The following is a 56,731-nucleotide window of genomic DNA, read 5'->3' as shown; positions in this document are numbered from 1 at the left end:
TGCGCTATGCCTTCGCCTACGGCGCCGATGCCGTCTACGCCGGGCAGCCGCGCTACAGCCTGCGGGTGCGCAACAACGATTTCGACCACGCCCAACTGGCCGAAGGCATCGCCGAGGCCCACGCGCTCGGCAAGCGCTTCTACGTGGTGGTCAACATCGCCCCGCACAACGCCAAGCTGAAGACCTTCCTGCGCGACCTGGAGCCGGTGGTCGCCATGGGTCCGGATGCGCTGATCATGTCCGATCCCGGCCTGATCATGCTGGTTCGCCAGCATTTCCCGCAGATGCCCATCCACCTGTCGGTGCAGGCCAACGCGGTGAACTGGGCCGCGGTGCAATTCTGGCGGCAGCAGGGCCTGACCCGGGTGATCCTTTCCCGCGAGCTGTCGCTGGAGGAGATCGAGGAAATCCGCCAGCAGGTGCCGGACATGGAGCTGGAAGTGTTCGTCCACGGCGCCTTGTGCATGGCCTATTCCGGGCGCTGCCTGCTGTCCGGCTACATCAACCGCCGCGACCCCAACCAGGGCACCTGCACCAATGCCTGCCGCTGGGAATACAAGGCGGTGGAGGGCCGCGAGGACGAGCTGGGCAACCTGGTGGCGCGGGAGCCGACCCTGGGACGCGGCGCGCCGACCGAGCAGGTGTTCCTCCTCGAGGAAGGCAACCGTCCCGGCGAACCGATGGCCGCCTTCGAGGACGAACACGGCACCTACATCATGAATTCCAAGGACCTCCGCGCCGTACAGCACGTCGAGCGGCTGGCGCGGATCGGCGTGCACTCGCTGAAGATCGAGGGCCGCACCAAGTCCCACTACTATGTGGCGCGCACCGCCCAGGTCTACCGCCAGGCGATCGACGACGCGGCGGCCGGCAAGCCGTTCGACCGCGGTCTGATGGACACCCTGGAGTCCCTCGCCCACCGCGGCTACACCGAGGGCTTCCTGCGCCGCCACGTGCACGACGAGTACCAGAACTACCAGCACGGCCATTCGTTGTCCGAGCGCCAGCAGTTCGTCGGCGAACTCACCGGCGAACGCCGCGACGGCCTGGCCGAGGTGGAGGTGAAGAACCGCTTCCAGCGCGGCGACAGCGTCGAGCTGATGACTCCGCGAGGCAACCTGAGCCTGCGCGTGGAGGACCTGCGCAACGCCGCCGGCGAAGCCATCGAGGTGGCGCCGGGCAATGGCCACGTGGTCTACCTGGCGCTGCCGGAAGGCCTGGACCTGCGCTACGCGTTACTGATGCGCGATCTCCAGCCCGGCCAGGACACCCGCCAGCCGCAGGCCGAACGCAGCGGCGGGTGTGCCGGCAAGGGCGCTTGCGGCTGCGCTCACTGAGGGTTGAGCAGGAACACCACGTAGCCCCTGAACCAGGGGCTCTTTTCCAGGTAGTCGGGGGCTTGCCAGTCGCCGCCCTGGACCAGGCCGATCCGGTACGGCAGCTGCAGGCGGCTGACCCGCGGGAGGTAGGCGGCGTGGTTGGGAATGCTGTGGCGCCCCTGGTAGGTCTGCACCACCACTTCGTCGACCACGCCCTTGAGCCGGTTGATCGCCGCCGGCTCGGCGTTGCTGCCCCAGTCGAGCAGCCCGGTGATGCTCAAGCGGTATTCGCGGGGCAGGCGCCGGCGCAGGTCGCGGAGGAAATCGACGTACTCGTCGAGGTAGCGGGTACGCGCATCGAAGTCGATCTGGATGCCGACCACCGGGTTGCCGGCACGCTTCCAGCGCTGCACCTGGTTCAGCACGGCCTGGTAGATCTGCGGCGTCCAGCGCAGGGTATGGGCGCGGTACACCACCCAGACCTCACCCCGCGCCAGGCGCGGCACCGAGATGCCCTGGGCGATCAGCCGCACGCCCTCGCCGGGGCGCCGGCGCGACTGGCTGATCTGTCCCTGCAGGATGTACAGCGTCTCGGCCCGCGCCAGCACCGGCTGCGGCGCGACGCCGCTCCACAGCCAGAAAGCGCCGTAGTCCTCGGCGCGCACCGCGGCCTCGACGGACGGCAACAGCGGCAGGCCCAGCAACAGGCCCGCCAGCCAGGCTCGCCAGCGCCTCACCAGTAGTACTTCAGTTCCTTGGCCCAGGAGCTGTCGGCGTAGGTCGACTTGAGCGTACGGAACCATTGCTTGCGCTCGGCCTGCGGGATGTCCTGCTGGCCGCAGGTGTTGTAGCCGGCCGGGGCGAAGCAGTTGATCGCGCGGAACAGCGCGTAGGCCTTGTCTTCGCGCGGTGCCTTGGGGTTGTCCATGACCAGGCGATAGCCATCCAGCCGGGAGTACACCGCGCCCTTGAAGCCGCTCGGGGTGCCGCCCAGCTCGTTGGCCTCGGGCTGGCTGTCCAGCGGCATGCCGTCGAGACCGTTGCGCAGGATGAATTCGCCCAGGCAGTTCAGGCCCTTCGGGTCCTTGTCATCGGCGGCCAGCGCCGCGGCCGACTCGGCGATGGCCGGGCAAACGTAGCCGGACTCGGCCTTGTCGCCCGTCCAGCGGAACAGCTCCAGGCTGTTGCCGGCGCCGTAGACATAGCCGAGGCTGGTGCCCAGCTTGGTCTGCGAGGGGGTTTCGCCGAGCAGCGCGAAGTCCTTGCCGAAGTCGGCGAAGCGGCTGCGGCGCAGGTCCTTGTAAAGGAGAGTGAACAGCGCGGTATCGCGCTCTTCCGCCGTCGCCCCCTGCTTGGCCTGGCGGCGCAACAGCGCGGCGTCGGCGACGTTGCGCAGGAGGATGCTGCGCAGCAGCGGCTCCTGGACCGATGAACCTTCGGCGAAGACCTTTTCCAGCTGGCCGCTGCGCTCGTAGTTGAGCGCCAGGGCCAGCTGCAACTGGCCCTTCTGGTACGGCTGCGCGGCCTGCGGCAACAGTTCCAGCCAGAGCGCCTCGGCGGCTTTCCAGTCCTTCTGCTGCTCCAGCGCCAGCCCGCGCAGGGTCTGCTGGCTGAAGCCGACGTAGTCGAGGCTGCCGACCTTTTGCGGCAGCGCTTCGAGGGTCTTCGCCGGGTCCTGGTCGACATAGAAGCGATAGGCCGCCTGCAGGTAGGCGAACAGTTCGGGATGCGCGGCGAAGCTGGCCTGTTGGGCCTGCAGTGTTTCCCAGGTGAAGCTGCGCGGGGTCGACGGATCGTGGGCGCGCATCTGCACCAGGTCGGCCACCGCCAGCAGCAGCGGAGTCTGGATGTCGCCGAGCTGGATACCGGTCAGGAGCTTGTTGTCGACCTCCTGGACCAGGTCTTCCAGGGCCATGTTGCGCTGCCCTTGCTCGGCTTCGGCGAATTGCGCGGCATAGTCCTGGGCCAGCAGCTTCTGGTCGCCGGCCAGCCAGTGCACGCGCCGCTGCAAGCCCTTGGCCGAGGCGGCGTAGAGCCCCTTCGGATACGCCTGCAGGTAGGCCTCGAGGGCGCTGCGGGTCTGTTCCAGGCGAGCCTTGTCGACGTTCTGCAGCTCGGGGAAGCCCATGTCGTCGAAGGCGTTCTGCTGGGCGGCGTTGAGCAGGGTGCGCGCCTGCAGGTACAGGGCGGTTTCCTTCAGCCAGGGCTGCGACACGTCCTGCAACGCCTTGAAGCCCTGTTCGGCTTCGTCGAAGCGGCCGCTGTAGAAGTTGGCCGCAGCCTCCAGGTACGTGGCGAAGGCCCTGCCTGCGGCCGACTCGACGCCTTGCGCGAGCACACCGCCCAGTTCCTCTTGTTCCCAGCCGCAGGCACCGAGCAGCTCCAGGCGGCTGTTGGCCAGTGCCTTGGTCTCCGCCTCGCCCAGCCCGGCGTCACGCACCTGGCGAAGAAACGCCAGCGCGCTGTCCTGGTCGTTGCTGCGGCAGCGGCTGCCCTCGCCCTCGAAGAATTCGGCGCCGGCGATCTTTTCCGGTAGCGCTGCGGCGCCCATCTGCCGGGCCAGTTCGGCGAGCGGCGAGGGCGCTGGCGCAGGCGGCGGTGTCTCCGCCTCGCTCGCCGCCGGCGGCGGCGCGGGCGGCTGGCTGCCGTCGCCGGGCAGCAGGCGGAACAGGCCGAACGGCACCAGGCCGTAGCCTTCGAGCTTCTCTTCCTCCGACGGCGGCGCCTCCACCAGCCGCCAGTGGCCGGCGTCGGCCAGCAGCAGGCGCAGGTTGGCGCGGGTGTCGTTGCCCGGGGCGAGGAACGGCAGGGTATCGCAGACACCGCCGCCGACCAGCGACCAATCGGGATAGCAGGAGTCGTCGCTGCTGGCCTGGGCCAGCGGGGAGAGACCGGCGCCCACCAGCAGGAGGGCGGGAAGAAGCGGCTTCGAGCGCATGAATCGTCCTTAATTCGTGGGAGTCGAAAGTGCTACAGCATACTCCGCCGGATCGCGTTCAACGAGCCTGGCGCAAACCTTCCTCCAGGGCATGGGCCGGCAACGGCCGGCCGATCAGGTAGCCCTGCAGCTCGTCGCAACGTTGGGCCACCAGGAAGTCCCGCTGCTCGATGGTTTCCACGCCTTCGGCGACCACCTTCAGGTCGAGGCTGTGGGCCATGGCGATGATCGCCCGGATGATCGCCGCATCCTCGCTGTTCTGGGTCAGGTCGCGGACGAACGACTGGTCGATCTTCAGGTAGTCCAGCGGCAGGCGCTTCAGGTAGCTGAGCGAGGAATAGCCGGTGCCGAAGTCGTCGACCGACAGCTTCACCCCCATCTCGCGCAACTGGCGGAAGGTCGCCAGGACACTGTCGAGGGCGTCCAGCCACTGACTTTCGGTCAACTCCAGCTCCAGTTGCACCGCCGGCAGGCCGCTGTCGGCCAGCGCCGAGCGCACTACGTCGAGCAGGTCGCCCTGGCGCAACTGGTGGACCGAGAGGTTCACCGAGACCCGCAGGTTCAGGCCCCGCTGGCTCCACTCGGCGGCCTGCAGGCAGGCCCGGCGCAGGACGAATTCGCCGATCTCGCCGATCAACCCGCACTCCTCGGCGAGGCCGATGAAGGTCGACGGCGGGATCATGCCCTCCTCCGGATGGTGCCAGCGCACCAGCGCCTCGACCGAGTCCGGGCGGCCGCTGGCCAGGCACAGCTTGGGCTGGTAATGCACGTCCAGCTGGCCCTCCTCGACCGCCTTGCGCAACCGGGTTTCCAGGCGCAGGCGTTCGAGGGTGCTGTCCTGCAGGTTGTCGCGGAAGAACTGGAAGGTGTTGCCGCCGAGTTGCTTGGCATGTTGCATCGCCAGGTTCGCCTGGCTCATCAGCACGGAGATTTCCCGCGCCTGCTCGGAAAACAGGCTGATCCCCAGCGAGGCGCCGAGGATCAGCTCGTGGCCGAGCACGCTCACCGGCTGGCGCAACTGGACCAGCAGGCGTTCGGCCAGGCGCGACAGGGCCGCGGCGCCGGTGCCGCCATCGAGGAGGATGGCGAACTCGTCGCCGGCCAGACGCGCCAGGGTGTTGGCTTCCGGCGCGGTGCGCCGCAGGCGCTGGGCCATCTCCCTGAGCAACTGGTCGGCGACCTCATGGCCGAGGCTGTCGTTGAGCAGCTTGAAGCGGTCCAGATCGATCAGCAGCAGGGCCAGCCCGCCCTCCTCCTGGCGCGCCCGCTGGGCCGCCTCGTGCAGCCGCTCGCGGAACAACCGGCGGTTGGCCAGGCCGGTCAGTTCGTCGTAGTGCAGCAGATGACGCAGGCGCTCCTCGACGTCGCGGCGGGCACTGAGATCGGTGAAGAAACCGACGATGTGGGTCGCCTCGCCATTGCCGTCGCGCAGCAGGTTGAGCTGCAGCCATTGGGGATAGGGATCGCCATTCTTCCGCGTATCCACCAGTTCGCCCTGCCACTGCCCGTGCTGGCGCAGCTCGGCGCGGATCTGCCGGTAGTGGCGCTGGGCCTCGGGGGTATTCACCAGCAGGCTGGCGTTGCGCCCGACCACGTCCTCGCGGCGATAGCCGGTGATGCGACTGAAGGCCTGGTTGACCGCCAGCAGGTTGTAGGCCGGATCGAGGATCACGATGCTCTCGCTGGCCGCCTCGAACACTGTCGCGGCCAGTTGCTGCTGCTCTTCCAGGCGCTTGCGCGCGCTGATGTCGCTGCGCGTGCCGAGCATCCGCGTCACCCGTCCCCGCGGGTCGCGAGCCATGGCCCGGCCACGATCCTCCAGCCAGCGCCAGCCGCCCTCCCGGTCGCGCACGCGGTACTCCACCCGGTACAGCTCGCTGCGCCCCTTGAGATGTTCGGCGAGGGCGCGACGGATACGCGGCAGGTCGCCGGGGTGGATGCTTTCGATCAGCCTGCGATAGTCCTCGGGACCGTCCCCGGCGTCGCTGAAGACCGCCTCGAGATAGGAATGCTGGACCCGGCCGCTCTCCAGGTTCCAGTCCCACAACCCCAGTTCACTGGCCTCCAGGGCCATGGCCAGGCGCGCCTCGCTCTGGCTGAGCGCCTGGCTGGTCGCGCCAAGCTCCTCGGTGCGCGCCTCCACCCGGCGCTGCAAGGCATCGCGGGCGGCGCGCAGCTCGCGTTCGACCAGGCGTCGCTGGCCGACCTCCTGGGCGAGCTTGCGATTGAGCGCTTCGGCCTCGGCGTTGACGCGCTCCAGGTGCAGGTTCAGCGCCTGGGTCTGGAAGCGTCGCAGCAGCGCGCCCTGCACCAGCCGGTGGATCTGCCCGGCGACCACCAGCAGCGCCACCAGCAGGATCAGGCCGAGCACGCCCCAGCCCTGCAACAGGCTATGCGGCTGTAACAGCAGGAAAACGATGGATGGCAGCAGGCCCGGCAAGGCGAAGGTGAGGAAGGCCGGCAGGCTCACCGCATAGGCGACGCTGGCGGAGAGGATCGCCGCCGCCACCAGGCCGAACACCAGCACCTGCTGGAGGAAGGCATCGGCCGGGACCAGCATGATCACCGCGAACGCCAGGGTCAGGCCCGAGGCGCCGGCGCCGCACAGGAAGGTCCGCCGCCAGTGGCGGCTGGCCTGGCGACGGCTGTCGGCCTGCTGGAAGGCGGCGACCTGCAGCAGGCGCAGGACGGCGAGCAACACCAGCCAGACCAGCCAGCCACCGAGCAGCCAACTGCTGACCTTGCCCCACACCAGGCAGGCGCTGGTCACGCCGCCGAGCAACATGAGCAGGGTCGGCGTGCGCGAGCCGAGATAAAGGAGCCGGGTACGCTCGATGGCAATTTCGCGGGCGTAGAGCCGCAGTACATCGGTGCTGCCGCCCGGCAGCGCCAAGGGCTCGACATGAACGGTCATAGGCGCTTGTTCTTGTAGTGGTTTGCCTTGAAGTGGCCGGAGCATAACCGAGCAGGGGCAGGCTGCCCAAGGCCGGGATAGAGCATTTTTCCGCAGCCAGGCCCGACGCTGCGCCGGCCTGCGCCGAATGGCGGCCCGGTTTGCCCGGCTTTTCCCCGCCCCGGTAGAATGCCGCGATGAACGACGACCTCTCCCTCCTGCTGAACTCCCTCAACGACCCGCAGCGCCAGGCCGTGGCCGCGCCGCTGGGCCGCCAACTGGTCCTCGCCGGCGCCGGCTCGGGCAAGACCCGCGTGCTGGTGCACCGGATCGCCTGGCTGATCCAGGTCGAGCACGCCTCGCCCTACAGCATCCTGTCGGTGACCTTCACCAACAAGGCGGCGGCGGAGATGCGCCACCGCATCGAGCAGTTGCTCGGGATCAATCCGGCGGGCATGTGGGTCGGCACCTTCCACGGCCTCGCCCATCGCCTGCTGCGCGCGCACTGGCGCGAGGCCGGGCTGAGCGAGAACTTCCAGATCCTCGACAGCGACGACCAGCAACGCCTGGTCAAGCGGGTGATCCGCGAACTCGGCCTCGACGAGCAGCGCTGGCCGGCACGCCAGGCCCAATGGTTCATCAACGGGCAGAAGGACGAGGGCCTGCGGCCGCAACACATCCAGCCCGGCGGCGACCTGTTCCTCGCCACCATGCTGAAGATCTACGAAGCCTACGAGGCGGCCTGCGCCCGCGCCGGGGTGATCGACTTCTCCGAGCTGCTGCTGCGCGCCCTGGACCTCTGGCGCGACCATCCCGGCGTGCTCGAGCACTACCAGCGGCGCTTCCGCCATATCCTGGTGGACGAGTTCCAGGACACCAACGCCGTGCAGTACGCCTGGCTGCGGATTCTTGCCAAGGGCGGCGACAGCCTGATGGTGGTCGGTGACGACGACCAGTCGATCTACGGCTGGCGTGGCGCACGGATCGAGAACATCCAGCAGTTCAGCGACGACTTCGCCGACGCCGAGGTGATCCGCCTGGAGCAGAACTACCGTTCCACCGCGTCGATCCTCAAGGCCGCCAACGCCCTGATCGCCAACAACCAGGGACGCCTGGGCAAGGAGTTGTGGACCGACGGCGAGGACGGCGAGTCGCTGAGCCTGTACGCCGCGTTCAACGAGCACGACGAGGCGCGCTACGTGGTCGAGTCGATCGAGAGCGCGCTCAGGGGCGGCCTGGCGCGCAGCGAGATCGCCATCCTCTACCGCTCCAACGCCCAGTCGCGGGTGCTGGAGGAAGCCCTGCTGCGGGAGAAGATTCCCTACCGCATCTACGGCGGCCAGCGCTTCTTCGAGCGTGCCGAGATCAAGAACGCCATGGCCTACCTGCGCCTGCTCGACGGCCGCGGCAACGACGCGGCGCTGGAACGGGTGGTCAACGTGCCGGCACGCGGCATCGGCGAGAAGACCGTGGAGAGCATCCGCGAATTCGCCCGCGGCAACGATGTGTCGATGTGGGAGGCGATTCGCCTGATGATCGCCAACAAGGTCCTGCCCGGCCGCGCCGCCAGCGCCCTGACCGGCTTCGTCGAGCTGATCGAGAATCTTTCGGCGAAGGTCATGGACATGCCGCTGCACCTGATGACCCAGACGGTGATCGAGCAGTCCGGACTGATCAGCTACCACAAGGAAGAAAAAGGCGAGAAAGGCCAGGCCCGGGTGGAGAACCTCGAGGAACTGGTCAGCGCCGCCCGCGCCTTCGAGAACAGCGAGGAAGAGGAAGACCTCACCCCGCTGCAGGCCTTCCTCAGCCACGCCTCCCTGGAGGCCGGGGAAACCCAGGCCGACGCCCACGAGGACAGTGTCCAGCTGATGACCCTGCACAGCGCCAAGGGCCTGGAGTTCCCGCTGGTGTTCCTGGTCGGCATGGAGGAAGGGCTGTTCCCGCACAAGATGAGCCTGGAGGAATCCGGCCGCCTGGAAGAGGAACGCCGCCTGGCCTACGTCGGCGTCACCCGCGCCATGCAGCGACTGGTCCTGACCTACGCGGAGACCCGCCGGCTCTATGGCAGCGAGACCTACAACAAGGTTTCGCGCTTCATCCGCGAGATCCCGCCGTCGCTGATCCAGGAAGTGCGCCTGTCCAATACCGTCAGCCGCCCCTACGGCGGCACTTCGCGCAACGCCGGCGGCAGCCTGTTCAGCGGCGCCGGGGTGCCGGAGACGCCCTTCTCCCTCGGCCAGCGGGTGCGCCACGCGCTGTTCGGCGAAGGGACTATCCTCAACTTCGAAGGCGCCGGCGCCCAGGCCCGGGTGCAGGTGAACTTCGAGAGCGAAGGCAGCAAGTGGCTGATGCTCGGCTACGCCAAGCTGGAAGCCCTGTAGCGGCGCAGCCCGTGGAGAAGGCCCGGAGGAGGACGACATGCTGGCATCCTGGGCCTTCTGGGCACTGCTTTCGGCGCTGTTCGCCGCGCTGACCGCGATCTTCGCCAAGATCGGCCTCGACCGGGTCGATTCGGACTTCGCCACCTTCATTCGCACCCTGGTGATCCTCGTCACCCTCGGCGGCATCCTCGCGGTCCTGGGCAAGTTCCAGGCCCCGGGCAGCATCCCGCCGCGCAGTTGGCTGTTCCTGGTGCTCTCCGGGCTGGCCACCGGTGCCTCCTGGATCTGCTATTTCCGCGCCCTCAAGCTCGGCCCGGCGTCGCTGGTGGCGCCGCTGGACAAGTTCAGCGTGGTGCTGGTGGCACTGCTCGGCGTGGCCCTTCTCGGCGAACGCCTGGACCTGCGCCAATGGCTCGGCGTAGCCCTGGTGACAGCGGGCGTGGTGGTCCTGGCAATCCGCCCATAAGCCCGCTGAATGGCGCTTCGACCTTGGTATAAAGGCGAAAAATCGCGGAAACCCTAGACTGGCGGCCTCTAATAATTCGTCGTCTGAGGTTCGTTCCATGTACCGTGATCGCGTGCGCCTGCCCTCCCTGCTCGACAAGGTGATGAGTGCGGCCGAAGCCGCCGACCTGATCCAGGACGGCATGACCGTCGGCATGAGCGGTTTCACCCGCGCCGGCGAGGCCAAGGCCGTACCCCAGGCGCTGGCCATGCGCGCCAAGGAACGTCCGCTGCGTATCAGCCTGATGACCGGCGCCAGCCTCGGCAACGACCTCGACAAGCAGCTCACCGAGGCCGGCGTGCTCGCCCGGCGCATGCCGTTCCAGGTCGACAGCACCCTGCGCAAGGCGATCAACGCCGGCGAAGTGATGTTCATCGACCAGCATCTCTCGGAAACCGTCGAGCAGTTGCGCAACCACCAGCTGAAGCTGCCGGACATCGCCGTCATCGAAGCCGCCGCGATCACCGAGCAGGGCCACATCGTGCCGACCACCTCGGTGGGCAACTCGGCGAGCTTCGCGATCTTCGCCAAGCAGGTCATCGTCGAGATCAACCTGGCCCACAGCACCAACCTGGAAGGCCTGCACGACATCTATATCCCAACCTACCGGCCGACCCGCACGCCGATCCCGCTGACCCGCGTCGACGACCGCATCGGCAGCACGGCGATCCCGATCCCGCCGGAGAAGATCGTCGCCATCGTCATCAACGACCAGCCGGACTCGCCATCCACCGTGCTGCCGCCGGACGGCGAGACCCAGGCCATCGCCAACCACCTGATCGATTTCTTCAAGCGCGAGGTCGACGCCGGGCGCATGAGCAACAGCCTCGGCCCGCTGCAGGCCGGTATCGGCAGCATCGCCAACGCGGTGATGTGCGGCCTCATCGAGTCGCCGTTCGAGAACCTGACCATGTACTCCGAAGTGCTGCAGGACTCGACCTTCGACCTGATCGACGCCGGCAAGCTGCGCTTCGCCTCGGGCAGCTCGATCACCCTGTCGCCGCGGCGTAACGCCGACGTGTTCGGTAACCTGGAGCGCTACAAGGACAAGCTGGTGCTGCGCCCGCAGGAAATCTCCAACCACCCCGAGGTGGTCCGTCGCCTGGGCATCATCGGCATCAATACGGCGCTGGAGTTCGACATCTACGGCAACGTCAACTCGACCCACGTCGGCGGCACCAAGATGATGAACGGTATCGGCGGCTCCGGCGACTTCGCCCGCAACGCGCACCTGGCGATCTTCGTCACCAAGTCGATCGCCAAGGGCGGCAACATTTCCAGCGTGGTGCCGATGGTCAGCCATGTCGACCACACCGAGCACGACGTCGACATCCTCGTCACCGAGCAGGGCCTCGCCGACCTGCGCGGCCTGGCGCCTCGCGAACGGGCCCGGGTGATCATCGAGAACTGTGTCCACCCGTCCTACCAGGCACCGCTGCTGGACTACTTCGAGGCGGCTTGCGCGAAAGGCGGCCACACGCCGCATCTGTTGCGCGAGGCGCTGGCCTGGCACCTGAACCTGGAAGAACGTGGACACATGCTGGCCGGCTGAGGCTGAACCGTTTCATCCGCAACTATTTCCAGCGCCCGGACGATTAATTCTTCCGGGCGTCTGGACAGGGCAGAAAAAACCACGTAAAAACATATTTCGGCGGCCTTTTCTCTTGCCGCCATCGCAACACGCCGACCCGGCCCTTCCGCTTTTCCTGCTGTAACACTTCGTTGTTTCTTTCGGTAACGCACCATGACGGTGCAGAGCGGTACAGTTACGCACCGAAACAACCCATACAGTTCGGAAACACACCCCGGTGATCCAACGCAATTCTCCGCAACTGTTCCTATTCTTGTTGACCTGTTAGTCAGATCATATTGCTCAGTTAATCACTAGCAACCTGACTACCCACCACAAGTGGGAAGGATCGACACATCATGGAACGTACCCTCGGTTCCAACACTTTCGACATCGCTCGCTCCAACCGCCGCAGCAGCAGCCTGCTGGGCACCATGAAACTGTGGCAGCGCCGCATCCAGAGCCGTCGCCAGCTGGCCCGTCTGGACTCCCGCCTGCTCGCCGACGCCGGCATCAGCGAAGCCCAGCGCTACGCCGAGCTGAACAAGCCGTTCTGGCGCTAAGCGATACTGTAACGCCCCGGTTCGGCCCAGCCTGAACTGTACCGTAGGCCGCTCCTTACCGAGCGGCCTTCACGTATCTGGAAGAAGCCTTTTCCTCCAGCAGTTCACGGTACAGCTCGCTCCAGCGACGCCCCATCTCTTCGGCGGTGAACAGTTGCCGATAGCGGGCCTCCGCGTTCCTGCCCATATCCTCCGCCTGCTGCGGATGCTCCCAGAGCCAGCGCATCGCTTGGCGAAACGCGGCCGGCTGGCTGGGCGGCACGACCAGGCCGGTCTCGCCATGGATATTGATGTAGCTGGTGCCGGTGCCGATCTCGCTGGAGATCATCGGCTTGCCGTACATCGCGCCCTCCAGCAGGGAGATGCCGAACGCCTCGGAACGCAGGTGCGACGGAAAGACCATGGCGTAGCTGAGTTGCAGCAGGGCGACCTTGTCCTCGTCGTCCACCCGCCCGAGGAAGTGCACGTTGCGCAACCCCAGCGCCGCGGCCTGGGCATACAGCTCGGCCTGCAACGGCCCGGCACCGACGATCACCACCGGGTAATCGGTGCCCTGCAACGCATCCAGCAGGATATGCAGGCCCTTGTAGTAACGCATCACCCCGACGAACAGGAAGAACCGCGGCCCGAGTTTCTCTCGCCAGTGCTCCAGACGCTGTGCCGCAGGCTTCGGGTAGCAAGCCTTGTCCAGGCCGTAGGTGATCACCCGGGTCTTTTCCCGGTACTGGCGGAGCACGTCGCTGGTGCTGAAGTAGTTGGGCGACGCCACCGCGATCCGATCGACGCTATGAAGGAAGCGCCCCATAAGCGGCCGGTACAGTTTCAACAGGACGCGCTGGCGGATGATGTCCGAATGGTAGGTGACCACGCTCGGCTTGTTCATACCGGTGAGGAAATGCACCAGGTCCATGAACGGCCAGGGGAAGTGGTAGTTGACCACGTCCGCCTCCGCCGCCAGCTCGCGGAACTGCTTGAACACGCTCAGGGAAAAACCGGTGGAGGCGAGCTGCAGGTCGAGCCTGGCGCGATGCACCACATGTCCGCCGAAGGGCACGACAGGCGGATGCGGGTCGCTGCTCAGGGTCAGGACGTGGTTGTCGATCCCCCACGACCCGCTGCTCTCGCAAAGCTGGAAGATCACCTGTTCGATCCCGCCTACCGTCTCGCTCAGGTAGGTCTTGTAGAAGTGCAGTACCCGCATTCAGCCCTCCACGGCACGACGATAGGCTGCAGCGGTGAGATTCGCGCAACGCTTCCAGGAAAACTGCTCCGCCCGTCGCAGGCCGGCTTCCCGGCAGCACTCCCAGTAGACGGTATCCTCGGTCATGCGGACCAGCATGTCAGATAGCCCATTGGCATCATCCGGGTCAATATAGCTGCCCGCCTCGCCGGCCACCTCCGGCATTGCGGAGAGTCGCGTGAGCAATACCGGCGTGCCGCTGGCCATGGCTTCCAGCACAGGCAGGCCGAAGCCTTCGTAGATCGAGGGGAAGACCAGCGCCCGAGCGCCCGACATCAACTCGGCGACCCGCTCGTCCGGCAGGTAGCCGAGCAGCCGCACCGTCCCAGAAGCCAGCGCCTGGCGCAGTTCGTCGTCAAGCGAGCGACTTTCCCATCCCGGCATGCCGACGATCATCAGCGGAAAACGCTGGCGGACCGGCGCCGGCAGTTGCCCATGGGCGCGCAGGGCCAGCGACAGGTTCTTGCGCGGTTCGAGGGTTCCTACGCAGAGGAAATACCCGCGCGGCACCAGGCCATGCGCGCGCAAGGGCTCGCGCAGGGACTCCCGGTCCCGCGGACGGAACCGCGCGGCATGGCCGAGGGGCGCCACCACGAAGCGCTCGCGCGGCAGGCCGAAATACGCCTGCGCCTCGTCGGCGATCGCCTGCGAGTCGGTCAGGATCAACCGCGCCTTTTCCATCCCGCGCGCCAGCCGGCGTTCTATTTCGCGCAAGCGGGCGGCGGGTTGCGTCGCCGGATAATGCAGGTGGGTCAGGTCGTGCAGGGTCATCAGCATCGGCCCGTCGAAGTCCAGCGGCCAGAGACTGGGCTCATGGTAGAGATCGACCGGCGGCCGACCGCTATCGAAACGCCGCTGCTCCAGCCAGCGTCGTGCCCGGTAGGCTCCGGGCAGGTTGCGCAGCCAGGGCGACAGACGCGAATAGCCGGGCAGCGCCGCCGCCGGCAGGTCGCCGCTCCAGCCCCAGCCATGGAACAGGGAAAACTCGAAGTCCGCGTGCGCCTGCAACGCGCCCAGCAACTCGACCAGGTAATGTCCGATGCCGGTCCGCGGCGCCTGGAGAATCCGCGCGTTAACCGCAATCCGCATGTACTGCCTCGCCATGCGTCGGGGCCTTGCCGAGGGCGAGCAGGATCCGCGCGATCAGTTGCCGACTCGCTTCGTGCCAGCCGATCCAGCGCCATTCGCCGACCGGTCGCTCGGCCGGGAACTCGCCCGTGGCTTCGAAGCGGGTGACCAGGTTCGCCAGGGTCTGCGGATCGGCAAGGTCGAAGTAGGCCATGAATTCGCCGCCGATCTCGCGGAACACCGGGATGTCGCTGCCCATCGCCGGCAGGCCGCGCTGCATGGCCTCCACCAGCGGCAGGCCGAAACCTTCCACATAGGACGGGAAGACCAGCGATGCGGCATGGGAGTATGCGTACTCCAGGCTCTTGTCGGAGAGGTCGTTGAACATGAACAGGCGCTTGTTCAGCTCCGGATGCTGCCGCACCCGTTCCACCAGCGCCTCGCACTTCCAGCCGATGCGTCCGGCGATGCACAACCGCACCTGCGAACCCTGGGCCCAGGCGCGCTCGAAGGCATCCAGCAGGTAACCGTGGTTCTTCCGCGGCTCGATGGTGCTGACCATCAGGAATACCGGCGCCTTGGCCTTGAACATGCGCAGCAGGTCGGGCTCGACGGAGGCGCCGTCCTCCACTAGGTCCAGCTCCGAACCCAGGTGGAAATAATCGAACCAGCGTTGCGCGACCTTCTCCGGGCCGATGCGCCGCAGCATCTCCGCGCGCACTTCGTCGCGAATGGTCTCGGAAATCGCGACGTAGCCGTCGGCGGTGGCCGCGATCCAGTCGAACCAGTGGTTGAACACCTTGACCAGGCCGGCATCGCAGAATTGCGGATGGGTCAGGGGAATCAGGTCGTAGATCACCGAGACGATGCCCACGCCCTCGCTCTTGAGGCGTTCCGCCAGCGGGAAGAAATCGGCGTGCCAGGAGGAGTCCAGCAAGACCAGTTGGTCGCCGGCCCGATGTTCGAGCGGGGTCGCGCGCACGGGTGCAGGCTGCTGCTTGCCGAGGATGCGGTCGAGCAGGCGCAGCGGAATGCTGAGGAAGGCGAAGGCGAACAGGCGGCAGGCTACATAGAGAAGGCGCCGGGCCCACGGCGAGGAACGGAACGGGCGGCGCTTTTCCAGGGTGCGCTGGCCCAGCCAGAAGTAGTTGGCGGCTCGCTCCACCAGGATGCGCAGGCGTACCAGCGGCGAATGCGGCCGTGGGTCCAGCGGCGCCAGGCTGTGGACCTGATACAGGGTGCCGTCGAGCATTGCCACCGGGATGCACTCCACCGTCTCGTCGGCTTCCGGCAACTCGCGGATGACGTTGCGCACCACCCGCTGAATACCGGAATTGACCTTGGGATGCTCGAACACATAGGTGCATTCGACCAACAGACGCGTCATGGAGTGCTCTCCGCGGAAGTGGGGTCCAGAGCTGCCTCGCCGGAGCGGCTGATATGGGTTTCGGCGCCCAGCCAGGAGCAACCGACGAAGTCTTCCTGGCGATTGTTGATGACATGGAAGACCAGGCCGTAGTCGCGCCATTCGAAGTTGCGGTCCAGGTGCGAGTCCAGCCGCGACAGGCTCAGCGCCACCGAGTAGTGCCCCTTGCCCAGGCGCATGTCGAAGGCGAAGCGGTAGGTGATGCGCTCGCCGGCCTTCAGGTCGGTGAGGGCCTTGTCCAGGCGGTGGGTATTGATCCCGTACATCGGCTGGCCGAGGCGGTCCTTGATCATGAAGCCGAGGATCAGCCGCTCGATGTCCTGGCGAACTTCGACCTCGACTTCCAGCGTCACCGCCTGGCCTACCTCGACCACCTCCAGCGCGCGCTGCCGCTGGTCGACCATCCGTACGTCGAGGATCGCTGCCTCGCCAGTGCCGGAAATCGTCCGCACCTGGCCGTCGGCGAGCATTTCCTGGCGCACGGTCTGCCCCTCGCGCTCGGCGAGCAGGGCGTTGTAGTAGTCCATCACTTCTTCCGGCCGCCCGCGCATGGCCATCCGTCCCTGCTCCAGGAGGATCGCGGAGTCGCAGATGGACTGGATCGCCGAGCGGTCGTGGGAAACGATCAGCAGGGTGGTGCCGGCCTTGCGGAAACTGCGGATGCGCTCGAAGCTCTTGTGCTGGAAATAGGCATCGCCAACCGACAGGGCCTCGTCGACGATCAGGATGTCCGGCCGCCGGGCAGTCGCCACGCTGAACGCCAGGCGCATCTGCATGCCGCTGGAGTAGGTGCGCACCGGTTGCTCGATGGCCTCGCCGATTTCGGCGAAGGCCTCGATCTCCGGCATCAGCGCCTGGATTTCCTCGACCTGCATGCCCAGCAATTGCCCGGCCATGAAGACGTTCTGCCGGCCGGTGAAGTCCGGGTGGAAGCCCATGCCCAGCTCGAGCAGCGCGGCGACCCGGCCGGCCACGCGGATCTCGCCGCAGGTCGGCTGGGTGGTGCCGGCGATCATCTTCAGCAAGGTGCTCTTGCCGGCGCCGTTGACCCCGACGATGCCGACCGCTTCGCCCGGCTCGATGGTGAACTCGACCTCGCGCAGGATCCAGTGCAGGTGGTGGCGCGGAGGGCTGAAAGGCACCAGCCATTCGAACAACCGGCTCCAGCGATTGGGATACTGCTTGTAGGCCTTGCCGAGGCCGGATACGTGTATCTGTCCCATCAGAGTTCATCCACCATTTCGCCGACCCGCTGGCGGAACAGACGCAGGCCGAGCGCGCACAGCAGCAGCGCCAGCAGGGTGATCGGCAGCAATGAAGGCCAGTCCGGCCATTGCCCGTGGAGGAACAGCTGCTGGTAGCTGCGCATCAGCGCGGTCATCGGGTTGAGTTCGATCAGCGAGCGGATACCCTCGGGCAGGATGCCGATCGGATAGACGATCGGCGTCAGCCAGAACCAGAACTGCAGACAGATGCCGAACAACTGGCCGACGTCGCGGAAGAACACGTTGAGCACCCCGAGGATCATCCCCAGTCCCGCCGCGAACAGCACCTGGATCGCCAGCAGCGGCACCAGCGCGAGCAATGCCGCGCCCGGCAGGCGCCCGCTGAGGGCAAGAAAGCCGAGGAACAAGGCGAGGATGATGGCGAAATTGACCCCGGCGTTGAGCAGTACGATGACCGGCAGGCAGATGCGCGGGAAGCTGATCTTCTTCAGCAGGTTGGCGTTCTCGATGAACATGCTCTGGCTGCGCGAGGTGATTTCCGCGAACAGGCCCCAGGTCAGCAGCCCGGCGCAGAGATAGACGCTGTAGGCCAGGCCGTCGTCGACGCCCGGCAGGCGCGCGCGCATCACCTGGGAGAAGATCACCGTGTAGACGACGATCATCGACAGCGGATTGAGCACCGTCCACAGCGCGCCGAACAGCGACCCGCGGTAGCGCGACTGGAACTCGCGCTTGACGCTGCCGAGAACGAAGCCACGATAGCCCCACAAGGAACGAGACAAGCCAAGAAGCATCAGACCACCCTGCCGTACTGGTCCTCGAAGCGGACGATGTCGTCCTCTCCCAGGTATTCGCCGCTCTGCACCTCGATCATCACCAGGTCGATGACCCCCGGGTTTTCCAGGCGATGCCGGTGGCCCGCGGGAATGTAGGTCGACTCGTTGCTGTTGACCAGCCGCGCGCCATCGCCATTGGTGACCCTGGCCATGCCTTGCACCACGATCCAGTGCTCGCTGCGGTGATGGTGCATCTGCAGCGACAAGCGCTCTCCCGGCCTGACCACGATTCGCTTGATCTTGAAGCGCGGCCCTTCCTCGAGGACGGTATAGCTGCCCCAGGGACGGTTGACGGTCCGATGCAGCCGATAGGCCTCGTGCCGCTCGTCCTTCAACCGCTGCACCACCCTGCGCACCTCCTGGACCCGGTCGGCGCGGGCGATCAGCAGCGCATCGGAAGTATCCACCACGACCAGGTCGTCGACCCCGACCGTGGCGACCAGGCGCCCGTCGCTCTGCACGAAGGTGTTACGGGTGTCGACGAACAGGGTGTCGCCGCTGCCGCGATTGCCCTCTGCGTCCGCGTCGAGCAGCGCGCTCATCGCGCCCCAGGAACCGATATCGCTCCAGTCGAAGGCCGCCGGCACCACGGCGACCCGCGCGGAGCGCTCCATCAGCGCATAGTCGATGGAAATGTCCGGCAGCGCGGCGAAGGCTTCGCCCGCCAGCTCATGCTGGATGCCATCGGCCATCTTCACCGCCGCACTGGCGGCCAGGCAGGCCCTGGCCTGCTCCAGCAGGGCCGGGGCATGCTGCGCCAGCTCGTCGACCAGGGTCGAGGCCGTGAAACAGAACATCCCGGAGTTCCACAGGAAACCGCCACTTTCCACGTAGCGACGGGCGGTTTCCTCATCGGGTTTCTCGACGAAGCGGCGCACCTTGGCCGCCCCCTGCTCGTCCAGCCGGTCGCCCAGCTCGATATAGCCGAAACCGGTTTCCGCTGCGTCCGGCACCACGCCGAAGGTAACCAGGTGCCCGGCGACGGCGAGACGCGCGGCATGCCCCACCGCCTCGCGGAAGGCCTCCTCGTTGCGGATCAGGTGATCCGCCGGCATCACCACCAGTACCGCCGCGTCGCCATGTTCGGCTTGCAGCGCCAGGGCGGCGACGGCAATCGCCGGGGCGGTGTTGCGCCCGGTCGGTTCGAGGATGAAATGTCCCCGGTGCCGCCCCAGGCGGGCCGCCTGGAACTGGTCCTTGCTCTGGAAGTAATGCTCGCGGTTGGTCACCGTGACGATTTCGCCATGCCCGGCCAGGAGCCCGGCGGCACGTCGGTAGGTCTTGCCCAGCAGGGTCTGGCCATCGGGCAGGCGCATGAACGGCTTCGGCTGTCCTTCACGCGACACCGGCCACAGGCGGGTACCGGCGCCGCCGGAAAGCACCACGGGAATCAGCATGGCTTACTCCCGGGAAACGCGTCGCAGGTCCGCCTCGACCATCATCCGGATCAGCTCGTCCAGGCTGGTCCTGGGCTTCCAGCCGAGCACACGCTGGGCCTTGGCCGGATTACCCAGCAGCACGTCGACCTCGGCGGGCCGGAAGAACGCCGGGTCGATCTTGAGGAAGTCGCGGTAGTCCAGGCCCACATGCTCGAAAGCGATCTGGCACATGTCGCGCACGGTGGTAGTGACACCGGTGGCCACCACGTAGTCGTCGGCCTTGTCCTGCTGCAACATCAGCCACATGGCTTCGACGTAGTCCCCGGCAAAGCCCCAGTCGCGCTTGGCGTCGACGTTGCCCAGGCGCAATTCCTGCTGCTTGCCGAGCTTGATGCGGGCCACCGCGTCGGTAACCTTGCGCGTGACGAACTCGATGCCGCGCAGCGGCGACTCGTGGTTGAACAGGATGCCGCTGGAGGCGTGCAGGCCGAAGCTCTCGCGATAGTTGACGGTGATCCAGTGGCCATAGAGCTTGGCCACGCCGTAGGGGCTGCGCGGGTAGAACGGCGTGTTCTCGTCCTGGCGCTCGGCCTGGATCAGGCCGAACATCTCGCTGGTGGAGGCCTGGTAGAAGCGCGTTTCCGGGCTGAACTGGCGGATCGCCTCGAGCAGGTGGGTCACGCCCAGGCCGTCGACGACGCCGGTGGTCACCGGCTGGTTCCAGGAAGCCCCGACGAAGCTCTGTGCCGCCAGGTTGTAGACCTCCTGCGGCTGCGCCTTGATCACCGCGCGCTGCACCGAACAGGCATCGGCCATGTCGCCGTCCTCGTACTGGATATCGCCTTCGATCCCCAGTTCACGCAGGCGCCAGCGCGTGTCGCTGCTGCGCCGCGCCACCAGGCCGTGGACCCGGTAGCCCTTCTCCAGCAGCAGCTTGGCCAGGTACGCTCCGTCCTGACCGGTGATCCCAGTTACCAGTGCACTTCTTGTCATTCTTCTCGTACCCGTGACTCCCAGTCGGACAGGATCGCCCGCAGGGACTGTTTTATGGTTATTTCAGGCTTCCAGCCCGTGGCGTCATGCAGTCGCGCATGGCTGCCGCGAACCCAACGCTGTTCCGCCCGGCGCATCCGGGCAGGGTCCTGAACGATTTCCAGCTCGACCTGGGCGATGTCCGCCAGCAGTTCGATCAGCTCGCGAATCTTCTGCTCCTGCCCGGAACAGACGTTATAGACGGCGCCCGCCTCGCCGTGGGAGAGCAGGCGCAGATAGGCTGACAGCACGTCCTGGACATCGAGGAAATCACGGCTGACGTCGATGTCCCCCACTTCCAGCCGATTGGCCTGCAAGCCCTGCTTCATCCGGGCGATCTGCCGCGCGGCGCTGGCGATCACGAAGCTGTCCTTCTGCCCCGGCCCGATATGGTTGAACGGCCGCGCCACCAGCACCCGCCAGCCTTCGGTGATACCCCACTGCAGGCACAGCGACTCGGCCGCCAGCTTGCTGACCGCATAGGGATTGCGCGGGTGGGGGATGAGTTCCTCGTGGATCGGCAACGCCGCCTCGGCCACCTGGCCGTAGACGTCGCCGGAGCTGATGTACAGGAAGGTACCGGAGAAGCCCCGCGCCTTAAGCGCCTGGAGCAGGTTCAGGGTGCCAAGGAGGTTGATCTGCAGGGTCCGCGCAGGATCGCGGAAGGCCTCCGGCACATAGGTCTGCCCGGCCAGGTGGATGACCGCATCCGGCAGCTCCGGCCAGAGGTCGCCCAGCGAATCCGGCTCCAGCAGGTCGTAACGATGCGGTACGGGAAGGAGCGCCCACGGCGTGTGGGCCGCTGCCAGATAAGCTTGAAGATGCTTGCCTACGAAACCGGAGAGCCCGGTGACGAACAGACGCTGAGTCAAGGAAGCGGGCCTTTTATCTGATGCTACGCTCGGCGACGCTCTTCCTAGGAATACGACGTTCCAGAGGTCATGCCGGATAGCGTGTTGTTCTGATTATCGCGCTCCAATCTGTGCCAAGAATGCGCCAATTTCAACCGCTTATTCGTGACCGGTAGGTTCTCACTCGAACGGCATGACGTTTTCTCCGTCAGCCTTCACGTTTTTGCGAAAGGTATGTTTAGAATGCCTCTCGATTTCGTGCTTGACTGCCTCCTGTTCTGTTGATCGAACAGGTCGCGGCTGCGATAACAGAACAAGAACACGATGGGTCGACCAGTCCGCCGGGAAGGCTTCCGGACAACGAAGCAGCGCCTGGCCTCGCTCATCACCACCAAGCTGTCGAACGGGCAGTTTCATCACGAGATGCCATGAATTTCATCCTTTACTCGGATATCAACGAGCGCTCGATCGGCCACAACCTCGGTCGCCCCGAATACAGCTACTACTTCGTCCTCAAGGCCTACCGGCCAATCCTCGAATCGCTGGGACAGGTCCACCTGGTACAGAGCACGGACGAAGTCGACCCGCTCTATCGGCAACTGCATGAACAGGGCGAAGACTGCCTGTTCCTCTCCTTCACCCCGCCGCACAAGGCGGCGCGGGGCCTGCAATGCCCGATGCTGTGCGTGGTCGCCTGGGAGTTCGAGTCGATTCCCGACGTGGCGTGGGACGGCGATCCGGCGCAGGACTGGAGCCAGGTCCTGGCCGGCCATGGCGCAGCCATCACCCTCTCCGAGCAGACTGCCCACGCGGTTCGCCGGGTGCTGGGCGAAGATTTTCCGGTGCTGGCGCTGCCTACGCCGATCTGGGAGGAGTTCGCCGCGATCCGCCAGCAAGGCGAACGGAATCCGGTCAAGTCCGGCGAGACCCTGCAACTCAAGGGCTGCGTCATCGACAGCCGCCTGCTGGGCCTTTCCGCCGACGGCCTCATCGCACCGATCAGGGAAGAGACCGAGGACGAGATCCTCGAGGTCCTCCCCGAGACGCCCGCCGAGCCCGAGCCCGAACCGGTCCCTGAGCCAGAACCAGAGCCAGAGCCGGTTCCTCTCGACTGGAGGCGCCGACTGGTCATCAGCAAGCACTACCTGCTGCTGTGGTACCGGGAAGCTGTCAGCGACCTGGTACCCATGCCGGTACGCCGCTGGCTGTTCCGTCACCTGCGCCAGCCGCTGCCGCACCCGCCAACGGCGCTGGAAACGCTGCCGGAGCCATTGCCCCAGGCCACCGAGCCGATGCCGCCCGCCGAGCCCGAGCATCCGCCGGCGCTGCTGCCGGACGTCGACCAGCACCAGCAGGTCGTCGTGGACGGGGTGGTCTACGTCTCGGTGTTCAATCCGCTGGACGGGCGCAAGAACTGGCATCACCTGATCACCGCCTTCTGCTGGGCATTCCGCGACACCAGCGATGCCACGCTGGTGCTGAAGATGACCCAGAGCGACCTGACGACCTACCACGTCGAACTGCTCACCCTGCTTTCCCAACTGTCGCCGTTCGCCTGCCGGGTCATCGCCCTGCACGGCTATCTCGACGCCGCGGAGTACGCCCGTCTGTACGGAGCCGCCAGCTACTACGTGAACGCCTCGCGCTGCGAGGGCCTGTGCCTGCCGCTGATGGAGTTCATGTCCTGCGGCACCCCGGCGATCGCTCCGGACCATTCGGCGATGGCCGACTACATGGACGCCCAGGTGGGCTTCGTGGTCCGCTCCAGCCAGGAGCCCGCGGCCTGGCCGCAGGATTCGCGCCGGTTGTACAGCACCCGGCGCTACCGGCCGAGCTGGGAGTCCCTGAAGGAGGCCTACCTGGAGAGCTACCGGGTGGCCCGGGAACAGCCGGAGCGCTATCGGCAGCTGTCCGCCGCGGCCAACCAACGCATGCGCGGCTACTGCGCCGGCGACGTGGTCCGCCAGCGCCTGGAACCCTTCCTTTCCGCTCGCAAGGCAACCCCTGCGCCCGGCGTCGAACTGGCGGCCACCGCCACAGGCAACGTTCCATGCTGATCATCATCCACTCCGAGACCAACAAGACCACCATCCGGCAGAACCTCGGGCGCCCGGAGTACAGCTATTACTTCGTCCTCAAGGAATTCCGTCCGCTGCTGGAAGAGATCGGCCAGGTGGTCGAAGTCAGCGATCCCGACGAACTGGTGGACCGCCTCTACCACGACTGCCGCAAGCGCGGCGAACCCTGCGTCTTCCTCTCCTTCTCGCCGCCCCATCGCACGCCGATCCACCATGCCTGCCCAACCATCCCGGTGTTCGCCTGGGAGTTCAGCACCCTGCCCAGCGAAACCTGGCACGGCGAACCGCGCCACGACTGGCGACACGTGCTGCGCCACAGCGGACGGGCCATCACCCATTCCAGCTTCACGGTCGACGTGGTGCGCGCCGCCATGGGTCGCGACTACCCGGTACTGAGCGTGCCGGCGCCGGTCTGGGATCGCTTCGCCAACCGCGCCTCGCAGCAGGCGGGCCGTCCCGAAGCCCGGGATGTGCGCCTGCGCCTGGACGGCCTGCTGGTGGACAGCCGCCAGCTGGACCTGGCCGTCCATGCCGACCCCGAGCCGTCGGCGGAGGTCCTGGCCCTGCCGGACCGCGCGGCGAAACAGGTCGAGCTGAGCCTCGACGGGGTCATCTACACCTCGGTGTTCAACCCCTACGACGGGCGCAAGAACTGGCAGGACATGATCAGCGCGTTCTGCGCCACCTTCCGCGACGAGCCCGACGCCACCCTGGTGCTGAAACTGACCCACCACAACGTCGGCGAAGCGCTGGCCGACATGCTTCACCACCTGTACAAGAACCAGTCCTACCGCTGCCGCATCGTGCTGATCCACGGCTACCTCGCCGACCCGGACTACGAGCGGCTGGTCGAGGCCACCAGCTACGTGGTGAACACCTCCTACGGCGAAGGCCAATGCCTGCCGCTGATGGAGTTCATGTCCAGCGGCAAGCCGGCCGTGGCTCCGCGCAATACCGCGATGATCGACTACATCGACGCCGACAACGCCTTCATCGTCGACTCCTCGGAAGAAGCCACCGCATGGCCCCACGACCCGCGCGCGGCCTACCGCACGCTGCGCTACATCACCGACTGGGAGTCGCTGTGCCGGGCCTACCGGGCCAGTTTCGAGGTCGCTCGCCAGGAGCCGGAGCGCTACGCACGCATGTCCGCGCATGCCAGCGCCAGCCTCGAACGCTTCTGCAGCCGCAAGCTGGCCGTGGAGCGCCTGCGTCGCTTCCTCGACGAAGCGGCACAAGGCGACCCCGCCGCCTTGCAAAGCATCCCGGCATGATCCGCGCCCTGCTCCAACGCTGGCGTTCCCGTCCCGCTGCGGCGAGCGAACCGGTGTCGCCACGCATGTGCGGTCTGCGCGATGCGGTGCTGGATGGCTGGTTCCGCAGCGAAACCGGCGAACTGCTCGCCGGCTTCGCCATCGGCGCCCAGGACACCCTGCTCGATCTCGGCTGCGGCGAAGGCGTCGCCACCCTCTTCGCCGCCCGCCAGGGCGCTTCGGTGATCTTCACCGACAGCGAGGAAGACAAGGTGCGGAGCCTGGCGCAGCAGGTCGAGGCAGTGGCCCGGCGGCCCTTCACCGGCCTGGTCAGCGACAGCGACCCGCTGCCGCTGCGCGACGCCTGCGCCGACAAGCTGGTGTGCATGGAAGTGCTCGAACACGTGGCCAACCCAGCGCGGGTGATGGCCGAACTCGTGCGTCTCGGGCGCCCTGGCGCGCAGTACCTGCTGAGCGTGCCGGACCCGGTCGGCGAACACCTGCAGCAGGGCATCGCCCCGGCCGACTACTTCCGGGCGCCCAACCACATCCACATCTTCTCCCGCGACGACTTCGCGCGCCTGGTGCAGGACGCCGGGCTGGTCATCGAGCACCGCCAGGCCAGCGGCTTCTTCTGGGTGATGGGCATGATCTTCTTCTGGGCCAGCGAACGGGCCGCCGGCCGTGAGCTCGGCGGCGCCGTCCGCGACCGTATCCAGCCGCCCTACCCGGCGCTGATGGAAGACTGGGCACGGCTCTGGGAAAACCTCCTGGCCCGTCCCGACGGTCTGGAGATCAAGCACCTGCTCGACCATTTCATGCCCAAGAGCCAGGTGATCATCGCGCGCAAGCCGCTCGACCCCGGATCGTCGCGGACATGAGCGGCAAACGCATCCTCGACATCGAACTGTTGCGCGGGCTGGCCGTGCTCGGCGTGGTATTCCACCATCTGCACGGCAACCTGTTCAGCGGCTCCCCGGCACTGCTGGACGGCATCAACCAGCGCGTCCAGTTCTGGTGGGGCGTGGACCTGTTCTTCGCCATCTCCGGCTTCGTCATCGCCCGCACCCTCATCCCGCAACTGCGCGAGGCGCCCACACGCCAGGCATTCTGGGAACAGGCGCGGTACTTCTGGATCCGCCGCGCCTTCCGCCTGCTGCCCTCGGCCTGGCTGTGGCTGGCGCTGATCCTGGCCTGTTGCCTGCTGCTGAACCGCTCCGGAGCCTTCGGCAGCCTGTCGGCCAACCTCGCGGCGAGCCTCGCCGGTTTCCTTCAGGTCGCCAACTTCCGCTTCGCCGACAGTTTCTACCGCTACGAATACGGTGCCAGCTTCGTCTACTGGAGCCTTTCCCTGGAGGAACAGTTCTACCTCCTGCTGCCGCTGCTGATCCTCTGCCTGCGTCGCTACCTGGGCTGGGCCCTGCTGGCGCTGGTGCTGGTCCAGTTCTTCAGCCTGCGCACACCGCTGCTGATGGTATTGCGCACCGACGCCCTGGCCATCGGCGTACTGCTCGCCCTCGCCTCCCTGCAGCCTGACTATGCCCGCTGGAACCCCACCCTGCTGGGCCGCGCCTGGAGCGGGCCGTTGCTGCTGGTCGCCGTGGCCGCGGCCCTGGGCGTGCTGGCCAGCGAAGCGTACAGCCTGGTCGCCGTGCGGATCGGCGCCATCGCGCTATTGTGCGGACTGCTGGTGTGGATAGCCTCCTACGACCGCGACTACCTGCTCTCCAACGGGCCGCTGAAGCGCTTGCTGGTCTGGGTCGGCGCGCGCTCCTATGCGATCTACCTGATCCACATCCCGGCGTTCTATCTCAGCCGCGAACTCTGCTTCCGCCTGGGCTGGGACGCCGGCGAGCGGCCCCTGTCGCTGCTCGGCACCAGCCTGGTCCTGATCGTCGTACTCAGCGAGCTCAACTACCGCTTCGTCGAGAGCCCCTGCCGCGACCTGGGCTCCCGCCTGGTCAAGCGCCTGAGCGCCGCCCGCCGCGTCGCCACCACTTCCGGAGCCACCTCATGCTGAACTTCCTCAAGAAGATCGTCTCGCCGCCCAGCCCCACCACCGAGCCCGTCGCCGCGCCACCCACCCCCGCGCCGGTCGACCCGTACATGCTCGGGTTGCGCGACGCGGTGCTCAGCGGCTGGTTCAACCAGGAGACCGACGAGCTGTTCAGCGGCTTTCCGATTTCCGCCGAGGACACCGTGCTCGACGTGGGGTGCGGCGACGGCGGCAACGTTCATTTCTGCGCCATGCGCGGCGCTCGCATCATCATCGCCGACATCGACGCGGAAAAGATCGCCAGGACCCGCGAGCGCCTGGCCGATACCCCGGCCTGCGAACTGGAATGCCTGGTCAGCGACTGCGACCCGTTGCCCCTGGCTGACGCCACGGCCACCCGGGTGGTCTCCACCGAGGTCATCGAGCACGTCGACGATCCGCGGCAGTTCCTCGCCGAGCTGGTGCGGGTCGGCCAGCCCGGCGCACTCTATCTGCTCAGCGTGCCGCATCCCACGTCGGAAGACCTGCAGAAAGACTTCGCCGCCGACGAATACTTCCGCAAGCCCAACCACATCCGCGTGCTCGGCGAGGAGCAGTTCGCCGCACTGGTGCGCGAAGCCGGGCTGGAAATCCTCAGCCACAGCCGCTACGGCTTCTACTGGTCGCTGTGGATGCTGCTGTTCTGGGAGGCCAAGGTCGATTTCGGCAATCCCGACCATCCCCTCCTCGAACACTGGGCCAGGACCTGGCAGGCGCTGCTCGACTCGCCGCGCGGCCCGGCCATCAAGCAGGCCCTGGACGCCGTGGTCGCCAAGAGCCAGGTGATCATCGCGCGCAAGCCCGCCCAGGCGTAGAGCCACCGGAACAGTTCCGCTACAGCCGGGCGGAACAGTTGCCGGGGCCACCGAACTGTTCCGTCCAACTCCCGCGTGGTTGCCCCTGAGCAAGCCAGCGGTCCCGGCGCATCATGAGGTTCCACACCCCGCCCCCATCCCCGGGATGGGAAGGAACGCACGATGAGGACATCCCCGCACCCGCACGCCGGGAGCTCCAGCGGTCTCCCGGCTGCCCATCCACATCTCGCCGCCCTGCTGGAAAAATTGAATTCCTGGCGACAAAACGCTCGATCGCGCAAGCATCTTGCGCAAATGTCCGAACACGACCTCGCCGACCTGGCGATCAGCCCGAGCGAACGCTACGTAGAGATTTCGAAACCTTTCTGGCGCTGAGCCGCTGGTGACGTGGCGCACAGTTGGTTAGTCTCAGCGTTGACACGGCCGCGCGGATGCGGCCGTCTACGCTGACTTCGTTCGGAGCAACTCACATGAAACGTCTGCGCCTGATCGGTGCCGCTGCCCTGCTCGCCTGCGCCTCCAGCGCGTTCGCCAGCAGCTTCGTGGTCACCACGGATACCCTGGTCCGCGCTACCGGCATGACCTCCAATGCCACTTCGGACATCACCAATTCCTTCCGCGACGACAAGATCGTCCTCGAAGCGCGCGACGACGCCGCCAGCTTCGTCGCCAGCCAGGGCGACATCCGCGGCTCGCACCTGGAAGCCGCACTGCGCCACATCCGTGGCAAGCTGCCGAGCCTGGCCGCCAACGACATGCAACTGGCCCAGGCGATCCTGACCATCTGAGTCGCCCGTCCCGCCGCCGCAGCCGCCCGGCTGCGGCGATGACCCGGCCGACCGGCCACACTGGCTCCGCGCCGCACATTCCGTTAGCCTTGGCGGCTGTTCCAGTCCTATTCCGCTCAACCCCATGCGTTACCGGTTCTCGTTGTTCTTCTGTTGCCTGCTGGCGCCCGCTGCGCACGCCTTCGATACCACGACGGCGTTCACCGCGAAGTCTCTTTACGTCACCAGCAAGCTGACCAGCACGCCGTTCGAGAACAAATTGTTACGCGATGCCCGGGGCGATGCGGCCAGTTTCGTCGCCAGCGATGGCAGCATCCGCGGTGCGCGCCTGGAAGCGGCATTGCGCTGGCTGCGTGTCGCGCACCCCGAGCTGGCGGCCAGCGATCAGGAACTGGCCGAAGCAATTCTTGCCCAATAGGCGATCACCACCGTTCCGGAGAACCTCCATGCGCCGTAGCTCCATGCGTCATAGCCCCCTGTTCGCCGCCCTGCTGCTGGCGCTCTGCGCCACGGCCGCGGAAGCACGCTCGGTGGTCGCGACCAGCAATATCATCGTCCGCGCCCTCGACCGCAGCATCGACTTCACTTCCGACACCACCACTTCCGTGCGCGACATGAAAGTGGTCACCGAGGCGCGCGACGACGCCGCCAGTTTCGTCGCCAGCGACGGCGCCATTCGCGGCGCCCAGCTGGAAGCCGCGATGCGGACCCTGCGCAGCCGTCTGCCGGAAGCCCGCGAAGCCTCCGACCAGGTACTTGCCGAAGCCATTCTCGCCCTGTGAGGAAGGCCTGCGCCTGGCTGCTGGCGCTGGCCCTCTGCGGAGCCGGCAACGCGACGGCGGCCCTGCGCCTGAAACTCGACGCGCCTGGGCTGGACCCTGCGCAGCGCGAGGCCAGCCAGCAACTCTTGGACGAAGCCGCGGACAAGCTGCCGCCGGCCTTCCGCGAACGCCTGGACCGCGAGATCGAGGTCGAGTGGCGCGACGACCTGCCCGCCAACGGCATGGGCCAGGCCCGTGGTCCGCAGCGCATCGCGCTGAACCGCAAGTACCTGTCCGATCTTACCGACGGCAGCGCCGCCAGCCGCCAGACCGGGCGCGTGCACGGCACCGAGCGGCGCGAGCTGCTGGCGACCCTGCTGCACGAGCTGACCCACGTCTACGATCGCGCGCGCCTGTGGTCGGCGGAGGAAAAACGCGAGATCCGCCGCTGCACGCGCCAGGAAGAAACCCTCGGCCGGATCGCCCAGCCCACCGATTGCCGCGGGCAGAGCGGGCGCCGCTTCACGCTCTCCGACGACCCGCGCCTGCTCGATCTCGCCGGCTGGCCGCAGCGCGCCGGCCAGCGCGGGCGGCGCGAGGCGCACAATGGCTTCGTACTGCGCAGCCCGGACGTCTACGAGCTGAGCAATCCGCGCGAGTTCGTCGCGGTGAACATGGAGTACTTCCTCCTCGATCCCAGCTACGCCTGCCGCCGCCCGGCGCTCTACCGCTACTACCAGCAACGCTTCGGCTGGGCGCCGGAACACAGTGCCTGTGCGCAGAGCTTCGCCTACCTCAACGCCGGCCGCGACTTCGGCCAGCAGCCGCTGGGCCAGCTCGACCCCGAGCGGGTCTACGAGGTCGACTACCTGCTGGCCGAGGCCAACGACAACCTGGTCAGCCGCTGGGGCCACACCATGCTCCGCCTGGTGATCTGCGCCCCCGGCCGGCCGCGTGGGCCGGACTGCCGGCTGGACCTCGACCAGCATCTGGTGCTGTCCTACCGCGCCTTCGTCGGCGACCTGCAATTGTCCAGCTGGGACGGCCTGACCGGCGCCTATCCGTCGCGCCTGTTCGTCCTGCCGCTGTCGCAGGTGATCGAGGAATACACCAAGGTCGAGCTGCGCAGCCTCGCCTCGGTGCCGCTGAAGCTGGACCGCGAGGAGGTCGCCAGCCTGGTCGAACGCGCCGCGCAGAGTCACTGGAGCTACGACGGTCAGTACTACTTCATCTCCAACAATTGCGCGGTGGAAACCCTCAAGCTGCTGCGCAGCGGCATCCCCCGGCGACCGCTGCAAAGCCTGGACAGCATCACCCCCTACGGCGTGCTCGAGATGCTGGAGAACCGCAAGCTGGCCGATCCCAGCGTGCTCGACGACCCCAAGGAAGCCCTGCGCCTGGGCTACCGCTTCGACTCCTTCCGCGACCGCTACCAGGCGATGTTCGATGTGCTCAAGCAGCGCCTGCACATTCCCCAGGACAAGGTCGAGGACTGGCTGGCGCTGCCGGCCAGGGAGCGCCAGCCCTGGTTCGCCAAGGCCGACCTGCGCGCCAGCGCCGCGCTGCTGCTGCTCGAGCAGGCCTCGCTGCGGCGCCAGCTGCTGCTCGCCCAGGACGAGTTGAAGCGCCTGTACCTCGGCCATCTGGACAAGCCGGCCGGCGACCAGCGCCTGGAAGTGGCCGGCAAGACCTTCCAGCAGATCCTCGACGACAGCGGCTTCCTCAGTCGTCCGGCGGAACTCCTGGAGGGCGGCTACGGCCTGCCGCAGGCCGCCGAGTGGAAGCACCTGGAAGAGCAGACCCGCGAACGCCAGGCGCGCCTGCGCCGGCTCAGCGACGACCTCGACCGCGAGGTCCGCGCCCTGCTCGATCCCGAGCGCCGCGCCGAGCTGGAAGCCAACGAGGCCAACATCAAGGAGGTCGGCGCGCACCTGCGCGAGCTGCACAAGGCGGCCGGCGGGCTGATGCTGCCCTGAGGGAGGCGCCTGCAGGACGCATGCTCCCGGGCGATCCTCCAGCGCCTCGCAGACGGCGGATAACGCTCTGCGTTATTCACCCTACAGGTGCCAGCTCCGGTCTTCGCTCACGGGTCGTCCGCTCCGGCGATGAACTCCTCGTCCTCTTCGGGCAACTGCGGGTCGAGGTGTAGCCATGGCAGGCGGCTGCCGACCCAGATGTGCCGGTTGGCGGGGGCGCGCTCGGGATGGTCGAGGCTGGCCACGGTGAAGTCCAGGGTATCGGCGCTGAGCCGGGTGAACAACGCCAGGTTGGCCCCGCAACGCGGACAGAAGTAGCGCGTGCAGCTGGCCGACGAGGCATATTCCGCCGCTTCGCCCGCCAGCCAGCGGAACGCCGCGCGCGGCACCGTGGCCCAGGTGGTGACGATGCCGCCGGTGGTGCGCCGGCAGATCGAGCAGTGGCAGTGAGCGACATCGTCCAGCGGCGCGGCGACGGCGTAGCGCAGATAGCCGCAATGGCAACCGCCGGTATGGGTCTCGGGCATGGCGAATCCTCCTCGCGGGAGTGCCAGCATAAGCCGGACTTGCCCTGTGCCGCAGCCACCTCGCAAGATGAGCGGATTCCACTATCCGGGGGTGCCCGTGACCGCTCTGCTCTACTCCCTCTGGCCGCTGTTCGCCCTCATCGTCGGCGGTTACGCCCTGCGCCGCTGGGACTTTCCCGGCGAAGCCTTCTGGCCTGCCGCAGAACGCCTGAACTACTTCATCCTGTTTCCCGCGCTGCTGTTCAGCAACCTGGCGACCGCGCCGCTGGACGACCCCGGCCTGGCCCGCCAGGCCCTGGCCGTACTGCTCGGGCTCGGCGTCGCCTGGCTCGCCCTGCTGCTCTGCAAGCGCTGGCGCGGCTGGGACGCCGGGCGCTTCGGCGCCATCGCCCAGGGCGTATTGCGCTTCAACACCTATCTCGGCCTGGCCGCGGTCGGCAGCCTGTACGGCAAGCCGGGGCTGACCCTGGCCGCGCTGATGCTGGCGCTGATGGTGCCGACGGTGAACGTGATGTCGGTCTGGGCGCTGACCGCCGAGCGCGGCATCAGCCTGCGCGCGCTGCTGCTGCCGATCCTGAAGAACCCGCTGATCCTCGCCTGCCTCGCCGGCGCACTGGTCAACCTGGCCGGCGTCGGCCTGCCCGGCGGCAGCGATCGCCTGCTCAACCTGCTGGCGGTGGCCAGCCTGCCGCTGGGCCTGCTGTGCGTCGGCGCGGCGCTGAAACCCCAGGAACTCGGCGGCGAAGTCGCGGCCCTTGGCTGGAACTGCGCGGCGCGGCTGCTGGCGATGCCCCTGCTGGCCTTCGCCATCGCTCGCGGGCTGGGCCTGCCGAGCATGGAAAGCGCCGTGCTGGTGCTGTTCTTCGCCCTACCGACGGCGCCCACCGCCTATGTGCTGACCCGCCAACTGGGCGGCGACGGCCACCTGATGGCGGGCATCATCACCTTGCAAACGCTGCTTTCCGGCGCCACCCTGGTCGGCGTACTCCTCGTGCTGCAAGGAAGCCCATGACGACAGGACGCGTGGCCGCCGCCCTCACGGCGCTCTGCCTGCTCTGCCAACCGGCCTTCGGTTTCATCAAGGTGTTTCCCGAATTCGACGACGAACCCGGCGCCGCCACCTTCTTCTGGGCGGCCGTCACCACCGTCGGCCCGTTCATCGGCAGCACCGTCAGCGCACAGGAGTCCAGCGCTGACGAGGGCGACAAGCTCGTCCAGGCGCGGGACGACGCCGCCAGCTTCGTCGCCAGCGACGGTGCGATCCGTGGCGCGTACCTCCAGGCGGCCTTGCAGGTCCTGCGCCAGGCCCCGGAATACGCCGGGTACAGCGACCTGCAACTGGCCGCGGCGCTCCTCGCGCGGCAGCCCTGATCGACCACATATCCGAAATTACCCGCACGTTTCCCGCCGTTATCCAGCGAAAGCTGCCTGAAAGCTTCCCGCCGTAGCATCCGCCCACCACCGGCAGAAGACCGGTCACGACGGCGCGTCCATGAGACGCCCGCTTACCCGTACAAAAACAACAATGGTGATTGCCATGCCCCGTTCCGCACACGCCTACAGCCGCACTCCGTCCGCGCGACGCCTCCCGCCCGCCGCCTGCTGACCGCACGCCGCACGCCCGTCCGCCGTCTTCCCCGGAGTGAACCCATGCTGACCCTGCTCGCCTTCGCCATGGTGGCGACCTTCATGTTCCTGATCATGACCAAGCGCCTGTCCGCGCTGATCGCGCTGATCCTGGTCCCGATCGCCTTCGCCCTGATCGGCGGTTTCGCCGCCGGCCTCGGCCCGATGATGCTCGACGGCATCCGCACCCTGGCGCCGACCGGCGTGATGCTGATGTTCGCGATCCTCTACTTCGCCATCATGATCGACTCCGGGCTGTTCGACCCGGCGGTGCGCAAGATCCTCCGGCTGGTCAAGGGCGACCCGCTGAAGGTCTCGCTGGGCACCGCGGCGCTGGCGATGATCGTCTCCCTCGACGGCGACGGCTCGACCACCTACATGATCTGCGTGGCCGCCGTGCTGCCGTTGTACAGCCGCCTGGGCATGAGCCCGCTGGTGATGGCCTGCCTGATCATGCTCTCCAGCGGCGTGCTCAACATGACCCCCTGGGGCGGCCCGACCGCACGCGCGGCGAGCGCCCTGCACGTCGACCCAGCGGATATCTTCGTGCCGATGATCCCGGCGATGATCGCCGGGCTGCTGGCGATCTTCGCCATCGCCTGGATCTACGGCAAGCGCGAGCGCGCCCGTCTCGGCGAGCTGCACCTGCCCACCGACCACGAGGACCTGGCGGAGATCAGCGTGTCGCAGTATCCGGAGGCGCGCCGGCCCAAGCTGCTGTGGTTCAACGCCATTCTCACCGTGGTCCTGATGGCGACCCTGATCGCCGGCCTGCTGCCGATGCCGGTGCTGTTCATGATCGCCTTCGGCATCGCCATGATCGTCAACTACCCGTGCATCCAGGAGCAGAAGAAGCGCATCGGCGCGCACGCCGAGAACATTCTCGCGGTGGTCTCGCTGATCTTCGCCGCCGGGGTGTTCACCGGCATCCTCTCCGGCACCGGGATGGTCGACGCCATGTCCAAGAGCCTGCTGGCGGTGATCCCGCCGGCGCTGGGCCCATACCTGGCGACCATCACCGCGCTGGTGAGCATGCCGTTCACCTTCTTCATGTCCAACGACGCCTTCTACTACGGCGTCCTGCCGATCCTCACCCAGGCCGCCGCCGAATACGGCATCACCCCGGTGGAAATGGCCCGCGCCTCGATCGTCGGCCAGCCGGTGCACCTGCTCAGCCCGCTGGTGCCCTCCACCTACCTGCTGGTGGGGCTGGCCAAGATCGACTTCGGCGACCACCAGCGCTTCACCCTGAAATGGGCCGTGCTGGTGTGCCTGGCGATCCTCGCCATGGCCCTGCTGCTGGGCCTGTTCCCCCTGTTCAGTAACTGACCGAGACGAGTGACCGCTTCATGGAATGGCTGACCAGCCCGGAAATCTGGATTGCGTTCTTCACCCTGACCGCCCTGGAGATCGTCCTCGGCATCGACAACATCATCATGATCTCGATCCTGGTCGGGCGCATGCCGAAGCACCTGCAGCCACGCACCCGCTTCTTCGGCCTGGCCCTGGCGATGGTGACGCGGATCCTGCTGTTGCTGTCGATCACCTGGGTCATGCGCCTGACCGCCGACCTCTTCCACCTGTTCGGCCAGGGCATCTCCGGACGCGACCTGATCCTGTTCTTCGGCGGCCTGTTCCTGCTCTGGAAAAGCAGCTCGGAGATCTACCAGGGCCTGGAAGGCGAGGAAGAAAGCGGCGAGGAACCGAAGGGTTCGGCGGGCGGCTTCATCGGCACCATCATCCAGATCGCGATCATCGACATCGTCTTTTCCCTGGACTCGGTGATCACCGCCGTCGGCATGGTCTCCCACGTGCCGGTGATGGTCGCGGCGATCATCGTCGCGGTACTGGTGATGATGCTCTGTGCCGGCGCCATCAGCGACTTCATCGACAAGCACCCGTCGCTGAAGATGCTCGCCCTGTCGTTCCTCATCGTGGTCGGCACGGTGCTGATCGCCGAAGCCTTCGAAGTCCATGTGCCGAAGGGCTACGTCTACTTCGCCATGGCCTTCTCCCTGGCCGTGGAGGCGCTGAACATCCGCATGCGCGGCGCCGCCGCGCGCAAACGGGGCGAAGAGCCGGTGAAGCTGCGCAAGGAAGTGCTCGGCGACTGAGCCGCTCAGGCCGGCTCGAAACGCTCGCCGCGGAATACCCGGCGAGCCGCGCCGCGACTGATCCGGCCGTGGGCCTGGCGGCGCTCCGCGCGCAGCGCGTCGGCCGCGCTGCTCGCCTGATCCGCGAGGCGCCGGGCGATCAGCAGGATCGCCAGGCGTTTGTTGGCGTGCTGGCTACGCTGGCTCTGCACCCTGACGCTGATGCCGCTGGCCAGGTGGGTGGCGCGCACCGCCGAGTCGGTGGTGTTGACATGCTGGCCGCCGGGGCCGGAAGAGCGCAGGGTCTCGAAACGGATCTCGCCCTCCAGACTGGCCGGCGGCGCGGCGAAGCGCTCCGCGCCGATGAACCAGTTCTTGCGCGCATGCCTTGCCCGGTAGGGGCTGGGGCAGATCCACTGGATACCGCCGCACCAGCGCTCGGCGAGCGCTTCGGCGGCAGTGCCGCGCAGCCCCAGGAGCAGCGAACGCCAGGTGCGCGGACGCTCGCCGGCCACCTCCTCGATTACCTCGACCTCGACGCCGGCTTGCGCCGCCTCGAGGCACAGCCGCTCGAACGCCTTCGCCACCGCCAGGCAGCATTCCGCCGGCCCCTGGGCCGCAGAGAGTTGCAGCAGGATCATCGGCAGCACTCCCCACGGGTCTTGTAGGTCAGCACCGGCTTCAGGCGGGCGACCAGGCGCAGCAGGCCGGCTTCGAGCAGCGCGCCGACCACCGAGTCGATACCCTTGTAGGCTTCCGGCGCTTCCTCGTAGATCAACTGGCGGTCGCCGCAGATCACCCGGCTACCAAGGCGCGTGCGGCCCAACTGGTCGACGCTGAAGCGCGCCGCCAGGCGTTCCCGGCACTCGCCGCGCTGCCATTTGCGACCGGCGCCGTGGGCCAGGGAGAACAGGCTCTGCGCGCTCGGCACGGGCTCCACCAGGTAGCTGTAGTCGCCGCGCGAGCCGGGGATCACCAGCACACCCTGGTCGGCCGGGGTGGCGCCCTTGCGGTGCAGCCAGCCGTCGACGCCATCGACCTGTGCCGGCGCCACCAGGTTGTGGTTGACGTCGAGCAGTTCCAGGCCGTCGCAGCGCAAGCGTTCGAGAATGCGCCGGGCGATGAGCTGGCGGTTACCCTCGGCGAAGCGCAACGCATCGGCGTGCCGCGCCAGGTAGGCGGAAGCTTCCAGGCTGCCGTCGAGCAGGCCGGCGTGGCCGTGCAGGCTGACATGCTCTTGCAGGATCGCCTGGCCGAGCCCGCGCGAGCCGCTGTGCACCAGCAGTTGCAGGCGATCGGCATCGAGGCCGAGGGCGTGCAGGGCAGCCTGGTCGAACACGGTCTCGACCTGCTGTAGTTCGGCGAAGTGATTGCCGCCACCGATCGTGCCGAGCGCGCGCCAGTGCTCGCGGGCCGGCAGCTCCAGGGCTTCGATGCAATCGTTCCAGGTCTCGTCCAGCGGCAGGTCGAGATTGCCCAGGCGCTTTTCCAGTTTGTCCGCCGACAGCTTGCCGGGGGTCAGGCCGGTTTCCCACAGGGCCATGCCACAGCCGATGTCGTTGCCGACCAGCGCCGGGTAGAAGCGGCCGACGGAGAAGAACGCCGCGCCGACCGGATAGCCGCGACCGGGATGCAGGTCCGGGAGACCGACGACGCGGCGCATGCCGTCCAGCTCGGCGGTGGTTTGCAGTTGCTGGATCGCCTTGCCTTCGATCCAGGTGCTGTCCGAGGCGATCAGTGCGACGCCCGCGGACAAAGGCTTGATGTAGTTGCCCATAATCCAATCCATGTGATTGAAACGGTAGATCCGGGGGGCAGACCGAAGCCGAGCGGGCACTCGCGGAAGGGCGAAGGGCGTCTAACGGAGAAGTGAAAACCTGGGGAGCGGTGACCGCGGCAGCCGATGACCTCTCGCCGGAAGCTTGCGCGGACGCAAGGGCGGGAATCGTTCAGCGGTGCAGGGGGTCGAGCGGTAGGTTTCGGTGGCCGTTAGGCCAGGCGCAGCCTGCAAAGGGTAGAGAACTGAATCATCGATGTAACCTCCTTTGCGGTGCGTGAGTGGGGGAAATGAAGGGCGAATCCTAGGCGTTTCATTCCCGCCGCGCAAGCCCCGGAAAGGCTCCGCGGTGGAAATGAGCGGCGCATCACTGCGCCGAAAGGGCCTGCACGGCGCCGGGCACCTCGCTGTTCCAGCGCTGGTAGAGCGCCCGCAGCTCGCCGGACGCCGCCATCTGCCGCACCCGCGCGTCGTAGACCTCGCGCAGGAGCCGGCCGCTGGCGCTGTCGGCGAAGGTCATGAAGGACTCCTTGCCGGGCGGCAGTTGCGCGATCGGATAGGCATCGGCCGGCAGATGCGCTTCGCTGCGCTGCTTTTCCAGTTCGTCCGGCTCGTCGAGGAAGAAATCCAGCTCGCCGTTCTGGACCTGCTCGGTGCAACGCTCGGGGCGGACGCACTCGACCAGGGTGAAGTCGCGCTGCTCCGCGGGGATCAGGTTGTAGCTATGGCGCCAGCCGACGCGCTTGCCGGTGAGGCTGGCGCGGCCGGAAAAGGGCGTCTTCGCCGCATGCATCACGCCGTGGTACTCGATGTCGATCGGCAACTGGGCGTACAGCTTGCCCTCAACGCCGGGGATCTCGCCCGGCACGCCATCGACCATGGAGCCCGCGGTCATCAGCTTGTTGGCGCGGTTCCAGGGCATGCTGATGAATTTCACGTCGAGCCCGTAGGGCGCATAGACCTGCTTCAGCAGGTCCCAGTACAGACCGCTGCCGTCGGCGTTGGTATAGCCTTCCCAGGCCGGCGCGGCGAAGGTCGCCTTGCGGATGTGCGCCTGCTCCAGGCTATCGCCCAGCGCATCGGCCCGAACCACCGGCGCTCCCCCTACCCCGAGCGCCAACACCGCTGCCGAGAGGCAGCCACTGATCCCCGCAAATCGCATCCGCACCACTCCTCTGTATCCCTCTAGACCGGGGCTTTTTAAAAGGTGCAAAGGATACCCTTCCTGTCGGCTAATTCCATGGCCTGTGGCGCAAACGCATGCATCGAACGGAAGGCGAAAAAATCCTCGCCGTTTCGCGGCGCGCACGCTTGAATGAAGGGTAGGCGCCCTGCCGCTCGGGCTGCCGGGACGAACTCCCGCGGGGGGCGCCTGTCCAAATATGACGTTCGTGTTACAACTCGCCTGAACGCTGCCTTTCCATCGTGGCCGTTGGCGCCGTTGTCCGGGCTCTGCGGCGCAACGCACGCGGAACCTGGTGCGAGGTTGGCCATTCGTCGTAGTGCCAGGGGGGCCACGCCATGCTGAAACTGCTCGACCTGCTCTCTGCCGTCGCCCTGCTGGTGTGGGGCACGCATATCGTCCGCACCGGAATTCTCCGGGTCTACGGCGCCGACCTGCGGCGCATCCTCAGTCGCAGCGTGGAAAAACGCCCGCTGGCGTTCGCCGCCGGCATCGGCGTCACCGCCCTGGTGCAAAGCAGCAACGCCACCGCCCTGCTGGCCACCTCCTTCGTCGCCCAGGGCCTGATGGCACTGGCGCCGGCACTGGCGATCATGCTCGGCGCCGATGTCGGCACCGCGCTGATGGCGCGGGTGCTGACCCTCGACCTGTCGTGGCTTTCGCCATTGCTGATCTTCTTCGGCGTGATTTTCTTCCTCAGCCGCAAACAGACCCGCCTCGGCCAGCTCGGCCGGGTATTCATCGGCCTCGGCCTGATCATCCTGGCGCTCCAGCTGATCGTCGCCGCCGCCGAGCCGATGACCCAGGCCAAGGGCGTCAAGGTACTGTTCTCCAGCCTGACCGGCGACATCATGCTCGACGCCCTGACCGGCGCGTTGTTCGCCATGATTTCCTATTCCAGCCTGGCCGCCGTGCTGCTTACCGCGACCCTCGCCGCGTCCAAGGTGATCTCGCTGAAGGTCGCGCTGTGCCTGGTGGTCGGCGCCAACCTCGGCAGCGGCATCCTGGCCATGCTCAGCGCCACCGCGCAAAACGCCGCCGGTCGCCGGGTGGCCCTCGGCAGCCTGTTGTTCAAGGTCGCCGGCTGCCTGCTGGTGCTGCCCCTGGTGGGACCGCTGGCGGACTGGCTGGATCACTGGCAGTTCAGCACCGCCGAACTGGTGATCGCCTTCCACGTGCTCTACAACGCCGCGCGCTGCCTCGCCTGCCTGCCGCTGACCAACGCCATGGCCAGCTTCTGCACCCGGGTGATGCCCGACCGTGCCCTTCCCGACGACGTCGCCCGGCCGCGCCATCTCGACCCCGCCGCCCTCGACACGCCGAGCCTGGCGCTGGCCAACGCGGTGCGCGAGACCCTGCGCATGGGCGACACCGTCGAGCAGATGCTGAACAATCTGATGCAGATCATCCGCGGCGGCGATCCGCTGCTCGGCAAGGACATCCGCAAGCTCGACGACGACGTCGACGCCCTCTACACCGCGATCAAGCTGTATCTGGCAAGGATGCCGCGCGAGGACCTGTCCGAACGCGACAGCCGGCGCTGGGCGGAGATCATCGAGCTGGCGATCAACCTGGAGCAGGCCGGCGACATCATCGAGCACATGCTCGCCGCCGTGCAGGACAAGAAGACCTCGCGCAGCCGCTCGTTCTCCGACACCGGCCTGGAAGAGATCGGCACCCTGTACCAGCAGTTGGTCTCCAACCTGCGCCTGGGTCTCTCGGTGTTCCTCAACGGCGACCTCGACAGCGCCAAGCGCCTGCGCCGGGCCAAGCAGCGCTTCCGCCTGCAGGAACGGCGCTACGCCCATGCCCATGTCGACCGCCTGCACCAGCAGGTGGTACAGAGCATCGAGACCAGCTCGCTGCACCTGGACCTGATCAGCGACATGAAGCGTCTCAACTCGCTGTTCTGCGCCATCGCCTACGCCGTGCTGGACAACCCTGACGCGCCGAGCAGCGCGGCCGACGAGGGCGTTCGCCAGGACGAGGACGACTGGGCCGACGAGGTCGACGACATGACCTCGGCGCCGCTGGCCGAGCCAGCGCTCGTCGAGGAGCGTGCGGAAACACGCCGTTCGCGACATTAGCCGTTCTGCGGGTAGGTTCGTCATGAAGCATCCGCTATTCTCGGTATTTTCAGTTCCAGGCTCGGCCCATGCGTTCGTTGTCCACACTGCTGCTGTTCTGCCTGCTCTGCCCCTGGTCGTACGCCGACCAGCGCAGCGAGGTCGAAGCCTTCCAGCTGGAAAACGGCATGGGCGTGCTGCTCAAGCCCACCGAGCAGCGCCGGCACGTCTCGATCCGGCTGGTGGTGGGGGTCGGTTTCGCCGACTTCTCGTGCCGTGAAAAGCAGCTGCCGCACCTGCTCGAGCACCTGTTCTTCAGCGGCCTGGACGGCGGCGACGAGGCCGACCTAGAAGCCCGCATGCAGGCCCTCGGCGGGCAATGGAACGCCTATACCAGCGAAGGCGACACCACCTTCGTCATCGAGGCGCCTGCCGCCACCCAGCGGCAGGTCCTCGACCTGTTGCTGGACACCATCACCCGCACCGAACTGGACGAGCCGCGCATCGCCGCCGCCAAGCGGGTGATCGAGCGCGAAGGCGGTGGCCATTACTCGCACCTGCAGCGCTGGCTCGACCGCGAGAACCTGGGCCGTGGCGCCATGGACCAACTGGCGGTGGAACTGGGCCTGGCCTGCTCCCAGCGCGCGCCGCTGGCGCCGCTTGGCGCGGAGCAGCTGGAGCGGCTGCGCAGCGACTGGTACGTACCGGGCAACATGACCCTGATCCTGGTCGGTGACCTCGACCCGCGCCTGCCGGCCTATCTGACCCGGACCTTCGGCACCCTGGAAGACCACGAGCTCCCCGAGCGCCGCGAGCTGCCGGCGGCCAACGGGCATGCCGAGGCCAGGCGCACCCTGATCACCCGGCCATTCGGCGAGGGTGCGATGCTGCACTGGATCTATCCGGAGCCGGACGACGCCGACCCGGACGCCATGGTCCTGCTCCAGGCCTATATGAACGACGCGCTGTACGCCGACCTGCGTGTGCGTCGCGGACTCACCTACGGGCCATCGACCGATCGCCAGGTGTTCGCCAACCAGGGCTTCTTCAGCCTCGACGCGGATGTCGAGCGCAGCGACCTGCCCGCCACCGAGGCCGCCCTGCGCGAGTTGCTCGACGGCATCCGCCAGCATGGCCTGGACCCGGGACGTTTCAAGCGGGTGCAATTCGCCGAGCGCGCCAGGCTGGCCTGGAGCACTCAGGGCAACGCGGCGCTGGCGGACTATTACTGGGGCTCGCTGGCCGACTACGAGGACGGCCATTTCCCCAATGAGGAGCGCCGCCTGGCGAAGGTCAGCCTGCAACAGGCGAACGCGCTGGCGAAGCGGCTGTTCGACGGCGAAGGCTACCTGCGCATCGAAAAGCCGCTGTTCGACGACGACATGCTCTACCCGTTGCTGCTCGCCGCCGGTCTCCTGGCCAGCGGCCTGCTCTGGTTCGGCCTGCGCCGCCGGCGCGCCTGAGCGGGCTACAGGGCCAGGCGGTGGATGACCTGGGTCGAGTCGTCCGGGTCGCGCTGGCCGACGAAGCCCAGTGCGCAACACAGGTCGCGCATCGCCCGGTTGGCCGCCGAGTCCACCGAATACATCTGGCGGAAGCCGTTGCGCCGCGCCACGTCGATCAGATGGCGCATCAGCACGGCGTCGAGGCCCAGCCCCTGGTAGTCGTCGGCGATGGTTACCGCGCATTCGCACTGCCCTTCCTCGCAACAGGCGGCGTAGCGGCTGATACCGACCTCGCGCAGCTCACCGTCCTCGTGCACCAGGGCAACGAAGGCCATGCTCTGCTGGTAGTCGATGTCCATCAGTTGGTCGAGCAGCGCCGGGCTGGCTTCCTTGATCTCACCGAGGAAGCGGAAGTGGCGGGTCGCCGGGGACAGCCGGTTGATGAACTGGCGTTCGCGCTCCCGGTCCTCCTCGCGCAGGGGACGGATCAGCACGTGGCGGCCATCGTCGAGGGACTCGACCCAATGGTCGCCCTCCACCGCCGCGAACGCGGAAGACCGGCTGGCATTTTGTACATTGGACATGATGCGATCTCCAGGAAGGGAAGGAAGTCGGTACAACCACTTCCTTCCTGTCTACGCGGTTTGGCGCAGCTCCGGTTGATCGACATCAACGCCGCCGCCGCAGCCCCGGCGAGAGCCGACGCACGGCATGCGGCGAAACGCCTCAGGCGTTGGCCAGCTCGGCCTCGGCGATCTCCTTGCCGCGCCGGCGGAACAGCACCAGGGTGGCGAGCAGCCCCAGCAGCGCCGCGCCACTGAGCCAGATGCCCGGAGCCGCGCGGTTGTCCAGGGTGTGGATCAGCCAGGTGCAGACCGCCGGGGTGAAACCACCGAAGGTCGCCGTAGCCAGGCTGTAGGCGAGGGAGAAACCGGTGGTGCGCACGTCCGCCGGCATCACCTCGGTCAACGCCACCACCATCGCGCCGTTGTAGCTGCTGTAGAGGAACGACAGCCACAACTCGACGCCGAGCAGGCCGGCGAAACTCGGCTCGCGGACCAGCCAGGACAGCGCCGGGTAGGCGGTCAGCAGTGCCAGCGCGGAGGCACCCAGCAACAATGGCTTGCGCCCGATGCGGTCGGAGAACGCGCCCATCACCGGCAGCCAGATGAAGTTGGACAGGCCGATGCACATGGTCACCAGCAGGCTGTCGAGGTCCGACAGTTGCAACTCATTCTTGCCGAAGGTCGGCGTGTAGGCGGTGATCAGGTAGAACGATACGGTGGTCATCACCACCATCGCGGTACCGGCCAGCACTACGCCGAAGTTCTGCCCGATGGAGCGCAGCACCTGCGACAGCGACGGGCGGTGGGTGCGCGCCTCGAACTCCGGCGTTTCCTCCAGCGAGCGACGGATGACGAACAGCGCCGGAACGATCAGGCAGCCGATGAAGAACGGTACGCGCCAGCCCCATTCGCCCATGTCCTGCGGGCTCAGCCACTGGTTGAGGAGCACGCCGAGCAGGCCGGCGAAGACCACCGCGACCTGCTGGCTGGCCGACTGCCAACTGACGAAGAAGCCTTTGCGTCCTGGCGTGGCGATCTCCGACAGGTAGACCGAAACCCCTCCCAGCTCGACGCCGGCGGAAAAACCTTGCAGGAGCCGGCCGAACAGCACCAGCAACGGCGCCGCCACGCCCAGCGTGGCATAGCCGGGAACGAAGGCGATCAGCAGGGTGCCCATGGCCATCAGGCCGAGGGTGATGATCAGGCCCTGGCGGCGGCCGTGGCGATCGATGTAGGCGCCCAGGAACACCGCACCCAACGGCCGCATCAGGAAGCCGGCGCCAAAGGTGGCGAGGGACAGCATCAGGGAGGCGAACGGGTTGTCGCCGGGGAAGAAGGTCTTGGCGATGGCGGTGGCGTAGAAGCCATACACCATGAAGTCGTACATCTCGAGGAAGTTGCCACTGACCACACGGAAAATGGCGACGCCTTTGGATTTATTAGAGGCCATGGGACACACACTCAGGCAGACACGGGGAAGCGGTCCATGGCGGCGTCGATGGCCACGCAGGCGGGTACGTCATCCATCGACCGAGTTGTAACCATATGTGTAAAAACTCCTGTCGAACAATCTAAAATTGCCCGAAAGGTGCGAATTGAAGGGGTTTGAAAGGCTGCCGAAAGCTTCGCGACCATCGGTCGGGAAAGCGACGCCTTTTTCCCTGGTCGCCCTCCGCGAAAGGAGAGCGGAGCCTCTGTCGGGCGAAGGAAACATTCGCCGCGCGGTAGCTGTCCTTCGTTCATACCCAGGAAACCCGGCCGGGGTTATGCTGCGCGCCCCGGCCGGCTGGCCGAGCAGATCCGATCGAGAACCCGCTGTTCCCCATGCCCAACCAACAACGCCCCATCCTCAAGGTCCGCCTGGAGCAACTGATCGCCCTGGTCGGCGGCCTGATGGCCCGCTATCCACGCACCATCGCCCTGTTCGGCTTCTGTTCGGGCGTGTTCAGTTTCATCATGGTCGACCGGCAGAAGGGCTTCGCCCAGGTACTCGCAATCATCATGCTGGTCAGCTGGGTCTGGTTGATCCTCGAGAACCTCCTGCGGGAGACCTTCGCCCGCCGCTTCGGCTGGGAGATCCCGGCGCCGCTGCTGCGCTACGCGACCCAACTGATCCACCAGGAAAGCCTGTTCTTCGTCCTGCCGTTCTTTCTCATCACCACCACCTGGAACAGCGGTCAGGCGCTGTTCACAGGGACGCTGGCCGCCGCGGCGCTGATCTCCATCACCGATCCGCTCTACTATCGCTGGCTGTCCAGGCGTCGCTGGGTGTTCCTCGCCTACCACACCCTGACCCTGTTCGCGGTGTTGTTGACCTCGCTGCCGATCCTGCTGCACCTGACCACCCCGGAAAGCTACCGGTTGTCGCTGGGCATCGCCGTCGTGCTGTCCTTCCCCAGCCTGCTCGTGACCTTCCCGCTACAGCACTGGTGGCGCGGCTTCCTGCTTCTCGGCCTGACCCTGGCGGTGGGCCTGGCCGGATGGTTCGGCCGCACCTGGGTACCGCCGGCCACCCTGTGGCTGACCGAAGTGGCGGTGAGCAGCCAGTTCGACGACCAGAGCCGCACGCCCGGCGACAGCCTGGAGCAGGTCGGCGCCAGCCAGTTGCGCAGCCAGGGCCTGTTCGCCTATACCGCGATCAACGCGCCGCGCGGCCTCGACGAGCGCATCTATCACGTGTGGATGTTCAACGGGAAGGAGTTCGACCGCATCGCCCTGGATATCCACGGCGGCCGCAAGGAGGGCTACCGGGCCTGGACCCACAAGCAGAACTTCCCCGGCGACCCGGTCGGCCACTGGCAGGTGAAGGTACTCACCGAGGCCGGACAGATGATCGGCACCCTGCGCTTCGACGTCACCCAGTGACGTCGAAGCCTGGCGACCTCAGGCGAAGAACCAGTAGCACACGCCGATGGAGGCGATGACCCCGGCCAGGTCCGCGGTCAGCGCGCAGCCCACCGCGTGGCGCGCGCGCTGCAGGCCGACCGAGCCGAAATAGACGGCGAGCACGTAGAAGGTGGTCTCGGTGCTGCCCTGCACGGTGGCGGCGACCAGCGCCGGGAAACTGTCGACGCCGTGGGTCTGCATGGTCTCCAGCAGCATCGCCCGCGCCGCGCTGCCGGAGAACGGCTTGACCAGCGCGGTGGGCAACGCCTCGACGAAGCGGCTGTCCCAGCCCAGCCCCTCGACCGCCCAGCGTATCCCGCCGAGTACCACTTCCAGCGCCCCGGAGGCGCGCAGCACGCCAACCGCGCAAAGCATCGCGACCAGGTAGGGCAACAGGTTCCTGGCAACGTCGAAACCTTCCTTCGCCCCCTCCACGAAGCTCTCGTAGACCGGCACCTTCTTCAGCGCGCCGACGATCAGGAACAGCACGATCAGGCTGAACAGCGTCAGGTTGCCCAGCAGCGAGGACAGCTGCGCCAGCGCGGTGGCCGAGAGCGTGCCGAGCACCGCCATGAAGCCGGCCAGCAGCAACGCGCCGGGGATCAGGTAGGCCAGCACCACCGGGTCCCACAGGCGCAGGCGCTGCATCAGCGCCACCGACAGCAGGCCGGCCAGGGTCGAGGCGCTGGTGGCCAGGAGGATCGGCAGGAATACCAGGGTCGGATCGGCCGCGCCCTGCTGCGCGCGGTACATGAAGATGGTCACCGGCAGCAGGGTCAGGGACGAGGCGTTGAGCACCAGGAAGAGGATCTGCGCATTGCTCGCGGTGGTGCTGCTGGGATTGAGTTCCTGCAGCGCCTTCATCGCCTTCAGGCCGATCGGCGTGGCGGCGTTGTCCAGGCCCAGGCCATTGGCGGCGAAGTTCAGGGTGATCAGGCCGATCGCCGGATGCCCCGGCGGCACTTCCGGCATCAGCCGACGGAACAGCGGACCGAGCAGCACCGCCAGGCGCTCCACCAGACCGGCCTTCTCGGCGATGCGCAGGAAGCCGAGCCAGAGCGTCAGGGTGCCGAACAGCAGGACCATCACCTCGACCGCCAGCTTGGCCATGGCGAACAGGCTCTCCACCATCGCCGCGAACACCGTCGCATCGCCGCCGATCAACCAGCGCGCCAGCGCGCTCGCCGCCGCCACCAGGAAAAAACCCAACCACAAGCCGTTCAGCATTCAGAATCCCCCGCGTTGCGCGGATGATAGCGGCGCAGGCGGTGCCGGCGCCAGAAACGCCGAGGCCCCGGACGATGCCGGGGCCTCCTGGGCGGGAAGCCGCCTTATTCGAGGGTGGCCTGCTTGCCCTTGGCTTCGCCGACCGCCTGCCGCAGGTGCGGCAGCGAATCCCAGTAGCGCTGGCCCTTGGCCGCGTCGTACATGCCTTCCCACTTGGAGATGACCAGCACCGCGAGGGCATTGCCGATCACGTTGAGGGCGGTACGCGCCATGTCCATGATGCGGTCCACGCCGGCGATGAAGGCCAGGCCCTCGAGCGGGATGCCGACGCTGCCCAGGGTGGCGAGCAGCACCACGAAGGACACGCCCGGCACGCCGGCGATACCCTTGGAGGTCACCATCAGGGTCAGCACCAGCATGATCTGCTGGCCGATGGACAGGTCGATGCCGTAGAGCTGCGCGATGAAGATCGCCGCGATGCTCTGGTACAGGGTCGAACCATCGAGGTTGAAGGAGTAGCCGGTGGGCACCACGAAGCTGCTGATCGCCTTCGGCGCGCCGTAGGCTTCCATTTTCTCGATGATGCGCGGCAGCACGGTTTCCGAGCTGGCGGTGGAATAGGCGAGGACCAGGTCGTCCTTGAAGATGCGGATCAGGCGCATGATCGAGAAGCCGAACATCCGCGCGATCAGGCCCAGCACCACCAGGGCGAAGAAGACGATGGCCACGTAGACCAGGATCACCAGCTTGGCCAGCGGCAGCAGCGAGGCGAAGCCGAAGTTGGCGACGGTCACCGCGATCAGGGCGAAGACACCGATAGGGGCGTACTTCATGATCATGTGGGTGACCTTGAACATGGTCTCGGAAACGCCCTGGAACACCTTCACCAGCGGCTCGCGCAGGTCGTTGGGCAGGCTCGACAGGCCGAGGCCGAACATCACCGAGAAGAAGATGATCGGCAGCATCTCGCCACGGGCGATGGCGGCGAAGACGTTGGAGGGAATCAGGTTGAGGATGGTCGCGATGAACGCATGGTCATGCTGCACTTCCTGGGTGGTCTTCTGGTACTGGGAAATGTCCACGGTACCCAGGGTGCTCATGTCGATGCCGGTGCCGGGCTGGAACAGGTTGGCCAGCAGCAGGCCGACGACGATGGCGACGGTGGTGACGATCTCGAAGTAGATGATGGTCTTCAGGCCGATGCGGCCAAGCTTCTTCGCGTCGCCGACGCCGGCGATGCCGACCACCAGCGAGGAAATCACGATCGGCACCACGATCATCTTGATCAGACGGATGAAGATGTCGCCGGCCGGTTGCAGCACGTTGGCGATCCACCAGGCCTTTTCGGCGCTGAAATGGTTGAGCACTGCGCCGACGGCGATACCGAGTGCCAGACCGATCACGATCTGCCAGGCGAGGCTTAGCTTGGCTTTACCCATGTTTCGTCACCCTTAATTCTTGTGGAAGTCGGGAGTCGCTCCAACGGGAGAGTCGCTCCCGACAGGCGAAAGGGCGCAATGATTCATGCGCTCCCCTACCCCGTCTAATGCCGTAAGTGACTGCCCCATGCCGAATCGGCATGAGAAATCACTAATGAAACGTCCGTCCCACAGGAAATTGCCCTTGATTTTCGTACAAGAACAGGGAGCGGAAGGCACTCCGTGCAAGGCCCGGGAGCCTCGTGCCCATCCTGGGAAGTTGAAAGTCGCTCATCATCGCTGCGATGGATGGTCGCAGGACACGCAACGCCGTCCGGCACGCCATCGCCGGCTGTGGATAAGCGGCACTCTGTGGATAACCGCGCGGTAAAGCCCTTCTGGGAGGGCGCCTCGGAACGCGCGGGTGGTCGATTGTAAAACGACTCAGCCATCCATAAGCATTGATCGATATCAGGGAAGTTCGCGGAGTATCGGTGCGGAAGTCGACGCTCCGCCGGACGGCGGAGCGTCGTACCCCTTCTATATATAGAAGCGCGCCGGAAGGCAGCGAGACATCGGTGGCTCCCCTCCGGCGCGTTTTCGCCTGGCCCGACCCCGAAGGAGGTACTCCCTGTACCCCTGGCACCCGCCGGATCGACCTCACCCAGCGCATCCCGGTCCCCTGGCCATGCCCCGCTGCGGGCGGGGCGGTGTCACGCAAGCCCGTTCCGCCTCAGTACCAGTTCGGATCGGCCTTGAGTTGTTCGTCGAGGATCTTCTGTACCGCCGGCTCCGGCTTGCCCAGCCAGCGGAAGCTGGCGTGCTTGCTCGGCGACTTGTCCTGCGGCAGCCCTTCGGGCACCTGCACGTAGAGCCCGTAGGCATGACTCTTGTCCCAATCGAAGGCGACCAGCAGGCGCTGGCCCTTGCAATCGGACTTCTCGCAGAGACCGCCGACCAGATACTTGTCGCCCTGGTCGTCGACGGCATGCATCGGCGTAGCGGTTCCCGAGAGATTCATCACCCAGTCGGGCAAGCGGCTCTCGTCTTCCACCAGGTTCTGCCAGGCCTTGCGGTATCCGGCATCGGTGCTCTGCAATTCGTTCAAGCGGTATTCGCCGTCCCTGTCGGCCGCCACCGCCAGCGAACTGGCGGCGGCACCGAGCAGCAGTGCGTTCATCAGGTTACGCATGAGTCGCATCGCTTTCTCCTTGGCATCCGGCTAGCCGCGACGGCGTCCGAAGAAGAACGAGACCACGAAGAGCACCAGGAACAGCACGAAGAGGATCTTCGCGATTCCGGTGGCGGCACCTGCGATGCCACCAAACCCGAGGACGGCAGCGATGATGGCGATGATCAGAAAGGTGATAGCCCAACTAAGCATGATGTTTTCTCCTGTGTGCCTTCGGAACTGTCGGTACCGCCTCGGGGCCGGGCCCATCGGGGTAGCGAACCGGCCTGTGTCCATTTTTTCTTCAGGGAGACCGTGACTACCTCATTGCACGCCCCATGCCAGCCTTTCTAAAAAATAAAAAATACTTTTAATTCAATAAGTTATAAAACAACCCAGGTAGTCTGCGCAGTTCATCCTGCACGACGCGACAAATTATTCCGGGCGTTTTGCACGATCGGCGCGGTACGCTGTCACATGCAACAGGGAAGCGACCCGGCACCTGCTACCCGGAGCCATCCGTGGAGCCGCCACGGCTTCCCGAAAACCCAAGAACAGCAACATCGGCAGGTTGCACGCCGCCCGGATGGGCGGCGGGGCGCTCTGCAACTTGCATGGGCTTTCCGGGGACTAACCCAGAAGCCGAATGGCAGTGAATTCCCTAGAGGATAAAAAGCAACGATGGAAACCACTTCCGAAAAACAGGGGCGCATCCTGCTGGTCGATGACGAGTCGGCGATCCTGCGCACTTTCCGTTATTGCCTCGAAGACGAAGGCTACAGCGTGGCCACCGCCAGCAGCGCGCCGCAGGCGGAGGCCCTGTTGCAGCGCCAGGTATTCGACCTGTGCTTCCTCGACCTGCGCCTGGGCGAAGACAACGGGCTCGACGTTCTCGCCCAGATGCGCGTCCAGGCGCCATGGATGCGCGTGGTGATCGTCACCGCGCATTCGGCGGTGGATACCGCGGTCGACGCCATGCAGGCCGGCGCGGTGGATTACCTGGTCAAGCCCTGCAGCCCGGACCAACTGCGCCTGGCCGCCGCCAAGCAACTGGAGGTGCGCCAACTGACCGCGCGCCTGGAGGCCCTGGAGGACGAAGTGCGCCGCCAGGGCGACGGCCTGGAATCGCACAGCCCGGCCATGGCCGCGGTACTGGAGACCGCGCGCCAGGTCGCGGCGACCGACGCCAACATCCTCATCCTCGGCGAATCCGGCTCCGGCAAGGGCGAACTGGCACGCGCCATCCACACCTGGAGCAAACGCGCGAAGAAGCCCCAGGTCACCATCAACTGCCCGTCGCTGACCGCCGAACTGATGGAAAGCGAACTGTTCGGGCACAGTCGCGGCGCCTTCACCGGTGCCACCGAAAGCACCCTGGGCAGGGTCAGCCAGGCTGACGGCGGCACCCTGTTCCTCGACGAGATCGGCGACTTCCCGCTGACCTTGCAACCCAAGCTGCTGCGCTTCATCCAGGACAAGGAATACGAACGCGTCGGCGATCCGGTGACCCGCCGCGCCGACGTACGCATCCTTGCCGCGACCAACCGCGACCTGGGCGCGATGGTCGCCCAGGGCCAGTTCCGCGAGGACCTGCTCTACCGCCTCAACGTGATCGTGCTCAACCTGCCTCCCCTGCGCGAACGCGCCGAGGATATCCTCGGCCTGGCCGAACGTTTCCTCGCCCGCTTCGTCAAGGACTACGGCCGCCCCGCCCGCGGCTTCAGCGAAGCCGCCCGCGAGGCCATGCGGCAATACCCCTGGCCGGGCAACGTACGCGAGCTACGCAACGTGATCGAGCGCGCCAGCATCATCTGCAACCAGGAACGGGTGGATGTCGACCACCTCGGTTTCAGCGCTGCGCAATCCGCCAGCAGCGCGCCGCGGATCGGCGAATCGCTGAGCCTGGAAGACCTGGAGAAAGCCCATATCACGGCGGTGATGGCCTCCAGCGCGACCCTCGACCAGGCCGCCAAGACCCTCGGTATCGATGCCTCGACCCTGTACCGGAAGCGCAAGCAGTACGGCCTATGAGCATGCCGCTGCCGATGAAGCTCCGGACCCGGTTGTTCCTCAGCATTTCCGCGCTGATCACCGTCTCGCTGTTCGGCCTGTTGCTCGGGTTGTTCAGCGTGATGCAGCTCGGCCGCGCTCAGGAGCAACGGATGTCGCACCACCACGCGACCATCGAGGTGAGCCAGCAGTTGCGCCAGCTGCTCGGCGACCAGTTGGTCATACTGCTCCGCGAAAAACCCGACGGGCAGGCCCTGGAGCGCTCGCAGAACGATTTCCGACGGGTCCTGGAACAGGGTCGGGCGAATACCGTCGACGGCGCCGAGCAGGCCGCCCTGGATGGCGTTCGCGACGCCTACCTGCAACTGCAGGCGCACACCCCGGCGCTGCTCAAGGCGCCCATGGCCGACAACGACGGCTTCAGCGAAGCCTTCAATACCCTGCGCCTACGCCTGCAGGACCTGCAGCAACTGGCGCTGGCCGGCATCAGCGACGCCGAGACCAGCGCCCGCCACCGAGCCTACCTGGTCGCCGGCCTGCTTGGCCTGGTGGGCGTCGCCATCCTGCTGATCGGTTTCGTCACCGCCCACAGCATCGCCCGGCGCTTCGGCGCACCGATCGAAACCCTGGCGCGGGCGGCGGACAGGATCGGCGAAGGCGATTTCGACGTGACCCTGCCGATGACCAACGTCGCCGAGGTCGGCCAGTTGACCCGGCGTTTCGGCCTGATGGCCGAGGCCCTGCGGCAGTACCGCAAGACCAGCGTCGAAGAGGTGCTTTCCGGCGAGCGGCGCCTGCAGGCGGTACTCGACAGCATCGACGACGGCCTGGTGATCTTCGACAACCAGGGACGCATCGAACACGCCAACCCGGTCGCGATCCGCCAGCTGTTCGTCTCCAACGACCCCCATGGCAAGCGGATCGACGAAATACTCAGCGATGTAGATGTCCAGGAGGCGGTGGAAAAGGCCCTGCTCGGCGAAGTCCAGGACGAGGCGATGCCCGACCTGGTGGTGGACGTCGCCGGCGAGTCGCGCCTGCTGGCCTGGTCGCTGTATCCGGTCACCCATCCCGGCGGGCATAGCGTCGGCGCGGTGCTGGTGGTCCGCGACGTGACCGAGCAGCGCGCCTTCGAACGGGTCCGCAGCGAATTCGTCCTGCGCGCCTCCCACGAACTGCGCACGCCGGTGACCGGCATGCAGATGGCCTTCAGCCTGCTCCGCGAACGCCTGGACTTCCCCGCGGAGTCGCGGGAAGCGGACCTGATCCAGACGGTGGACGAAGAGATGTCGCGGCTGGTCCTGCTGATCAACGACCTGTTGAACTTCTCGCGCTACCAGACCGGCATGCAGAAGCTCGAACTGGCGTCCTGCGACCTCGTCGACCTGCTCACCCAGGCGCAGCAGCGTTTCACTCCCAAGGGCGAGGCCCGCCGGGTCTCGCTGCAACTGGAGCTGGGCGATGAACTGCCGCGCCTGCAGCTCGATCGCCTGCAGATCGAGCGGGTGATCGACAACCTGCTGGAAAACGCCCTGCGCCATAGCAGCGAAGGCGGGCAGATCCACCTGCAGGCCCGGCGCCAGGGCGACCGGGTGCTGATCGCGGTGGAAGACAATGGCGAAGGCATTCCCTTCAGCCAGCAAGGACGGATCTTCGAGCCTTTCGTCCAGGTCGGACGCAAGAAGGGCGGCGCCGGCCTCGGCCTGGCGCTGTGCAAGGAAATCATCCAGCTGCATGGCGGGCGCATCGCGGTGCGCTCGCAACCGGGCCAAGGCGCGCGCTTCTACATGCTGCTGCCGGTGTGACCGGGGCCGCTCCCGGCAGGCTTTCCACAGGCCTCAGGAAGTCGGCACCGCCAGCAGCAGGGCGGCGGTTTCCAGGTCCGGCTCGCCATCGAAGCGGGCCGGACGGTATTTCATCTGGAAAGCGCCGATGACGTCGCGGGTGTCCTTCTCCAGCTCGCCGGTCTGCGGCACCAGGTAACCGTGCCGCGCCAACTGCTGCTGGAACCAGCGCACATCCGGCAGCTGGCCGTTCAGTTCGGCGAGCCGGCGCGCCAATTCGCCGGGCTTCGGCCAGGGCACCAGGCCGGCGTCGGCGAGGCGCTTCCAGGGGAACAGCGGACCTGGATCGACCTTGCGGCCCGGCGCGATATCGCTGTGTCCGATGATCCGGTCCGGGGTGATGCCGTGGCGCTTGGCGATGTCCTTCAGCAGGGGGATCAGCGCCTGGATCTGCGCTTCGCTGAACGGATACCAGACCCGCCCCTGGGGTGTATCGCGATAGCCCTGGTTGACGATCTCGATGCCGATCGAGGTGGCGTTCAGCCAGGTCCGGCCCTGCCATTCACTGACCCCGGCGTGCCAGGCGCGGCGGTTCTCATCCACCAGGCGGTAGACGGTGGCCGGCTCGTCGTCGCCGATCAGGTAGTGCGCGCTGACGCCACCGTGGGTGAGGATGCCCAGCGAATGCGGCAGATCGGTGGAGGTGTAGTGGAGGACGATGAACTGGACACGGCTGTCCTGGTTCGCCGAGGTGTAGTCGGTATTCAGGCGCGGGCCGCTGGAGCAGCCGGCCAGCAGCGACAGGGTGAAAGCCAGTAGAACGAACGAACGCATGATGACTCCGAAAAAAATGGGCAGCGCGGTCAGGCGGCGATGTGCAACACGCTGCGCAGGTTGTCCAACAGCATATCGACGCTGAGCATGATCAGCAGCATGCCGGCCAGGCGCTCGATGGCGGTCAGCCCGCGCGGGCCGAGGAAACGCTGGAGGAACGCCGCCTGCAGCAGGATCAGCGCAGTAGCGGCCCAGGCCAGCACCACCGCCAGGTAAAGCTCCCACAGCGGACCGTCGAAGGTGGTGCGCAGGGTGATCAGCATCGCCAGCGCCGAGGGCCCGGCCACCGCCGGGGTGGCCAGGGGCACCAGCAGCGGCTCGCCGTCGGGCACTTCGCCGAGCAGCCCTTGGGGCGAGGGGAAGATCAGGCGCATGGCGATCACGAACAGGATGATGCCACCCGCGATCCCGGTCGCCTCGCGGGACAGGCCGAGGCCGCTGAGGATGTGCTCGCCGAGGGTGAGGAAGAGCAGCAGCAGGCCCAGGGCGAAGGCCAGCTCGCGAAACGCCACGCGCAGGCGGCGCCCGGGGGCGACGCCTTTCAGCGCGGCGAGGAACACGGCGATGTTGCCGAAGGGATCGGTGACCAGAAAGATCAGGACGGCGACGCCGAACATATCCATGGGAATTTCCAGAGCGGGACAGCCGGTCATTCTACCGGGCGGGACCATTCTAGCGAGCCGCGGCAACACCTGCAGGCGAGCCCGTCCCGAGTCGTCGGAATGTGCGCTGGTCGCCCTTCAGGCCACTTCCAGGCGGTCCCGGCCGGCGCGCTTGGCTCGATACAGCGCTTGGTCGGCGCGCTCGAAAACCACTTCGCCGGCCTCGTTGCCTTCGAACGCGGTGATGCCGGCGGAACAGGTGATGCTCAGGGGCTCGCCCTTGAAATGGAACGGACAGGCGGCGATCGCCGCGCGCAGCCGTTCGAGCAGTTGCCGGCCGGCTTCCAGGGACGTGGCCGGGAGCAGGACGACGAACTCCTCGCCGCCGAAACGGGCGATGAAATCGGCCTGCCGCAACCGTTTGCGCAATTCGCCGGCAATGATCTTCAGCACCTTGTCCCCGGCCAGGTGGCCGAAGTCGTCGTTGATCCGCTTGAAGTGGTCGATGTCCAGCACCGCCAGCAGCAGATCGCCGCCGTCCCGGTGCCGGCGCGCCACTTCCTGTTCCAGGCGCTCGCTGAGCGCCGCGCGGTTGGGCAGCCCGGTCAGCGGATCGGTCAGGGCTTTCTGTCGCTGGTCCTCCAGGTGGCTGTGGAACGCCTTGGCATCCTGCTCCATGCTGTTGACCCGCTCCATCAGCGCCTGCAGGCGGCCGGACACCTCCTGTTCGTGCTCGGCCTGTTCGCGCTGGTGTTCGTCCATGGAGGCAAGCAGGCCGTTCAGCCGGCTGTCCACCGCCAGCTTGAGGCTGTTCAGGTCGGTCGCCTGCTGCACGCTGGCCTGCAGGCCGCTGACCTGCTCACGCAGCGATTGGTCGAAGCCGCGCGCGTTGTCCAGCACGTCGGTATAGCCGGCGTGGGCGTCGCCCAGGTGGCCGAGGAAGCTTTCCAGGCGCTCGTTGAGTTGCCGCAGGTATTCCTCGAAGTCGCGCTGGCCACTGTCCGCCAGGGACAGCACCAGCACCGCCAGGTCGTCGAGTACCGGCACCAGCTCATACCAGTTCAGGCTGCCATCGATCCGCTCCCGCAGCGCCTCGGCCTGGGGCTGGTGGCTGCTCGGCAGGGACAGGCCGTCGAGCAGCCGCAGCAGGCTGGCCTCGATGTGCGGCGCCACCGCGCTGTAGCCGGGCTCCGGTATCGGCGGCGGCAGTTCGTAGGCCTCGTCTACCGCCTGCCCGTCGAGGTTATCCACAGGGGTGGCCGGAGCTTCGGGCGCGCTTTCAACGTCCGCCGGCACTGCGGGCGGCGACTCCGCACCCGCGTCTTCCAGCGTCTCGCTAAAGCTCAGGCCGGCCGGCAGCGGCAGGCTGTCGAGCCAGATTTCCCGAGGCTCATCCAGCAGGATCTGGTTCGGCTCGCCACGCTCGGCGACCCCGACCCAACCCGCTGGCGCGCTTTCGATGGCGGCGACCGTGCGGGCGGGCAACGGCTGCGGCGGACCGCCTGGCGCCTCGTCGTGCTCGGCGACCGGCAGGGACGGCGCGGCCGCCGCCGGTTGGATCGGTGTATTGCTTGCCGCCACAACGGACGGCACCGATGCGCTCGGCTCCGCGGCGGTTTCCGACTCCTTGCCGCCGAACAGGCGTTGCAACAGGCTCGGGCGACCGTCTTCGGCATCGCCGCCCTTGCGCTCGGCCAGCGCCTGGCGTTGCAGCCTGCTCAGCTCGCTGAGCAGGATCGGAATCTCGCGCGACTGCCGGGCGCGCTCCTCGATATCGCGGGCGAACTGCTTCAGCGGCTTGCGCAGTTCCCGCGGCAGGTTCAGGGCCAGCAACTGCTGGGCCAGTTCGCCGAGGGCATCGATGTTCTGCTGGGTGCGTTGCTGGCGGCGTTGTTCGGAGTCGAGCACGGCCTTTTCCAGGCGCGGAATCAGGCCCGACAGGCCGGCGTCCATGTCGTCGCGACGGAGGATCTCGCGCAGCTCCTTCATGCACTGGTCGACCGCCTTGTCGCTGCCTTCGGCCGCCAGACTGCTACGCACCAGGCCGCGACGCAGCAGGTCGATGCGGGCATCCCAGCGCCGTTGCAGGCGCTCCTGCTGCTCGATGTTCTCCAGGTACTTGTCTTTCCAGCGCTGGACGTCGTCGCGACTCATGGCGGACTCCCGGCATCCCCGCGCACGACCAAGGCCTTGTCGCGCAGGTTGTCCGGCAGGCGAATCTCCACCGATACCGGCAGATGGTCGGAGATCGGCTGGTCGAGCACGTCGACCCGCTCGAGAGCGAGATCGGAACTGAGCAGGATGTGGTCGAGATTGCGCTGCGGCCGCCAGCTGGGAAACGTCGCCTCGACCTGCGGCGCCATCAGGCCGAGGTCGCGCAGGGGCGAGTTTTCCAGAAGATCGACGGCATGGGTGTTCATGTCGCCCATCAGCACCTGGTGGCGGTAGTCGCCGATCAGCTCGCGGATATAGGCGAGCTGGCGGGTGCGGGTGCGAGCGCCGAGAGCGAGATGCATCATCACTACCACCAGCGCGTGAGAGAGAGTGAGATAAACCAGAAGGGTAAAGCGAGAAAATTGT

General features: G+C 66.8%; 50 protein-coding genes (1 of these 50 cut by a window edge). 24 read left to right on the top strand and 26 right to left on the bottom strand.

The window, feature by feature from the left end; genetic code table 11:
- On the top strand, positions 1-1,337 hold the 3' portion of the coding sequence (gene trhP / locus LT948_RS29370) for a prephenate-dependent tRNA uridine(34) hydroxylase TrhP (RefSeq protein WP_034049218.1). It extends 58 nt beyond the left edge of the window; only the last 1,337 of its 1,395 coding nucleotides appear in the window; its start codon lies beyond the left edge, outside the window; it ends in the stop codon at positions 1,335-1,337.
- Here the strand turns inward: trhP and LT948_RS29365 are convergent.
- Genes LT948_RS29365 through LT948_RS29355 form a run of 3 tightly spaced genes read right to left on the bottom strand, consistent with a single transcriptional unit; the run spans position 1,331 to position 7,171 of the window.
- Complete coding sequence (locus tag LT948_RS29365; protein WP_003096864.1) at positions 1,331-2,056, bottom strand: DUF3142 domain-containing protein; 726 nt, start codon at positions 2,054-2,056, stop codon at positions 1,331-1,333. The genes trhP and LT948_RS29365 overlap by 7 nt on opposite strands.
- Entirely contained in the window at positions 2,053-4,257 is a 2,205-nt protein-coding gene (locus LT948_RS29360; protein ID WP_073657446.1) for an outer membrane assembly lipoprotein YfiO, read from the bottom strand. The genes LT948_RS29365 and LT948_RS29360 overlap by 4 nt, the downstream gene beginning before the upstream one ends.
- A gap of 58 nt (positions 4,258-4,315) precedes the next feature.
- Complete coding sequence (locus tag LT948_RS29355; protein WP_003110347.1) at positions 4,316-7,171, bottom strand: putative bifunctional diguanylate cyclase/phosphodiesterase; 2,856 nt, start codon at positions 7,169-7,171, stop codon at positions 4,316-4,318.
- 176 nt (positions 7,172-7,347) lie between these two features.
- Here LT948_RS29355 and uvrD point away from each other — a divergent pair, with 176 nt between their 5' ends.
- From uvrD to LT948_RS29335, 4 genes are all read left to right on the top strand, one after another.
- The gene (gene uvrD, locus LT948_RS29350; RefSeq protein ID WP_003110348.1) at positions 7,348-9,534 is read left to right on the top strand and encodes a DNA helicase II; all 2,187 of its coding nucleotides are present in this window, start codon (positions 7,348-7,350) and stop codon (positions 9,532-9,534) included.
- A gap of 37 nt (positions 9,535-9,571) precedes the next feature.
- Entirely contained in the window at positions 9,572-10,000 is a 429-nt protein-coding gene (locus LT948_RS29345; RefSeq protein WP_003110349.1) for an EamA family transporter, read from the top strand.
- Between the two features lie 97 nt (positions 10,001-10,097).
- On the top strand, positions 10,098-11,591 hold the full coding sequence (locus LT948_RS29340; RefSeq protein ID WP_003096875.1) for an acetyl-CoA hydrolase/transferase family protein: 1,494 nt from the start codon (positions 10,098-10,100) through the stop codon (positions 11,589-11,591).
- Positions 11,592-11,968: 377 nt separating this feature from the next.
- Positions 11,969-12,172, top strand: a complete 204-nt coding sequence (locus LT948_RS29335) for a DUF1127 domain-containing protein (protein WP_003096877.1) — start codon at positions 11,969-11,971, stop codon at positions 12,170-12,172.
- Between the two features lie 55 nt (positions 12,173-12,227).
- Here the strand turns inward: LT948_RS29335 and wbpZ are convergent, their stop codons facing one another.
- The 9 genes from wbpZ to LT948_RS29290 form a co-directional block, all read right to left on the bottom strand.
- Entirely contained in the window at positions 12,228-13,373 is a 1,146-nt protein-coding gene (wbpZ, locus tag LT948_RS29330) for a D-rhamnosyltransferase WbpZ (RefSeq protein WP_003458263.1), read from the bottom strand.
- A complete protein-coding gene (locus LT948_RS29325) occupies positions 13,374-14,501 on the bottom strand; it encodes a glycosyltransferase family 4 protein (RefSeq protein ID WP_023092787.1) in 1,128 nt (375 codons plus the stop codon).
- Positions 14,485-15,867 (bottom strand): glycosyltransferase family 4 protein, encoded by a 1,383-nt coding sequence (locus LT948_RS29320; protein WP_003110353.1) that lies wholly within the window; start codon positions 15,865-15,867, stop codon positions 14,485-14,487. Before LT948_RS29320 ends, LT948_RS29325 begins: the two co-directional genes overlap by 17 nt.
- On the bottom strand, positions 15,864-17,129 hold the full coding sequence (locus LT948_RS29315; RefSeq protein ID WP_023092788.1) for an ABC transporter ATP-binding protein: 1,266 nt from the start codon (positions 17,127-17,129) through the stop codon (positions 15,864-15,866). Before LT948_RS29315 ends, LT948_RS29320 begins: the two co-directional genes overlap by 4 nt.
- A complete protein-coding gene (locus tag LT948_RS29310) occupies positions 17,129-17,926 on the bottom strand; it encodes an ABC transporter permease (RefSeq protein WP_003096887.1) in 798 nt (265 codons plus the stop codon). Before LT948_RS29310 ends, LT948_RS29315 begins: the two co-directional genes overlap by 1 nt.
- A complete protein-coding gene (locus LT948_RS29305; RefSeq protein WP_003096889.1) occupies positions 17,926-19,365 on the bottom strand; it encodes a mannose-1-phosphate guanylyltransferase/mannose-6-phosphate isomerase in 1,440 nt (479 codons plus the stop codon). The genes LT948_RS29310 and LT948_RS29305 overlap by 1 nt, the downstream gene beginning before the upstream one ends.
- 3 nt (positions 19,366-19,368) lie before the next feature.
- Positions 19,369-20,340 (bottom strand): GDP-mannose 4,6-dehydratase, encoded by a 972-nt coding sequence (gene gmd, locus LT948_RS29300; protein WP_003096890.1) that lies wholly within the window; start codon positions 20,338-20,340, stop codon positions 19,369-19,371.
- Positions 20,337-21,251 (bottom strand): GDP-6-deoxy-D-mannose reductase, encoded by a 915-nt coding sequence (rmd, locus tag LT948_RS29295; RefSeq protein WP_023098260.1) that lies wholly within the window; start codon positions 21,249-21,251, stop codon positions 20,337-20,339. Before rmd ends, gmd begins: the two co-directional genes overlap by 4 nt.
- A gap of 159 nt (positions 21,252-21,410) precedes the next feature.
- The gene (locus tag LT948_RS29290; protein WP_003096896.1) at positions 21,411-21,647 is read right to left on the bottom strand and encodes a hypothetical protein; all 237 of its coding nucleotides are present in this window, start codon (positions 21,645-21,647) and stop codon (positions 21,411-21,413) included.
- 11 nt (positions 21,648-21,658) lie between these two features.
- Here LT948_RS29290 and LT948_RS29285 point away from each other — a divergent pair, with 11 nt between their 5' ends.
- The 10 genes from LT948_RS29285 to LT948_RS29240 all read left to right on the top strand — a co-directional run bounded on the left by LT948_RS29285 (position 21,659) and on the right by LT948_RS29240 (position 30,936).
- Positions 21,659-23,287: a glycosyltransferase gene (locus tag LT948_RS29285; RefSeq protein ID WP_096067852.1), complete on the top strand. Its 1,629-nt coding sequence runs from the start codon at positions 21,659-21,661 to the stop codon at positions 23,285-23,287.
- Complete coding sequence (locus LT948_RS29280) at positions 23,281-24,582, top strand: glycosyltransferase (protein ID WP_003125903.1); 1,302 nt, start codon at positions 23,281-23,283, stop codon at positions 24,580-24,582. Before LT948_RS29285 ends, LT948_RS29280 begins: the two co-directional genes overlap by 7 nt.
- The gene (locus LT948_RS29275; protein WP_003114110.1) at positions 24,579-25,442 is read left to right on the top strand and encodes a class I SAM-dependent methyltransferase; all 864 of its coding nucleotides are present in this window, start codon (positions 24,579-24,581) and stop codon (positions 25,440-25,442) included. The genes LT948_RS29280 and LT948_RS29275 overlap by 4 nt, the downstream gene beginning before the upstream one ends.
- Positions 25,439-26,581, top strand: coding sequence for an acyltransferase family protein (locus LT948_RS29270; protein ID WP_073657444.1), 1,143 nt, complete (start codon positions 25,439-25,441; stop codon positions 26,579-26,581). Before LT948_RS29275 ends, LT948_RS29270 begins: the two co-directional genes overlap by 4 nt.
- Positions 26,575-27,411: a class I SAM-dependent methyltransferase gene (locus tag LT948_RS29265; RefSeq protein ID WP_073657443.1), complete on the top strand. Its 837-nt coding sequence runs from the start codon at positions 26,575-26,577 to the stop codon at positions 27,409-27,411. The genes LT948_RS29270 and LT948_RS29265 overlap by 7 nt, the downstream gene beginning before the upstream one ends.
- Positions 27,412-27,573: 162 nt before the next feature.
- On the top strand, positions 27,574-27,786 hold the full coding sequence (locus LT948_RS29260; protein WP_003096905.1) for a DUF1127 domain-containing protein: 213 nt from the start codon (positions 27,574-27,576) through the stop codon (positions 27,784-27,786).
- A 95-nt stretch (positions 27,787-27,881) separates the two neighbouring features.
- The gene (locus LT948_RS29255; RefSeq protein WP_003096907.1) at positions 27,882-28,199 is read left to right on the top strand and encodes a DUF2388 domain-containing protein; all 318 of its coding nucleotides are present in this window, start codon (positions 27,882-27,884) and stop codon (positions 28,197-28,199) included.
- A gap of 124 nt (positions 28,200-28,323) precedes the next feature.
- Positions 28,324-28,617 (top strand): DUF2388 domain-containing protein, encoded by a 294-nt coding sequence (locus LT948_RS29250; RefSeq protein WP_003110362.1) that lies wholly within the window; start codon positions 28,324-28,326, stop codon positions 28,615-28,617.
- Positions 28,618-28,660: 43 nt separating this feature from the next.
- The gene (locus LT948_RS29245) at positions 28,661-28,981 is read left to right on the top strand and encodes a DUF2388 domain-containing protein (protein ID WP_003114112.1); all 321 of its coding nucleotides are present in this window, start codon (positions 28,661-28,663) and stop codon (positions 28,979-28,981) included.
- Positions 28,978-30,936 (top strand): DUF7844 domain-containing protein, encoded by a 1,959-nt coding sequence (locus LT948_RS29240; protein ID WP_015503882.1) that lies wholly within the window; start codon positions 28,978-28,980, stop codon positions 30,934-30,936. The genes LT948_RS29245 and LT948_RS29240 overlap by 4 nt, the downstream gene beginning before the upstream one ends.
- A gap of 107 nt (positions 30,937-31,043) precedes the next feature.
- Here LT948_RS29240 and LT948_RS29235 read toward each other — a convergent pair whose 3' ends face one another.
- A complete protein-coding gene (locus tag LT948_RS29235; RefSeq protein WP_003142121.1) occupies positions 31,044-31,463 on the bottom strand; it encodes a GFA family protein in 420 nt (139 codons plus the stop codon).
- A 67-nt stretch (positions 31,464-31,530) separates the two neighbouring features.
- Between LT948_RS29235 and LT948_RS29230 the strand changes: the two genes are divergently transcribed.
- The 4 genes from LT948_RS29230 to LT948_RS29215 all read left to right on the top strand — a co-directional run bounded on the left by LT948_RS29230 (position 31,531) and on the right by LT948_RS29215 (position 35,203).
- Positions 31,531-32,475 carry an AEC family transporter gene (locus LT948_RS29230; RefSeq protein WP_003096914.1) on the top strand — a complete coding sequence of 315 codons (945 nt, stop codon included), beginning with the start codon at positions 31,531-31,533 and terminating at the stop codon, positions 32,473-32,475.
- The gene (locus tag LT948_RS29225) at positions 32,472-32,834 is read left to right on the top strand and encodes a DUF2388 domain-containing protein (RefSeq protein ID WP_003102543.1); all 363 of its coding nucleotides are present in this window, start codon (positions 32,472-32,474) and stop codon (positions 32,832-32,834) included. Before LT948_RS29230 ends, LT948_RS29225 begins: the two co-directional genes overlap by 4 nt.
- Positions 32,835-33,113: 279 nt before the next feature.
- Positions 33,114-34,418, top strand: coding sequence for a CitMHS family transporter (locus LT948_RS29220; RefSeq protein ID WP_003096918.1), 1,305 nt, complete (start codon positions 33,114-33,116; stop codon positions 34,416-34,418).
- Positions 34,419-34,438: 20 nt separating this feature from the next.
- Positions 34,439-35,203, top strand: a complete 765-nt coding sequence (locus LT948_RS29215) for a TerC family protein (RefSeq protein ID WP_003110368.1) — start codon at positions 34,439-34,441, stop codon at positions 35,201-35,203.
- A gap of 5 nt (positions 35,204-35,208) precedes the next feature.
- Here LT948_RS29215 and prfH read toward each other — a convergent pair whose 3' ends face one another.
- From prfH to LT948_RS29200, 3 genes are all read right to left on the bottom strand, one after another.
- Positions 35,209-35,823: a peptide chain release factor H gene (prfH, locus tag LT948_RS29210; protein ID WP_003158566.1), complete on the bottom strand. Its 615-nt coding sequence runs from the start codon at positions 35,821-35,823 to the stop codon at positions 35,209-35,211.
- On the bottom strand, positions 35,820-36,959 hold the full coding sequence (locus LT948_RS29205) for an RNA ligase RtcB family protein (protein WP_033996093.1): 1,140 nt from the start codon (positions 36,957-36,959) through the stop codon (positions 35,820-35,822). Before LT948_RS29205 ends, prfH begins: the two co-directional genes overlap by 4 nt.
- Before the next feature lie 367 nt (positions 36,960-37,326).
- Positions 37,327-38,127: an ABC transporter substrate-binding protein gene (locus LT948_RS29200; RefSeq protein ID WP_073657449.1), complete on the bottom strand. Its 801-nt coding sequence runs from the start codon at positions 38,125-38,127 to the stop codon at positions 37,327-37,329.
- Between the two features lie 353 nt (positions 38,128-38,480).
- On the opposite strand from LT948_RS29200, the gene LT948_RS29195 reads away from it, so the two are divergent.
- The gene (locus LT948_RS29195) at positions 38,481-40,229 is read left to right on the top strand and encodes a Na/Pi cotransporter family protein (RefSeq protein ID WP_023092797.1); all 1,749 of its coding nucleotides are present in this window, start codon (positions 38,481-38,483) and stop codon (positions 40,227-40,229) included.
- Between the two features lie 68 nt (positions 40,230-40,297).
- Positions 40,298-41,671, top strand: a complete 1,374-nt coding sequence (locus tag LT948_RS29190; RefSeq protein ID WP_003161976.1) for a M16 family metallopeptidase — start codon at positions 40,298-40,300, stop codon at positions 41,669-41,671.
- 5 nt (positions 41,672-41,676) lie between these two features.
- Here the strand turns inward: LT948_RS29190 and LT948_RS29185 are convergent, their stop codons facing one another.
- Positions 41,677-42,237, bottom strand: a complete 561-nt coding sequence (locus tag LT948_RS29185) for a GNAT family N-acetyltransferase (RefSeq protein WP_003096934.1) — start codon at positions 42,235-42,237, stop codon at positions 41,677-41,679.
- 142 nt (positions 42,238-42,379) lie between these two features.
- On the bottom strand, positions 42,380-43,669 hold the full coding sequence (locus tag LT948_RS29180) for an MFS transporter (RefSeq protein ID WP_003096941.1): 1,290 nt from the start codon (positions 43,667-43,669) through the stop codon (positions 42,380-42,382).
- A 374-nt stretch (positions 43,670-44,043) separates the two neighbouring features.
- Here LT948_RS29180 and LT948_RS29175 point away from each other — a divergent pair, with 374 nt between their 5' ends.
- Positions 44,044-45,084 carry a DUF5924 family protein gene (locus LT948_RS29175; RefSeq protein ID WP_023092798.1) on the top strand — a complete coding sequence of 347 codons (1,041 nt, stop codon included), beginning with the start codon at positions 44,044-44,046 and terminating at the stop codon, positions 45,082-45,084.
- An 18-nt stretch (positions 45,085-45,102) separates the two neighbouring features.
- Here LT948_RS29175 and LT948_RS29170 read toward each other — a convergent pair whose 3' ends face one another.
- The 4 genes from LT948_RS29170 to LT948_RS29155 all read right to left on the bottom strand — a co-directional run bounded on the left by LT948_RS29170 (position 45,103) and on the right by LT948_RS29155 (position 49,134).
- Entirely contained in the window at positions 45,103-46,332 is a 1,230-nt protein-coding gene (locus LT948_RS29170) for a nucleoside recognition domain-containing protein (RefSeq protein ID WP_003096953.1), read from the bottom strand.
- A gap of 104 nt (positions 46,333-46,436) precedes the next feature.
- Positions 46,437-47,771 (bottom strand): glutamate/aspartate:proton symporter GltP, encoded by a 1,335-nt coding sequence (gene gltP / locus LT948_RS29165; protein ID WP_003096956.1) that lies wholly within the window; start codon positions 47,769-47,771, stop codon positions 46,437-46,439.
- A 712-nt stretch (positions 47,772-48,483) separates the two neighbouring features.
- Positions 48,484-48,951 carry an inhibitor of vertebrate lysozyme family protein gene (locus LT948_RS29160; protein WP_003114119.1) on the bottom strand — a complete coding sequence of 156 codons (468 nt, stop codon included), beginning with the start codon at positions 48,949-48,951 and terminating at the stop codon, positions 48,484-48,486.
- Positions 48,952-48,972: 21 nt separating this feature from the next.
- Positions 48,973-49,134, bottom strand: a complete 162-nt coding sequence (locus LT948_RS29155) for a DUF1328 domain-containing protein (RefSeq protein WP_003096961.1) — start codon at positions 49,132-49,134, stop codon at positions 48,973-48,975.
- 468 nt (positions 49,135-49,602) lie between these two features.
- Between LT948_RS29155 and algB the strand changes: the two genes are divergently transcribed.
- Both algB and LT948_RS29145 read left to right on the top strand, forming a co-directional pair.
- Entirely contained in the window at positions 49,603-50,952 is a 1,350-nt protein-coding gene (gene algB / locus LT948_RS29150; RefSeq protein ID WP_003096964.1) for a sigma-54-dependent response regulator transcription factor AlgB, read from the top strand.
- Entirely contained in the window at positions 50,949-52,736 is a 1,788-nt protein-coding gene (locus LT948_RS29145) for a KinB sensor domain-containing domain (protein ID WP_003096967.1), read from the top strand. Before algB ends, LT948_RS29145 begins: the two co-directional genes overlap by 4 nt.
- A 33-nt stretch (positions 52,737-52,769) precedes the next feature.
- On the opposite strand, the gene ampDh2 is transcribed toward LT948_RS29145, so the two are convergent.
- From ampDh2 to LT948_RS29125, 4 genes are all read right to left on the bottom strand, one after another.
- Entirely contained in the window at positions 52,770-53,549 is a 780-nt protein-coding gene (ampDh2, locus tag LT948_RS29140) for an N-acetylmuramoyl-L-alanine amidase AmpDh2 (RefSeq protein WP_003096970.1), read from the bottom strand.
- Positions 53,550-53,578: 29 nt separating this feature from the next.
- Positions 53,579-54,172: a MarC family protein gene (locus LT948_RS29135; RefSeq protein ID WP_003102836.1), complete on the bottom strand. Its 594-nt coding sequence runs from the start codon at positions 54,170-54,172 to the stop codon at positions 53,579-53,581.
- A 117-nt stretch (positions 54,173-54,289) separates the two neighbouring features.
- Positions 54,290-56,305: a diguanylate cyclase DgcP gene (gene dgcP, locus LT948_RS29130; RefSeq protein WP_009316027.1), complete on the bottom strand. Its 2,016-nt coding sequence runs from the start codon at positions 56,303-56,305 to the stop codon at positions 54,290-54,292.
- A partial coding sequence (locus LT948_RS29125) for an endonuclease/exonuclease/phosphatase family protein (protein WP_232197146.1) occupies positions 56,302-56,731 on the bottom strand: 430 nt, incomplete at its 5' end. The genes LT948_RS29125 and dgcP, both read right to left, overlap by 4 nt.

It is taken from the genome of Pseudomonas sp. CP-1, assembly GCF_021213715.1.
Classification (GTDB): Bacteria; Pseudomonadota; Gammaproteobacteria; order Pseudomonadales; family Pseudomonadaceae; genus Pseudomonas; species Pseudomonas aeruginosa.
Note: the sequence above shows the minus strand (reverse complement) of the source record. Positions and strands in the feature narration are given on the sequence as shown.

What these genes read in the sequence shown, in the direction of transcription:
- LT948_RS29265 (WP_073657443.1), top strand. Translation starts at nt 26,575, where the DNA reads ATGCTGAACTTCCTCAAGAAGATCGTCTCGCCGCCCAGCCCCACCACC.
- dgcP (WP_009316027.1), bottom strand. Translation starts at nt 56,305, where the DNA reads ATGAGTCGCGACGACGTCCAGCGCTGGAAAGACAAGTACCTGGAGAAC.
- LT948_RS29145 (WP_003096967.1), top strand. Translation starts at nt 50,949, where the DNA reads ATGAGCATGCCGCTGCCGATGAAGCTCCGGACCCGGTTGTTCCTCAGC.
- LT948_RS29195 (WP_023092797.1), top strand. Translation starts at nt 38,481, where the DNA reads ATGCTGAAACTGCTCGACCTGCTCTCTGCCGTCGCCCTGCTGGTGTGG.
- LT948_RS29260 (WP_003096905.1), top strand. Translation starts at nt 27,574, where the DNA reads ATGAGGACATCCCCGCACCCGCACGCCGGGAGCTCCAGCGGTCTCCCG.
- LT948_RS29235 (WP_003142121.1), bottom strand. Translation starts at nt 31,463, where the DNA reads ATGCCCGAGACCCATACCGGCGGTTGCCATTGCGGCTATCTGCGCTAC.
- LT948_RS29340 (WP_003096875.1), top strand. Translation starts at nt 10,098, where the DNA reads ATGTACCGTGATCGCGTGCGCCTGCCCTCCCTGCTCGACAAGGTGATG.
- LT948_RS29175 (WP_023092798.1), top strand. Translation starts at nt 44,044, where the DNA reads ATGCCCAACCAACAACGCCCCATCCTCAAGGTCCGCCTGGAGCAACTG.
- gltP (WP_003096956.1), bottom strand. Translation starts at nt 47,771, where the DNA reads ATGGGTAAAGCCAAGCTAAGCCTCGCCTGGCAGATCGTGATCGGTCTG.
- prfH (WP_003158566.1), bottom strand. Translation starts at nt 35,823, where the DNA reads ATGATCCTGCTGCAACTCTCTGCGGCCCAGGGGCCGGCGGAATGCTGC.
- LT948_RS29155 (WP_003096961.1), bottom strand. Translation starts at nt 49,134, where the DNA reads ATGCTTAGTTGGGCTATCACCTTTCTGATCATCGCCATCATCGCTGCC.
- LT948_RS29285 (WP_096067852.1), top strand. Translation starts at nt 21,659, where the DNA reads ATGAATTTCATCCTTTACTCGGATATCAACGAGCGCTCGATCGGCCAC.
- LT948_RS29190 (WP_003161976.1), top strand. Translation starts at nt 40,298, where the DNA reads ATGCGTTCGTTGTCCACACTGCTGCTGTTCTGCCTGCTCTGCCCCTGG.
- LT948_RS29215 (WP_003110368.1), top strand. Translation starts at nt 34,439, where the DNA reads ATGGAATGGCTGACCAGCCCGGAAATCTGGATTGCGTTCTTCACCCTG.
- LT948_RS29180 (WP_003096941.1), bottom strand. Translation starts at nt 43,669, where the DNA reads ATGGCCTCTAATAAATCCAAAGGCGTCGCCATTTTCCGTGTGGTCAGT.
- LT948_RS29250 (WP_003110362.1), top strand. Translation starts at nt 28,324, where the DNA reads ATGCGTTACCGGTTCTCGTTGTTCTTCTGTTGCCTGCTGGCGCCCGCT.
- LT948_RS29355 (WP_003110347.1), bottom strand. Translation starts at nt 7,171, where the DNA reads ATGACCGTTCATGTCGAGCCCTTGGCGCTGCCGGGCGGCAGCACCGAT.
- algB (WP_003096964.1), top strand. Translation starts at nt 49,603, where the DNA reads ATGGAAACCACTTCCGAAAAACAGGGGCGCATCCTGCTGGTCGATGAC.
- LT948_RS29360 (WP_073657446.1), bottom strand. Translation starts at nt 4,257, where the DNA reads ATGCGCTCGAAGCCGCTTCTTCCCGCCCTCCTGCTGGTGGGCGCCGGT.
- gmd (WP_003096890.1), bottom strand. Translation starts at nt 20,340, where the DNA reads ATGACAAGAAGTGCACTGGTAACTGGGATCACCGGTCAGGACGGAGCG.
- LT948_RS29305 (WP_003096889.1), bottom strand. Translation starts at nt 19,365, where the DNA reads ATGCTGATTCCCGTGGTGCTTTCCGGCGGCGCCGGTACCCGCCTGTGG.
- ampDh2 (WP_003096970.1), bottom strand. Translation starts at nt 53,549, where the DNA reads ATGCGTTCGTTCGTTCTACTGGCTTTCACCCTGTCGCTGCTGGCCGGC.
- LT948_RS29160 (WP_003114119.1), bottom strand. Translation starts at nt 48,951, where the DNA reads ATGCGACTCATGCGTAACCTGATGAACGCACTGCTGCTCGGTGCCGCC.
- LT948_RS29290 (WP_003096896.1), bottom strand. Translation starts at nt 21,647, where the DNA reads ATGAAACTGCCCGTTCGACAGCTTGGTGGTGATGAGCGAGGCCAGGCG.
- LT948_RS29315 (WP_023092788.1), bottom strand. Translation starts at nt 17,129, where the DNA reads ATGGGACAGATACACGTATCCGGCCTCGGCAAGGCCTACAAGCAGTAT.
- LT948_RS29310 (WP_003096887.1), bottom strand. Translation starts at nt 17,926, where the DNA reads ATGCTTCTTGGCTTGTCTCGTTCCTTGTGGGGCTATCGTGGCTTCGTT.
- LT948_RS29185 (WP_003096934.1), bottom strand. Translation starts at nt 42,237, where the DNA reads ATGTCCAATGTACAAAATGCCAGCCGGTCTTCCGCGTTCGCGGCGGTG.
- LT948_RS29320 (WP_003110353.1), bottom strand. Translation starts at nt 15,867, where the DNA reads ATGACGCGTCTGTTGGTCGAATGCACCTATGTGTTCGAGCATCCCAAG.
- LT948_RS29270 (WP_073657444.1), top strand. Translation starts at nt 25,439, where the DNA reads ATGAGCGGCAAACGCATCCTCGACATCGAACTGTTGCGCGGGCTGGCC.
- LT948_RS29280 (WP_003125903.1), top strand. Translation starts at nt 23,281, where the DNA reads ATGCTGATCATCATCCACTCCGAGACCAACAAGACCACCATCCGGCAG.
- LT948_RS29225 (WP_003102543.1), top strand. Translation starts at nt 32,472, where the DNA reads ATGACGACAGGACGCGTGGCCGCCGCCCTCACGGCGCTCTGCCTGCTC.
- LT948_RS29335 (WP_003096877.1), top strand. Translation starts at nt 11,969, where the DNA reads ATGGAACGTACCCTCGGTTCCAACACTTTCGACATCGCTCGCTCCAAC.
- LT948_RS29135 (WP_003102836.1), bottom strand. Translation starts at nt 54,172, where the DNA reads ATGGATATGTTCGGCGTCGCCGTCCTGATCTTTCTGGTCACCGATCCC.
- LT948_RS29255 (WP_003096907.1), top strand. Translation starts at nt 27,882, where the DNA reads ATGAAACGTCTGCGCCTGATCGGTGCCGCTGCCCTGCTCGCCTGCGCC.
- LT948_RS29275 (WP_003114110.1), top strand. Translation starts at nt 24,579, where the DNA reads ATGATCCGCGCCCTGCTCCAACGCTGGCGTTCCCGTCCCGCTGCGGCG.
- LT948_RS29325 (WP_023092787.1), bottom strand. Translation starts at nt 14,501, where the DNA reads ATGCGGATTGCGGTTAACGCGCGGATTCTCCAGGCGCCGCGGACCGGC.
- LT948_RS29230 (WP_003096914.1), top strand. Translation starts at nt 31,531, where the DNA reads ATGAGCGGATTCCACTATCCGGGGGTGCCCGTGACCGCTCTGCTCTAC.
- LT948_RS29245 (WP_003114112.1), top strand. Translation starts at nt 28,661, where the DNA reads ATGCGTCATAGCCCCCTGTTCGCCGCCCTGCTGCTGGCGCTCTGCGCC.
- LT948_RS29170 (WP_003096953.1), bottom strand. Translation starts at nt 46,332, where the DNA reads ATGCTGAACGGCTTGTGGTTGGGTTTTTTCCTGGTGGCGGCGGCGAGC.
- uvrD (WP_003110348.1), top strand. Translation starts at nt 7,348, where the DNA reads ATGAACGACGACCTCTCCCTCCTGCTGAACTCCCTCAACGACCCGCAG.
- LT948_RS29205 (WP_033996093.1), bottom strand. Translation starts at nt 36,959, where the DNA reads ATGGGCAACTACATCAAGCCTTTGTCCGCGGGCGTCGCACTGATCGCC.
- wbpZ (WP_003458263.1), bottom strand. Translation starts at nt 13,373, where the DNA reads ATGCGGGTACTGCACTTCTACAAGACCTACCTGAGCGAGACGGTAGGC.
- LT948_RS29345 (WP_003110349.1), top strand. Translation starts at nt 9,572, where the DNA reads ATGCTGGCATCCTGGGCCTTCTGGGCACTGCTTTCGGCGCTGTTCGCC.
- LT948_RS29220 (WP_003096918.1), top strand. Translation starts at nt 33,114, where the DNA reads ATGCTGACCCTGCTCGCCTTCGCCATGGTGGCGACCTTCATGTTCCTG.